The sequence below is a fragment of the Pseudodonghicola sp. genome (genome assembly GCF_048268305.1).
In the GTDB taxonomy this organism is placed as follows: Bacteria; Pseudomonadota; Alphaproteobacteria; order Rhodobacterales; family Rhodobacteraceae; genus Pseudodonghicola.
Map to the genome: position 1 here is coordinate 113,212 of NZ_JBLWVT010000005.1, position 55,341 is coordinate 168,552.

A 55,341-nucleotide genomic window follows, 5' to 3' on the forward strand; every position below is an offset into this window, starting at 1 on the left:
CAGCTCGCCCGGGAAGATCTGCTCGCCCGGGGCGTTGGCGACATCCATCACCTTGTCCTTGTAGACCTGCGGATCGGTGCTGCCGGCAGCCTGCATCGCCAGCATGATCAGCGCCGCGGCGTCATAGCTTTCCTTGGCGAAGGGGCCGGTGGCGTTGAACTTGTCGCCGACCATCTTCTCGAAGCTCGCAGCACCCGGGCTGTCCGACCCCGGCACTTGGCCCATCGAGCCGTCAAGCTCGCCCTTGAACTTCTCGGTCAGCGTGTCCGACACCATGCCATCGACGAAATGGAAGGTGTCGAAGGCCCCGCTGTCGAGCGCCCCGCGCACGATGCCCGAACCGCCGCCATCGACGTAGCCCGCCACGACCAGACGGTCACCGCCGGCGGCAGCCAGCGCGCCGACTTCGGCCGAATAGTCCGCCTTGCCATCCTCATGGGCGGCGCTGATCGTCACGGTGCCACCGGCGGCCTTAAAGGCTTTCTCGAAACTGTCGGCCAGCCCCTTGCCATAGTCGTTGTTGGTATAGGTGACGGCGACGCTCTTGACGCCTTCTTCCATCAGGATGTCGGACATGACCTGGCCCTGACGGGCGTCGGAGGGGGCGGTGCGGAAGAACAGCCCGTTGTCTTCGATGGTCGACAGCGCCGGCGAGGTCGCCGAGGGAGAGATCATCACCACGCCGTTCGGCACGGCCACGTTCGACAGGATCGCGGTGGTCACGCCGGAACAGTCGGCCCCCATGATGCCGGCGATACCATCCGAGGTCACCAGACGTTCGGCCGCGGCGGTGGCGGCACCGGCGTCGATGCAGGTGGAGTCCGCGCGCACCGGCGTGACGGTGGTCCCGTTCAGCAGCGTGCCGGCGGCATTCACCTCGGCAATCGCGAACTCCGCCGCCGCCGCCATATCGGGCGTGATCGACTCGAGCGGCCCGGTGAAGCCCAGGATGATGCCCATCTTGACCTCTGCCGCAGAGGCGGCACCCGCCATAAGTGCAGTCGCGGCCGTGGCCATAAGCAGCTTTTTCATTGAGTTACTCCCTTGTTGGAACGTCATGTTCTGATCAAATCCTAGGCAAGCTCTTTGCAAAAGAAAAGCACTATCCTGCCTGCGTGGCGTCAGGGAAACGACCGCTGCAATCGCCCCGCGCAGGGGGGGCGCAGGCCATCTAATTCGGCCGTCAAATCCACGTCAATGCGCATAGGCGATCGTCGCCTTCAGGGCCCCGCGCGCGACCTGTTTTGGGGCGCGATCACGAAAATTCTAAAATTCTCACCTGGCGCTAAATCTTCTGGAATTTCAGGAAACCCGTTCCTCGGGACAAAACGTGAGGAAATTTCCGGATGATCGGTCGCGCACAAAATCCACCGAAAACGGCCGCACCAAGGATGGAAATGCGAAAAAATCGTCCCATGGGCTTGCCCAACTTGAGACTGGGAAAGGCTGGTAGATTTCCGATCCGGCGGGACCGTGCAAGAGCGCCGAGCGAGGCACGACATGGGGTGAAAATTCCGAAGAAACAAATCACTCGTTACGAAACAGCGCATCCGAATCCTTTTGATGCGGAAGTAATCGGCGTGATTTCAAATATAGCAAGGAAAGGTGACAATTGTCTAATTTGATTTCTGTTCACTTTGACATGAGAGCCAAAGATTAGGCCAAATCGCCTTGCTCGGGAGGCCTGTCAGATCGACAAACGCGCCTCGCCCTGAGTGCCGCGTTCCCGATAGGGTGTCGTATTATAATGCGCCCGGTAACATTTCGAGAAATGCGACGGGCTGGCGAAACCACAGGCCAGCGCCACGTTGATCACGCTCATGTCGGTCTGCATCAACAGGTTGCGGGCCTTCTGCAGCCGAAGCTCCATGTAATAGCGCTTGGGTGAGCGGTTCAGATAGCGGCGAAACAGCCGCTCGAGCTGGCGGGTCGACATGCCGACGTCCCGGGCCAGAATCGCCGGGCTGATCGGCTCCTCGATGTTCCGCTCCATCATCTGGATCACCTGGCTCAGCTTGGGATGCCGCACACCGATGCGGGTGGGCACCGACAACCGCTGAGTGTCCTGATCGGTGCGGATCGAGGAATAGATCAACTGATCGGCCACCGCATTCGCCAGCTCTTCCCCCCAATCGCTGGCAATCAGTTTCAGCATCAGGTCGATCGAAGAGGTGCCGCCGGCGGTGGTGATCCGGTTGCCGTCGATCACGAAGACCGACTTGTTCAGATCGACCTCCTCGAACTCCTCCAGAAAGCTGTCGGCATTCTCCCAATGGATAGTGGCACGCTTGCCGTCCAGCAGCCCGGCCTTGGCCAGCGCATAGCCGGCGGTGCAGAGCCCGCCCATCACCATGCCGCGCCGCGCCTCGCGCCGGAGCCAGGACAGCAGCTTGGGAGTGGTCGCCGCCTGGACGTCGATACCGCCACAGACCAGCACGGTGTCGTCGCGCTGAAGAATCTCGAGACCGGCGTCGAGCTTGAAGGTGGTGCCGGCCGAACATGTCATCTCCTCGCCGCCTTCGCCGATCAGCAGCCAGGTATAAAGTTCCATCCCCGCCATCCGATTGGCGATCCGCAGACATTCCAGAGCCGAGGCGAAGGACAGCAAGGTGAAGCGATCCAGCAGCACGAAGACGAAGCGGCGGCTCGATCCCGACTTCGGGAGGCTGACGACAACTGGACGTTGCTCTGGCATGGTGGTCTTCCTGAATTCTCGGACCCTGGCGCGCCTTCTTGGCGAGGCGCCTCCGGGCCTGTCCCTGCAGCTCACCTTGGGCGGAGCTTGATTGCGGCGTCAAGTGCCGCAAATGGCTTATGGCATCTGCCCCCTGCCTTTTGTATAGACCCCCCCTGAAAAGCTGTGCGAAGATCCCGACCGGAGGAGACCCGAGCGATGACCGACTGGAGCAAATCGACCTGGCGCGCCAAGCCGCGCGTCCAGATGCCTGACTATACCGACCCGCAGGCGCTTCACGCGGTCGAGGCGCAACTGGGGAAATATCCTCCGCTGGTCTTCGCTGGCGAGGCGCGGCGGCTGAAAACCCATCTCGGCGCCGCCTCGCGCGGCGAGGCCTTCCTGCTGCAGGGCGGCGATTGTGCTGAAAGCTTTGAACAATTCAGCGCCGACAGCATCCGCGACACCTTCAAGGTCATGCTGCAGATGGCGATGGTGCTGACCTATGGCGCCAAGGTGCCGGTGATCAAGCTGGGCCGCATGGCCGGCCAGTTCGCCAAGCCGCGCTCGGCTCCGACCGAGGTGATCGACGGTGTCGAACTGCCCAGCTATCGCGGCGACATCATCAACGATCTCGCCTTCACCCCCGAGGCGCGGATCCCGGATCCGACGCGCATGCTGCAAGCCTATACCCAGGCGGCGGCGACGCTGAACCTGCTGCGCGCCTTTTCCACCGGCGGCTATGCCGATGTGAACCAGGTGCATTCCTGGATCCTCGGCTTCACCGAAAGCGAAAAGGCGACGCGCTATCGCGAACTGGCGAGCCGGATCACCGACACGCTCGATTTCATGCGCGCCGCCGGCGTCAACCGCGACACCGCGCATACGCTGCAGTCGGTGGAATTCTACACCAGCCATGAGGCGCTGCTGCTGGAATATGAAGAGGCGCTGACGCGGCAGGATTCCACCTCGGGCAACTGGCTGGCGGGGTCCGGTCATCTGATCTGGATCGGCGATCGCACCCGGCAACCCGATGGCGCCCATGTCGAATATTGCAGCGGCGTGCTGAACCCGATCGGGCTGAAATGCGGCCCCTCGATGACCGCCGAGGATCTGAAGCGGCTGATGGCCAAGCTGAACCCGCAGAACGAGGCCGGCCGGCTGACCCTGATCACCCGCTTCGGTGCCGGCAAGGCCGGCGATCACCTGCCGCGGCTGATAAAGACGGTGCAGGAAGAGGGCGCCAATGTGGTCTGGGTTTCCGACCCGATGCACGGCAATACCATCAAATCCTCGACCGGCTTCAAGACCCGGCCCTTTGACGCGGTGCTGCGCGAGGTGCGCGATTTCTTCGCCATCCATGCCGCCGAGGGCACCGTTCCGGGCGGTGTGCATTTCGAGATGACCGGCCAGGATGTCACCGAATGCACCGGTGGCCTGCATGCGTTGCAGGAAGAGAACCTCTCGGATCGCTATCACACCGCCTGCGATCCGCGGCTGAACGCCAGCCAGTCGCTGGAACTGGCCTTCCTGGTGGCCGAGGAACTGAGCCGCCTGCGCGACGGCCGGGTCGCGGCACGCGCCGCCGGCTGAGCGCCGGGCCGGAGGCGCGGCTGCGCTGCAAAGCCTCCGGCGGGCCTATTTCAGCAAAGACGAAGCAGGGGGCGAGCCGTGACCGCGGCCGCCCCCGTCTTCTTTGCAAAGATGCTCCCAGGGGGGAGCGCCGCCGGAAATGCCGCCTTCGGGGCAAGTCGCCGTGTCGGAGCTATTTCACCAGCCGCAGATGAGCGCCGGTTTCGGCATAGGCGGCTCTCGGCTCGGCGAAGCCCTCAGGCGCGGATTGAGCGGGGGCCGCCGGGCCTGCCGGGCGGAGCGCCGCGCCGGGCGTCGCCCGCAGCAGGCGATCGGAGACTTCGAACCGGCAGGGCAGGCTTCTGCAGGCCGGATCGGCCACGATGACACCGAGCGCGCGGGCGATCTCACCCTCATCCGTGGTCAGCGGCAGCAGCAAAAGCCGGCCTTCGCCCATCGGGTGCCCGCCGCCGCGCGACAGGGAAAGCCGCAATTCCGCCACATTCGGGGTCGAGAAGACCCGTTCGAGCGTGCTGCCCGCCTCGACCCGGGCGCCATCGGCGAAAAGCGCCGTGAAGGGCAGGCCACGCACATCCATGCCGGCCAGATCCTCCAGCACCTGCCCGGCAAGCCGGAACCGGGCGACGCGCGGCGCCACCCGTTCGAGGATGAAGGTGTGATCGAGGATATTCGCCAGACCGCGCGGGTCGATCTGGCTGCGGCGAGGCAGGCTGTCCGGACCACAGAGCGCAAGCCAGTAGGCTTCGGCCTGGCGCAGGGGTGACAGGCTCTGACCGCGACGGAACTGCTGCAGAGGGACGACATTGCTGTCGCCCTGGTGCAAAGAGACCTGAGGAAAATCTCGCATCGGCTGCCACCTCGGTTGCGGCGCGGGCCGGGCCGTTGCGGGCCCGGCGCCAGGGAAAAGGTCGATCGTTACTGCCACCCCGGGGTAAACCGGAATTGGTTACTTCGCCGTTAATTTGACACATTTCAGCTCAAATTTGGAGCGTTTCCTTAAGCCCTGGTTAACAACGATCCGTTGACGCAGGGGAAACAGCTGCGGCGGCTCCCGATATGCCGGCGTCGGGGCGGGAGCTGGGGCAGGGGGGCTTGCCCTGCCAGGCCGGTTGGCATTACCTGCCCACAACATGGACAAAGCGATGACAAGGGGCGCAAGCGCATGATCAGATCGATGACCGGATTTGCTTCGGCCAAGGGAGAGCGTGCGCCTTTCACCTGGGGGTGGGAGCTGCGCAGCGTCAACGGCAAGGGGCTTGATCTGCGTCTCAGGGTGCCGGATTGGCTGGATGGGCTGGAGACCGCCCTGCGCGCCGATCTCTCTAAGGTACTGGCGCGTGGCAATGTCACCCTGTCGCTGCGACTGACCCGCAGCGACTTTGCCGCCAACGCCGTTCTGAACCCGGGGCTCCTGACCGCTGCGCTCGATGCGCTAGCGCGGATCGAGGCCGAGGCCCAGATGCGCGGCGTCGATCTGGCGCCGTCGCGGGCGAGCGATCTGCTCTGCCTGCGCGGAATGATGGAAGCCGGCAGCGAGGCGGAGGATTACAGCGCGCTGGTCAGCCAGCTCAAGGCCGAGCTTCGGCCGCTGATCGCCGCCTTTCTCGAAATGCGCCGCGCCGAGGGCAAGGCGCTGGAGAAGCTGTTGCGCGGCCAGCTCGATCAGGTGGTGATCCTGGTGGGCGAGGCGGCCACGCTGGCCGAGGCGCGCAAATCCGCAATGGCGGACACGCTGCGCGCCAATCTGGCCCGGGTGCTCGACAATATCGACGGCGCCGATCCCGACCGGGTGGCGCAGGAGCTGGCGCTGATCGCGGTCAAGGCCGATGTGACCGAAGAACTCGACCGGCTGCGCGCCCATGTCGAGGCGGCGCGCGAACTGCTCGACAACGGCGGTGCGGTCGGCCGCAAGCTGGATTTCCTGATGCAGGAGTTCAACCGCGAGGCCAATACGCTCTGTTCCAAGTCGCAGAATTCCGATCTGACCCGGGTAGGGCTCGACCTCAAGGCGGTGATCGACCAGATGCGCGAGCAGGTCCAGAATGTCGAATGACGCGGGCCGCATCGTGCCCCAAATGACCCAGAAGGAGATCTGAGATGGCTGACCGTCGCGGATTGCTGATCATCCTGTCCTCGCCCTCGGGCGCGGGGAAATCCACCCTGGCCAAGCGGCTGCGCGCCTGGGACCCTTCGATCGTGTTCTCGGTCAGCGCCACCACCCGGCAGCCCCGCCCGGGCGAGGTCCACGGCACCGATTACCATTTCATGACCGAAGCCCAGTTCAAGGCCCATGTCACCGACGACGGTATGCTGGAGCATGCCCATGTCTTCGGCAATTTCTACGGCTCGCCGCGCGGGCCGATCGAGGCCGCGATCGACCGGGGCGAGGATGTGCTCTTCGACATCGACTGGCAGGGGGCGCAGCAGATCCGCAACTCGGCGCTGGGGCAGCACACGCTGTCGATCTTCCTGCTGCCGCCCTCGATCGCCGAGCTGCGGCGCCGGCTGATCAGCCGCGGCCAGGACGATGCCGATACCATCGGCCGCCGGATGCAGAAAAGCTGGGACGAGATCAGCCATTGGGGCAGCTATGATTATGTGCTGATCAATGACGATCTGGACCGGACCGAGGAGCGGTTGAAGACCATCATCACCGCCACCCGGCTGCGCCGCATCCAGCAACCGGGGCTGACCCTGCATGTGCGTGCCCTGCAATCGGAATTCGAGGAGGAGAACGAATGACCATCTATGCCCTGGGCGATGACGCCCCGCAGATCGACGCCGACACCTGGGTCGCCCCCGATGCCAATCTGATCGGCAAGGTGGTGATGGAGCCCGGATCCTCGGTCTGGTTCGGCTGCACCATCCGCGCCGATCACGAGGAGATCCGGATCGGCGAGGGATCGAACGTGCAGGAAGATTGCGTCATGCACGTGGATGCGGGCTATCCGCTGACCATCGGCAAGGATTGCACCATCGGCCACAAGGTCATGCTGCACGGCTGCACCATCGGCGACGGCTCGCTGATCGGCATGGGGGCGACGGTGCTGAACGGCGCCAAGATCGGCAAGAACTGCCTGATCGGCGCCGGTGCGCTGGTGACCGAGGGCAAGGAGATCCCCGACAACTCTCTGGTCATGGGCGCGCCGGGCAAGGTGGTGCGCGAGATCGGCGAGGATCACGCCAAGCGGATGCGGCTGGGGGCGCTGCATTATCAGGACAATATGCGCAAGTTCCGCGACACCATGAGGGCAGTCGAATGACACGCAATTCCAAAGGGTCGCTGGTGCGGCCCTTTTCCCTGCCAGACAGCGCCAGCCGCCCGGTCGTCACCCCGCTCAGCCCCTCGGTCGTCTATGCCAGCGACACGCCGGACGCGCTGGACGATCAATATGAGGGCCGCGTTCACGGCTATACCTATTCGCGCGAAGGCCACCCGAACGCCGATGTGGTATCGCAACGGCTCGACGCGATGGAAGGCGGGCAGGGCGGTGTCCTGACCGGCTCCGGCATGTCGGCGGTGAGCGCGGTGCTGCTGGGGCTGCTCAAGTCCGGCGATCACGTCATCGGCGGCAATCAGCTTTACGGCCGATCGCTGCGGATGATGAAGGAGGATCTGCCGCGTCTGGGCATTGCCACCTCGCTGGCCGATCCCTGCGATATCGCGGCGGTCGCGGCCGCCATTCGCCCGGAAACCCGCCTTGTGCTGATCGAGGTGGTGTCGAACCCGACCTTGCGGGTGGCCGATCTGGACGGGATCGCCGCGCTTTGCCGTGACAAGGGCATCCTGCTGGCGGTCGACAACACGTTCACCACGCCGAAGGCGATCCGGCCCTTCGATCATGGTGCCGATATCGTCATCCATTCGGTGACCAAGCTGCTGTCGGGCCATTCCGACGTGATGCTGGGCTATGTCGTCGCCCGCGACCCCGAGATCACGGCGCGGCTCAGGGTGTTTTCGGTCACCGCCGGCCTCACCCCCAGCCCGTTCGACTGCTGGCTGGCCGAACGCGGCATGCTGACCTTCGATCTGCGGTTCGACCGGGCCCAGGCGACTGCCGCGGCGCTGGCGGATCATCTGGCCGGGCTCGCCGGGGTCAAGCGGGTGATCTATCCGCTGCGTCCCGATCATCCCGATCACGCGCGCGCACAGGCGCTGCTGAACGAGCGGGGCTGCAACATGGTCAGCTTCGAGCTGGAGGGCGGGCGGGCTGCCGCCAATGCCTTCACCCGCGGGGCGGAAGGGCTGTGTTTCGCGCCGACGCTGGGCGATATCGGCACCACGCTGTCGCATCCCGCCTCCTCCTCGCACCGGGCACTGACCGAGGCGGAGCGCGCCGCGCTCGGCCTGTCGGAAGGGTTCTTCCGCGTCTCCGTCGGGCTGGAAGAACCCGAGGCGCTGAAATCCATCTTCTCTGAGGCCGTCGCCGCGGCGCTTGCCGCATCATAGTTACATTGATGCGGCAGGGTGCCCGGACGACTCCGGGGAGGGAGACTAAATGCTGAACGATCTGATTTCCGATTTCCTCGCGGCAATGCCATTGCCGGCGCTGCTGGTGGACCAGTCCGAGCGCATCATCGCCGCCAATGCCGAGGCGCTGACGCTGCTCGGCCAGCAGATCATCGGCCGGCACTTCGCCACCATCCTGCGCCAGCCGCAGGTGCTGGACGCGATCGAGGCCGGCCTGCGCGACAAACGCCCGCACACGGCGCGGCACCTGTCGAACGACGGCGCGCAGGACACCACCTATGACGTCACCTGCCGCTATGTTCGCGGCATCGGCGCAGTGCAGGGCGGGGCCGTGCTGGTCAGCTTTCAGGACGTTACCCATCTGGAACAGGCCGGGCAGATGCGCCGCGACTTCGTCGCCAACGTCAGCCACGAGCTGCGCACGCCGCTGACCGCGCTGATGGGCTTCATCGAAACCCTGCGCGGCGCCGCCAAGGACGACCCGATTGCCCGCGACCGCTTTCTGGGCATCATGGAGGGCGAGGCGAGCCGGATGAACCGGCTGGTCGGCGACCTGCTGTCGCTGAACCGGGTCGAAAGCGACGAAAGGGTGCGGCCGAAGGAACAGGTCAACCTGACCCAGACTTTGGAAGACACGCTCCATACCCTGCGCCCGCTGGGCGAGGAGGCCGGCGTGGTGCTGCATCTGACCGCGCCTGAAGAGGATGTCGAGGTGACGGGCGATCCCGACCAGTTGAGGCAGGTGTTCACCAATCTGGTGGAGAACGCGATCAAATACGGCGCCTCGGGCGGGCGGGTCGATCTGGTGCTGACCTCTTCCGAGCGCGATCCGGCGGTGCGGGCGGCGGCCGCACGGGTGCAGGTGATCGACAAGGGGCCGGGAATCGATCCCGTCCACCTGCCGCGGCTGACCGAACGATTCTATCGCGCCGACAACCATCGGTCACGACAGCTTGGCGGAACCGGCCTGGGGCTGGCGATCGTCAAACACATCGTCAACCGCCACCGCGGTCGCCTGCGGGTCGAAAGCGAGCTGGGGCAAGGTGCTGTTTTTACGGTTATTTTACCGAAGTAACCGGACTTGTCCCTCAGTTGTCGCAGAAATCTAGACAACCATAAGTCATTTTCCATGCGCGATTTTCTGGTTCGAAGCGGCGGCACACCCCTCGTTTGTCATCTAACTGTTACATGTACGTCACAAAAGGCACATGCTGCCTCTCTAGGAGATGCGGCAAGATCATCATGGGGGTGATCGCTTTTGACCTTACCCAAGGAGACAGACATGTCCTTTGTGAAACTGACGGTTTCCGCGCTGGCTCTCGGCGCCGTTTCGGCCACCGCTGCCGCCGCTCGCGACCAGGTGCAGATTGCCGGTTCCTCGACCGTGCTGCCCTATGCGTCGATCGTCGCCGAAGCCTTCGGCGAAAACTTCGACTTCCCGACCCCGGTCGTGGAATCGGGCGGTTCGTCGGCCGGCCTCAAGCGCTTCTGCGAAGGCGTCGGTGAAAACACCATCGACATCGCCAACGCGTCGCGCAAGATCAAGGACAAGGAAATCAAGGCCTGCGCCGACGCCGGCGTGACCGACATCATGGAAGTCCGCATCGGCTATGACGGCATCGTCTTCGCCAGCGACATCAACGGCAACAAGTTCGAATTCACCCCGGCCGATTGGTACAAGGCGCTGTCGGACAAGATCGTCGTCGACGGCAAGATCATCGACAACCCGAACACCACCTGGAAAGACGTGAACCCGGCCTTCCCGGCGCAACCGATCCAGGCCTTCATCCCCGGCACCAAGCATGGCACCCGCGAAGTCTTCGAAGAGAAGGTGATCCTGGCCGGCTGTGAAGAAACCGGCGATTTCGCCGCCTTCGCCGCCGCCAATGGCGACGACAAGAAAGCTGCCGAGAAAGCCTGTATCGCCCTGCGCACCGACGGCAAGTCGGTCGACATCGACGGCGACTACACCGAAACCCTGGCCCGCATCGACTCCAACAAGGATGGCATCGGCGTCTTCGGCCTGGCCTTCTACGAAAACAACACCGACAAGCTGCAAGTCGCCACCATGTCGGGCATCGTTCCGTCGACCGCGACCATCGCCTCGGGTGACTACCCGGTGTCGCGCCCGCTGTTCTTCTACGTGAAGAAAGCCCACATCGGCGTGATCCCCGGCCTGAAGGAATTCGCTGAGTTCTTCGTCTCCGACGAGATCGCCGGCCCCGATGGCCCGCTGGCTGCCTATGGCCTGGTCTCCGATCCGGAGCTGGCCAAGACCCAAGAGGCCGTGGCCGATGAAGTCGTGATGGGCGGCAATATGTAATTGCCCCCTGGGACCGGGACGGCGCCTGCCGTCCCGGTCCTTCTTGTTGTTCCCGAATTTTCGCCCGCCTCGATTGGAGCCCTTGATGCCGACCCTCTGGCTCGTTGTCTTCGTCCTCGCGCTTGCCGCCCTCGGATTTCTGGCCGGACGCGCCCGCGCCCTGCACAGTGCCGGCGGCAATGTCCGCGACCTTCATTCCCTTCCGAACTATTACGGCGCAAACGTCCTGCTGACGACCTTGGTGCCGGCACTCCTCGTGCTTGCCTTGTGGCTGCTGGCGCAGCCGATCATCGTCGACAATCAGGTGTCGAAGCTGATCCCGGCGCAGGCGATCCCGGAAAGCTCGACCCGCGGCCTGGTGATGAGCGATGTCCGCCGTGTCGCCGAAGGTCTTGATATCGCCGTCGATCAGGGGGCGCTGAGCGAGACCGAGGCGCGCAACATCCGCACCGAGTTCACCGACCTGCGCGGCCGCCTGGGCGAGCTGGGCGTGGCGCTCGGCTCCGACGTGCGGCCCGAGGTCCTGTTGGCGGCGCAGCACTATCGCGCAATCAACGCCACCGGGCATCTCGCCATGGTGATCGTCGTCAGCCTGCTGGCGCTTGGCGGCTTCGGCTTTGCCTGGCTGCGCACCGACAAGGATTTCCGCGCCCGCAACGTGGTCGAAAAGGGCCTGCTGGCGCTGCTGGTACTGGCGGCCTCGCTGGCGATCCTGACCACCATCGGCATCGTGCTGTCGATGTTCTTCGAGACCATCAACTTCTTCAAGCTGCACAGCTGGGTGGATTTCTTCTTCGGCAGCACCTGGGCGCCGAACTTCCGCGGCGACAGCGAGCTTTCGATCCTGCCGTTGCTCTGGGGCACGCTCTATATCTCCTTCATCGCGCTTCTGGTGGCGGTGCCGGTCGGGCTCTTCGCCGCCGTCTACCTGTCGGAATACGCCAACGGCCATGTCCGTGCCTTCGCCAAGCCGCTGCTGGAGATCCTGGCCGGCATTCCCACCATCGTCTACGGTCTCTTCGCGCTGCTGACGGTGGGGCCGGCGCTGGTCAGCATCTTCGGCAACGGGCCCGAAGGGCTGCTGGGCGTCGACTGGATGTCCGGGGCGACCTCGGTGCTGACGGCGGGCCTGGTGATGGGCATCATGCTGATCCCCTTCGTCTCCTCGCTGTCGGACGACATCATCAACGCGGTGCCGCAGGCCATGCGCGACGGCTCGCTGGGTCTTGGCGCCACCAAATCCGAAACCGTGCGCCAAGTGGTGCTGCCGGCGGCGCTGCCGGGGATCGTCGGCGCCATCCTTCTGGCCGCCTCGCGCGCCATCGGTGAAACCATGATCGTGGTGATGGGCGCCGGCGCGATCGCCAAATTCTCGCTCAACCCGCTGGAATCGATGACCACGATCACCACCCGGATTGTCAGCCAGTTGACCGGCGACACCGATTTCGCCAGCGCCGAGACGCTGGTCGCCTTCGCCCTCGGCATCACGCTGTTTGTCCTGACGCTGGGGCTGAACGTTCTCGCGCTCTATATCGTGCGCAAATACCGGGAGCAGTACGAATGACCGATATCAGCCACCAAGGCTCCACGCCGCGCAAACACGGCGAGACGCTGCTGAAGCTGACCGCCCGGACCAAACGACGCAACGCCGCCGAACGCCGGTTCCAGGCCTATGGCATCGCCGCCATCGGGGTCGGGCTGGTGATGCTGGTGATCCTGGTCTTCAACATCGTCGGCAACGGCTACAGCGCCTTCACCCAGACCTTCATCACGCTCGATGTCACCCTCGACGCCACCAAGCTCGACAAGAAGGGCAGCCGCGATATCGAGGAGATCAAGAAGGTGTCGACCTTCGGCTATGCGCCGCTGATCCAGAAAGCCTTCGAGGCCAAGGTGAACGCGCTGGGGCTGAAGAGCGGGCTGAAATCCAAGGATATGGCAGAATTGCTGTCCAAGGGTGCCCCGGCGCAACTGCGCGACTATGTGATCGAACATCCCGACCAGATCGGCCAGACGGTCAGCTTCCGCTTTTTCGCCAACAGCCGGGTCGATGGCTACATGAAAGGCCGGGTGTCGCGCCAGAGCATCGAGAACGACAAGAACATCTCGGCCGCGCAGCTCGACTTCGCCGACCAGCTGATCAAGGCCGGGGTGATCAAGAAGTCCTTCAACCCGTCTTTCATCTTCGGCTCCGACGCCTCTGACCAACGCCCCGAGGCCGCCGGGATCGGGACGTCGATGCTGGGATCGCTGTTCATGATGCTGGTGGTGCTGGCGCTGTCGCTGCCGATCGGTGTGGCCGCCTCGATCTTTCTTGAGGAATTCGCCCCCAAGGCCTGGTGGACCGATGTGATCGAGGTGAATATCTCGAACCTCGCGGCGGTGCCCTCGATCGTCTTCGGGATCCTCGGGCTGGCGGTCTTCATCAACTACATGCACCTGCCGATGTCGGCGCCGCTGGTCGGTGGCCTGGTGCTGACGCTGATGACGCTGCCGACCATCATCATCTCGACCCGCGCCGCGCTGAAGGCGGTGCCGCCCTCGATCCGCGACGCGGCGCTGGGGGTAGGGGCCTCGAAGATGCAGGCGGTGTTTCACCACGTGCTGCCGCTGGCCGCACCGGGCATCCTGACCGGCACCATCATCGGCCTGGCGCAGGCGCTGGGGGAAACCGCGCCGCTGCTGCTGATCGGCATGGTGGGCTTCATCGCCTCCAACCCGCCGGACAGCATCGCCGCCGGCCTGCTGGCGCCGAACTCGGCAATGCCGGCACAAATCTATGAATGGGCGAAACGGGCAGACCCGGCCTTTTATGAGCGGGCCTGGGGCGGGATCATCATCCTGCTGGTCTTCCTGGTCACCATGAACACCCTGGCTGTCATCCTGCGCCGCCGTTTCGAGCGCCGCTGGTAAGAGGTATAGGAAAGAGCCATGTACGATATCGCAACAACGGAGAAGACCGTGGAGCAGCAGGTTACGAAGATCTCGGCGCGCAATGTTCAGGTCTATTATGGCGACAGCCATGCGATCAAGGACGTCAACGTCGATATCGAGGACAAGACGGTGACCGCCTTCATCGGCCCGTCGGGCTGCGGCAAGTCGACCTTTCTGCGCTGCCTGAACCGGATGAACGACACCATCGACATCTGCAAAGTCAAGGGAGAGATCCTGCTCGACGGCGAAAACATCTACGACCCGAAGGTCGATCCGGTGCAGCTGCGCGCCAAGGTCGGCATGGTGTTCCAGAAGCCGAACCCCTTCCCGAAGTCGATCTATGACAATATCGCCTATGGGCCGCGCATTCACGGGCTGGCCCGCAACAAGGCCGAATTGGACGAGATCGTCGAGAAGAGCCTGCGGCGCGGCGCCATCTGGGAAGAGGTCAAGGACCGGCTGGACGCGCCCGGCACCGGGCTGTCGGGCGGTCAGCAGCAGCGGCTGTGCATCGCCCGCGCCATCGCGACCGAACCCGAGGTTCTGCTGATGGACGAGCCCTGTTCGGCGCTCGACCCGATCGCCACCGCCCAGGTGGAGGAATTGATCGACGAGCTGCGGCAGAGCTATTCCGTGGTGATCGTCACCCACTCGATGCAGCAGGCCGCGCGCGTCAGCCAGAAAACCGCCTTCTTCCACCTCGGCAATCTGGTCGAGTTCGGCGAGACGGGCCAGATTTTCACCAACCCCATCGACCCCCGGACCGAGAGCTATATCACCGGGCGGATCGGGTAAGCGAGACAGGACAAGACATGCCGGAGCAACATATCACCAAGGTCTTTGACCGGGATCTTGAGGGCATTCAGGCCCGCATCATGAAAATGGGTGGTCTCGTCGAGGAGGCCATCCTCGAATCCGCAAGTTCGCTTGAGGCGCGCGACGTCGAGCAGGCCGAAAAGGTCCGCGCGGGCGATGCCGCCATCGACGATCTGGAGGTGATGATCAACGAGGAAACCGCACGCCTCCTGGCGCTGCGGGCCCCCACCGCAGGCGACCTGCGGCTGGTGCTGACGGTGATGAAGATCAGCGGCAATCTCGAACGCATCGGCGATTACGCCAAGAACATCGCCAAGCGCACCGGCGTGCTGACGCAACTGCCGCCCGTCAACGGTTCGACCGCCTCGCTCAGGCGGATGGCGCGCGAGGTCGAGCTGATGCTCAAGGACGCGCTCGACGCCTATATCCAGCGCGACGTCGAGCTGGCCAAGGACGTGATCGAACGCGACCGCGAGGTCGACCAGATGTACAACGCGCTGTTCCGCGAATTCCTCACCTTCATGATGGAAGACCCGCGCAGCATCACCGCCTGCATGCATCTGCATTTCATCGCCAAGAATATCGAGCGCATGGGCGACCATGTCACCGGCATCGCCGAACAGGTGATCTATCTGGTGACCGGCCAACGCCCGGAAGAGACCCGTGTGAAAGCTGACGACACCTCTGTCAGCGTACTGGAGGGATAAGATGGCGGCGGATCAGCCGACAGTTCTAGTGGTCGAGGACGAACTGGCCCAGCGGGAGGTACTGGCCTATAACCTCGAAGCCGAAGGTTTCCGTGTTCTGAAGGCGGAAAACGGGGAAGAGGCGCTGCTTCTGGTCGAGGAGGATGCTCCGGATATCATCGTGCTCGACTGGATGATGCCGAACCTCTCGGGGATCGAGGTCTGCCGGCGGTTGAAAACCCGGCCGGAGACGCGGGGCATCCCGATCATCATGCTTTCGGCGCGGTCGGAAGAGGTCGACAAGGTGCGCGGACTGGAGACCGGGGCGGACGATTACGTCGTCAAACCCTATTCAGTGATCGAGCTGATGGCGCGGGTGCGCAGCCAGCTGCGCCGGGTGCGCCCCTCGACCGTGGGGTTGAGGCTGGAGTTCGAGGATATCGTGCTCGACGCCGAGACCCATAAGGTCAGCCGCTCGGAAAAGCCGCTGAAACTGGGGCCGACCGAGTTCCGGCTGCTGTCGACCTTCATGGAGAAACCGGGTCGGGTCTGGTCGCGCGAACAGCTGCTGGACCGGGTTTGGGGCCGCGATATCTATGTCGATACGCGAACGGTCGACGTGCATATCGGCCGGTTGCGCAAGGCGCTGACCCAGCACGGTGGCGAGGACCCCGTCCGCACCGTCCGCGGCGCAGGGTACGCATTGGGGTGAGGCGCGCCCGGAAAACGGTCCAGTGGACCGTTTTCAGCGCCGAACGGGCGTAGCCCCGGGGTAAGCCCCGGGGGTACGCCCCGTCTTGGAAACACTCCGGGGGAGTGTTTCAGGAGCGAACGGGCGTCGCCCCGGGGATGGCCGCGCTGTCCCGCCCAGCCTTTCCAACCTCATGAACAGGTCCCCGTCGGAGCCTCCGGCGGGGATATTTTCAGCTAGAAAAAGGGCGCTGCGCGGTACCCTTTGCCGGAGGCTTGCGACGGCTCAGCGCGGCAGCAGATCCTCGGGCTGGGCCTGGGTCGCCAGCCAGTCGCGGAAGAGGCTGAGCGGCCGGTGGCGGGCCTTTTCCTGTGGCCAGACCAGATAATAGGCGCCCTGCATCTCGACCGGAGGGCCGCAAGGCGCGATCAGCCGGCCCGAGGCCAGATCCTGTTCGGCCAGATAGTCGGGCAGCAGCGCCACGCCCAGCCCGTGCAGCGCCGCCTGGATGATGGCGGAGAACTGGTCATAAACGGTGCCCGGCACCGCGCCGGAGCTGGCGACGCCCTTCAGCGCGAACCATTCCTGCCAGGCGCGCGGGCGGGTCTGGATGTGCAGGAGCGGCATGCTGAGAAGCGCGCGGGGATCGCCGCTGGCGCGCCCCTGCCAGAGACCCGGCGCGCAGACCGGCAACATCTGTTCGAACTTCAGCAGCATCCGTTCGGTGCCCGGCCAGTCGCCGCTCCCGAAATGGATCGCGGCATCGAAGGGTTCGCTGGCGAAGGCGAAGGGATGCAGCCGCGTCGACATGTTGATGGTGACCTCCGGGTGGGCGCGGGCGAAATCCGGCAGCCGCGGCATCAGCCAGCGCATGCCGAAAGACGGCAGGATGGCGAGGTTCAGCGCGCCACCGGCCTGCGGCACCTGCAGCCGCATCGAGGCCTGGGCGATCTGATGCAGGGCAGGGCGGATCTCGGCCACATAGTCCCGCGCGGCGGGCGTCAGCGTCAGCCGCTTGCGGCTGCGCTGGATCAGCTCCACCCCCATCTGGGTTTCCAGCGTCTGCAGCTGCCGGCTGACCGCACTTTGGGTCAGGCTCAGCTCCTCCGCCACGGCGGAGGCAGAGCCGAGCCGGTCCAGCGCCTCGAGGGCGCGGAGCGAGGCGATCGAGGGGAGGAATCGGCGTGGCGCAATCATGTATGCGGTTTACTCATGAAACCATGCGAATGTCTTGCTGTTTCTTGCGCAAACCCTGTGGTATTGCCCCTGCAAACGCATATGACCCTAGGAGGTTCCCCGCATGACCCGCCCCACGCTCAAGGCCAAGGACGCCCCGGACCTGTCGTCGTTCGACTGGGCCGACCCGTTCCGCCTGATCGATCAGCTGACTGAAGAAGAACGCATGATCTCGGAAAGCGCGCGCACCTATGCGCAGGAGAACCTGCAGCCGCGCGTGCTCGCCGCCTTCGAGAAGGAAGAGACCGATCCGGAAATCTTCCGCGAGATGGGCGAGATGGGCCTGCTGGGCGTCACCCTGCCGGAACAATATGGCGGCATCGGCGCCGGCTATGTCTCCTATGGGCTGGTCGCGCGTGAGGTCGAGCGGGTCGATTCCGGCTATCGCTCGATGATGTCGGTGCAAAGCTCGCTGGTGATGTACCCGATCTATGCCTATGGCTCGGAAGAGCAGCGGATGAAATATCTGCCCAAGCTCGCCTCGGGTGAATTTATCGGCTGTTTCGGCCTGACCGAACCCGATGCGGGCTCGGACCCTGCAGGGATGAAGACCCGGGCCGAGAAGATCGACGGCGGCTATCGTCTGACCGGCACCAAGATGTGGATCTCCAACGCGCCGATCGCCGATGTCTTCGTGGTCTGGGCGAAATCCGACGCCCATGACGGCAAGATCCGCGGCTTCGTGCTGGAGAAGGGCATGAAGGGCCTCAGCGCGCCGAAGATCCAGAACAAGGCCAGCCTGCGCGCCTCGATCACCGGTGAGATCGTGATGGAAGGCGTCGAGGTCGGCGAGGATGCGCTGCTGCCGCATGTGCAGGGGCTGAAGGGGCCGTTCGGCTGTCTCAACCGCGCCCGCTATGGCATCGCCTGGGGTGTCATGGGCTCGGCCGAGACCTGCTGGCACGCGGCGCGCCAATATGGTCTGGACCGCAAGCAGTTCAACCGCCCGCTGGCACAAACCCAGCTTTACCAGAAGAAACTGGCCGAGATGCAGACCGAAATCTCGCTCGGGATGCAGGCGGCGCTGCGCGTCGGCCGGCTGATGGACGAGGCCAAGGCGGCGCCCGAGATGATCTCGATCATCAAGCGCAACAACTGCGGCAAGGCGCTGGATATCGCCCGGATGGCGCGCGACATGCACGGCGGCAACGGCATCAGCCTGGAATTCCAGGTGATCCGCCACATGATCAACCTCGAGACGGTGAACACCTATGAGGGCACCCATGACGTGCACGCGCTGATCCTGGGCCGGGCGCAGACCGGGCTGCAAGCGTTCTTCTGATCGCTTGCGATCACAAGCTTTTGAAAAGGCCGGGGTTTCCCCGGCCTTTTCTCATTTTCACCACTGCGGCAATTCTGCCTGCAACGCCCCTTCACAATCGGGGTGCTGTAAATATATAGAAAACCTAATATGTATTCGATATCCCGCTTTCTGCCCACCATGGCTTGCCAAGCCTGAGGGGCAGGGGATACGCCCCCGCGTTGGCGCGCGGACAGAAGGAAAGGACATTCTTTGACCACCTCTTCCTCCAGCCTGGCGCGGCTGAAATCCTATCTTCCGATCCTGGACTGGGGCCGCAGCTACGGCCGGACCGAGCTGACCGGCGATCTGATCGCGGCGGTGATCGTCACCATCATGCTGATCCCGCAATCGCTGGCCTATGCGCTGCTGGCCGGGCTGCCGGCGCAGGTCGGGCTCTATGCCTCGATCCTGCCACTGGTCTTCTATGCGATCTTCGGCACCAGCCGGGCGCTCGCGGTCGGGCCAGTGGCGGTGGTTTCGCTGATGACCGCCTCGGCCCTGGCGCCGCTGGGCTTGCAGAGCGTCGCCGATTACACCGCCGCCGCCGCCGTTCTGGCACTGGTCTCGGGTCTGATCCTGCTGGCCATGGGGCTGCTGCGGCTGGGGGTGGTGGCGAATTTCCTGTCGCATCCGGTGATCGCGGGCTTCATCACCGCCTCGGGCATCCTGATCGCGGCGAGCCAGGCGAAACATATCCTCGGCATCAAGGCCGGCGGTCATACGCTGCCGGAAATCCTGACCGAGATCATCCGGCAACTGCCGAATGTGAACTGGCCGACGCTGGTGATCGGGTTGATCGCGCTGGGGTTCCTGTTCTGGGTGCGCAAGGGGCTGGCAGGGCTTTTGAAAGCCACCTTCGGGATCAGCGCCAAGACGGCTTCGACCATCGCGCGGGTGGGGCCGGTCTTTGCCGTGATCGGCACCACCGTCGCCGCCTGGGCGCTGGATCTGCCTGGCGCCGGTGTCGCCGTGGTGGGCCAGGTTCCGACCGGGCTGCCGCCGCTGGGCCTGCCGACCATCGACTTCGGCACGCTGGGGGCGCTGCTGGTGCCGGCGATCCTGATCTCGATCATCGGCTATGTCGAAAGCGTCTCGGTCGCGCAGACGCTGGCGGCCAAGCGCAAGCAGCGCATCGAGCCCAATCAGGAGCTGATCGCGCTGGGGGCTGCCAATATCTCCTCGGGCCTGTCGGGCGGCTATCCGGTGACCGGCGGCTTCGCCCGATCGGTGGTGAACTTCGACGCGGGGGCCGAAACGCCGGCGGCTGGCGCCTTTACCGCCGTGGGGCTGCTGCTGGCCGCGCTGTTGCTGACGCCGCTGCTGTTCTTCCTGCCCAAGGCGACGCTGGCCGCCACCATCATCGTCGCGGTGCTGTCGCTGGTCGATTTGCAGATCCTGAGCCGCGCCTGGGGCTATTCCAAGGCGGATTTCACCGCCGTGCTGGTCACCATTCTGCTGACCCTTGGCGTCGGGGTGGAAATCGGCGTGGCGGCCGGGGTTCTGGTGTCGCTGGCGCTTTTCGTCTGGAAGACCTCGCGGCCACATGTGGCCGAGGTCGGGCAGGTGCCGGGCAGCCAGCATTTCCGCAACGTGCTGCGTCACAAGGTGATCACCGATCCCGCCGTGCTGACGCTCAGGATCGACGAAAGCCTCTATTTCGCCAATGCGCGACGGATGGAGGATCTGATCCTCGCACGGGTCTACCGCAACAAGGATGAGATCAAGCACGTCGTCCTGATGTGTTCGGCGGTGAACGAGGTGGACCTGAGCGCGCTGGAGTCGCTGGAGGCGATCAATCACCGGCTGGCGGACCAGGGTATCAAGCTGCATCTGTCCGAGGTGAAGGGCCCGGTGATGGACCGGCTGAAGTGCAGCCATTTCCTCGACGAGCTCAGCGGCCAGGTGTTCCTGTCGCAATATGATGCCTTCGTCGCGCTGATCGAACGCGAACATGCGCCCGGCGGCAGCAAGAGCGCGGCCTAGAAAACAGGGGGTAACGGAACGTCCGTTACCCCCATCTTTGACCCATACGATTATCTCATAATCAGTATTATGTAATTATTTACCACAGACAGACGCCCAGGAACCTTCCTTATCCATCTGAAATTCAACAATTTCTCAAGGTTTTGAGGCGCGCCCCGCAACCACCCGAGCACAAGCTTTCCCTGTGGTCATGCGGAATACCATTCCGATGTGCGGTATTGGCACGTCTGACAATCCCGTCTAACCTTCTGCCCGGAGGAGCAAGAGTCGCGCCGTTCTTTGGCGTCGACCTGGTTTGTTTGGGAGGACAACCATGCACAACAAAACCGCCCTGCGGATGCGGGAGCTGCGCAGATGACGGCATTGTCGTTTCAGGACGCGGTGGCTGCGGTCACTGCTGAAAATCCGATCTTCGAAACCACCGAAGTCGACATCCGCGGTGTGACCTACAAGGCCTTCGCCAATACGCCGCAAACGATCCGCGAGCTGCTGCAGCACAGCCGCGCCGCTCAGGGCGATGGTGCCGCAGACTATCTGGTCTTCGGCGACGAGCGCTGGACCTATGATGAATTCTGCAACGATATCAAACGCCTCTCTGCCGTTCTTTCGGAACGTTTCGGCGTCGGAAAAGGTGATCGCGTCGGCATCGCCATGCGCAATTGTCCCGAGCTTTTGCTGGTCTTCATGGCCACGGTTTCGCTCGGTGGCATTGCCGTCTTCCTGAACGCCTGGTGGACCACGGAAGAACTGGAGTATGCGGTTCAGGACGCCGACGTTCACCTGATTTTCGCCGATGCCAAGCGGTTGGAGCGTCTGCGGCCGCTGGCCCGGGATCGAAAGCTGCAGCTGATTGGCGTTCGCGACGCCGAAGCCATTGGCGATCAAGGCTTTTCCGATCTGATGGCGGATCAGCAACCGGCCGATTGGCCGACCGTCGACATCCATCCTGATGACGATTTCACCATCATGTATTCCTCCGGGACGACGAGCGCGCCCAAGGGCGTGGTGCAGACCCATCGCGGCGCGGTGAACGCCGTCTATAGCTGGTTGATGGCAACGCTCGTGGCCCCGAAACTCAATCCCGGCAAGGTAACGCCGACGCCCGCGCCACGTTCTGTTGGCTTGGTTGCGACGCCGCTGTTCCATGTCACGGCAACACACCCGATCTTTCTGCTGAGCCTGCCGGCGGGCGCCAAGCTGGTGGTGATGGATCGTTGGGATGCCGAGGCTGCCGTTCGTCTGATCAGGGATGAGAAAATCACACGTTTTCTGGGTGTTCCAACCCAAAGCGCAGATCTGATCGAGGCCGCTCGCCGGATGGGAGAGACGCTGGAAACGCTCGACTACATTGGCGCCGGTGGAGCCAAACGCCCCGCCTCCCAAGTCGGCGAGTTGCATGAGAGCTTTCCCACGGCGGATGTCGCCACCGGCTGGGGCATGACCGAGACAAACGCGCTCGGAACCGGGATGCAGGGACAGGATTATCTTTCTCGCCCCGGCGCGGCCGGACGGCTGTATCCACCTGTTCAGGAATTGCGGTTTCTTGACGACGACGGTCAGGATGTCCCGCAGGGAGAGGTCGGCGAGATTGCGGTAAAAAGCCCCTGCAACATGCGTTGCTACTTGAATAAACCGGCTGAAACCGCCGCCACTTTGCAACAGGGATGGCTGCGCACCGGCGATCTTGGCCAGATCGACGAGGACGGCTTTGTCACCATCGTCGATCGCAAGAAGAACATCATCATCCGCGGCGGCGAGAATATCGCCTGTCTCGACGTCGAAGGCGCGCTGCACCGTCATCCGGCGGTGGCCGAGGCCTGCGCCTTCGCCCTGCCGCACGAGCGGTTGGGTGAAGTCGTCGGCGCCTGCGTGCAACTGCGCCCGGGCCATAGCGCCGAGGAGGCCGATATCCAAGCCTTCCTGCGCGACCATATCGCCCATTTCAAGGTGCCAGAACGCATCTGGATGCAAGCGGAACCCCTGCCCCGTGGCGCCACCGACAAGATCGACCGGCGTGGCCTCCAGGCCGCCTGTCTGACCGCGCAGACGGTCTGAGAAGAGCATAAGGAACAAGGAACATCCAAATGAGTTTATTCGATCTTTCTGGAAAGGTCGCGCTGCTGACCGGGGCCTCCAAGGGCATGGGTCAACAGATGGCCACTGCACTGGCCGAACAGGGCGCGACAGTGGTGATCTCGGCGCGCAAGCAGGACCGGCTGGACGAGGCCGCAGCCGAGATCAACGCCGCCGTCGGCGCCGAGCGCGCGATTCCGGTGGCTTGCAACGTCGGCTACAAGGATCAGCTCGCCGCGCTGGTCGAAACCGCCCGCGCCAAGGCCGGGCCAATCGACATCGTGGTGGGGAATGCGGGGGTGAACCCCTACTATGGCCCGACCTCGGAAATCCCGGACGAGGCTTATGAAAAGACCATGAAGGCCAACGTCCAGTCGAACCTGTGGCTGGCGCAGCTGGTGGCGCCGGACATGGCGGCCAAGGGCAAGGGCTCGATGATGTTCACCTCCTCTGTCGGGGCCTTCAAGCCTTCGCTGACGCTGGGCACCTACGGCATGTCGAAACTGGCACTGATCGGTCTGGTGCGCAATCTGGCCGCCGAATTCGGCCCCAAGGGCATCCGGGTGAACGCCATCTGTCCCGGGCTGATCCGCACCGATTTCGCCCGCGAGCTGTGGGACAAGCCCGAGGTGGCGGCGAAGATCACCGCCGAGATTCCGCTGCGGCGCCTGGGGGAACCCGAAGATTTCAAAGGCTTGGCGGTCTTTCTTGCCTCGGACGCCAGCCGTTACATGACCGGCCAGGCGCTGACCGTCTGCGGCGGCTCGAACATGTGGGCATAAGGAGCAGAGCATGGATATCAAGGACAAGATCGTCGTCGTCACCGGAGCGGCCAGCGGCATCGGCACCGCATTGGCGCGCCGCTTCGCCGGGGCCGGCGCGAAATGCGTGATCTGCGCCGACCTGAACCTCGCCGGGGCCGAGAAGGTCGCGGCAGAGATCGGCGGCGTCGCCATGGGCTGCAACGTCGGTATCGAGGCCGAGATCGCCAGCCTGATCGACAAGGTGGAAAGTGAAATCGGGCCGATCGACCTGTTCTGCTCGAACGCCGGCATCCTGATGATCGGCGGCGTCGAGGTTCCGGACAGCGAATGGCAACGGATCTGGGACATCAACGTCATGGCCCATGTCTGGGCGGCGCGCCATCTGGTGCCGCGGATGACGGCGCGCGGCGGCGGCTATCTGCTGAACACCGCCTCGGCCGCCGGGCTGCTGAACCAGGTGGGATCGGCTCCCTATGGCGTCACCAAGCACGCCGCCGTGGGCCTCGCCGAATGGCTGGCGCTGACCTATGGCGATCAGGGCATCAAGGTCTCGGTGCTCTGCCCGCAGGCGGTGCGGTCGGAAATGACCCGCGGCCACGAGGAAGGCGTCGCCGCCATGGACGGTATGCTTGAGCCCGAAGTGGTGGCGGAGGCCTGCCTCAAGACGATCGAGGCAGAGACCTTCCTGGTGTTGCCGCACCCGGAGGTGCTGGATTACATGCGGCTGAAGACGACCGATTACGACCGCTGGATCGGCGGCATGCGCAAGTTGAACCGGCGCTTCGGCGGCAGGGTCGAAGGCAAGGTGTAAGCCCGTCGCGCGGTGCCCGCGAACAGGGCATCGCGCGCCTCCTCGTCGTAGGCGGCGGCGATCTTCTTGAAACCGTTCCACAGCACCGGATAGGAAATCGCGGTGCGGTCGACCGGAAAGTTGCTTTCGAACATGCAGCGATCGGCGCCGAAACAGCCGATCATGTGGTGATACCACCCCCCCTGCGCCGCGACGAAGTCGTCCGAACCGGGCGGCTGCTCGGCCGCAAGCCACCCCCAGCCGTTGTCCGGCATCGCCAGACCGCCCAGCTTGGCCACAACATTCGGACAGGCGGCGAGCGCCTCCATATCCTTCCGCCACCTTGCAAAGATCGCCTCGCGCTGGCCGGTGAAGCGGCCGACGCCAAGCGGCGTGCTGAAATGGTCGAGGATGATGGTCGTTCCCGGCACCGCCTTGACCAGGTCGAGGAAATCCTCGGCCTGATGGTGGTAATGCCAGGTGTCATAGGTCAGCCCCCGTTCGCCCAACCGCGCCAGACCGCGGCGGAAATCGGGATCGGCATAAAGCCCCGGCGCACCGCGGCCGGGGATCGCCAGAGCGCCCGGTTCCGGATCGCAGGCGCCGGATTGCCGGATCCCCTTCACCAGCCCCTGCCCGGCCTCCAGATGCGCGTCGATGACTGCATCCAGATCGGGATCACGCAGATCGGCAAAGGCGATGATGCCGCTGATCTGCGCGGGGTCGCCTTCCGTCTCGCGCGCCATGTCGGCCACCCGCGCGGTTTCGCCCACCGGGGCAAAGCGCGCATCTGCCGCCGGGTCGTAATAGGACCGGCATTCGATATAGACCGTCTGCACCACCTTGTGGCCCGCCTGGGTATCGGCGCGCAGTTGCTCCAGCTCGTAACCGGTGCCGCCGCGCTGCCACAGGTGGTGGTGCGGATCGACGATCTCGCGCTCGGGGTCGAGCACCTCTTCCCGCACCTGCGCAAGCCACTCCTCACGCAGCTCCATGCCCGGAACCCAGGTCATTTGCGCTTATGGGCCCGCATCAGCCCCTCCTGCGCGACGCTGGCCACCAGCTTGCCGTCCTGGGTGAAGATCATGCCACGGTTGAACCCGCGTCCGCCGCCGGTAAAGGGCGCGTCCATCGTGTAGAGATGCCAGTTCTCCAGATGGATCGGGGCATGGAACCACATGGAATGATCAATGCTTGCGGTCATCATCTCGCCGGTGAACCAGGTCAGCCCATGCGGACGCAGCGAGGTTCCCAGCAGATACATGTCCGAGGCATAGGCCAGCAGGCATTGCTGGATCGCCTCGCTTGTTCCGGCGGCGGCGCGCATCCGGACCCAGATGTGGTTACGGTCATCCGCCGGCTTCGGCGTGATCATGTCGCGCGGCTCGATCTCGCGGATCTCGATCGGTCGCTGGCGCAGGAAATCGCCGCGCAGCTTTTCCGGGATCTGGTCGACCCATTGGCGGCGCAACTCGTCCCGGTTCAGCAAGCCTTCGGGGCCGGGAACCTGGGGCATCTGGTGCTGATAGTCCCACCCCTCTTCCGCCACCTGGAAAGAGGCGGACATGTGAAAGATCTGCTTGCCGTGCTGGATCGCCACCACCCGCCGGGTGGTGAAGCTGCCGCCATCGCGGGCGCGGTCGACCTCGTAAATCACCGGGATCGACGGGTCGCCTGGCCGCAGGAAATAGGCGTGCAGCGAATGGCAAAGCCGATCCGGCACGGTGCGATAGGCAGCGGCCAGGGCCTGGGCGATCACATGGCCGCCGAAAATCCGCCTCGAGGTCTCGCCCCCGGTGCCGATGCCCCGGAAAAGGTCGACCTCGAGCTGTTCGATATCAAGGAGGTTCAGCAGCTCCGTTGCAACATCGGTCATGAGGCCTCCCGCTGCGCCTCGGCCCGCTCGCGGGCCTCCGCATAGGCGATGAAGGCGTTGAAACTGTCGGGGTTGCCCATGGAGTCCCGGTTCACGACAGACTCGGGCTTCGCCCCCAGCAGCAGTTTCTTGACCGGCACTTCCAGCTTCTTGCCCGAGAGCGTGCGCGGGATCTCGGCCACCTGGATGATTTCATTGGGGATGAAGCGCGCCGAAATCGCGTGGCGGATCGCGCCGTTGATCTTGTCCTTCATGGTGTCATCCAGCACCAGACCCGGCGCCAACACCACGAAAAGCGGCATGAAACTGTCGCGGCCCAGGAACTCAAGATCGACGACCATCGAGTCCAGAACCTCTTCCAGCCCCTCGACCGCGCGATAGATCTCGGACGATCCCAGCCGCAGCCCCTTGCGGTTGATGGTGGCATCCGACCGGCCATAGATCACCGCGCCGCCTTCCGGGGTGATTTCGATCCAGTCACCATGGCGCCAGATGCCCGGATAGGTGTCGAAATAGCTGTCATGCAACCGCGATCCATCCTCGTCGCCCCAGAAATAGAGCGGCATCGACGGCAAGGGTTCGGTGCAGACCAGTTCGCCCACCTCGCCGATCAGCTCATGGCCCTGATCATCGAAGGCGCGCACCGCATTGCCGAGCGACCGGCACTGCATCTCTCCGGCGCGGACCGGCAGCATCGGGTTGCCACAGACGAAGGCGCCGGCGAGATCGGTCCCCCCCGAGATCGGCGCCAGCCAGATGTCGGGATCGACCGCATCGTAGATCCAGTCATAGCCGTCCGAGGTCAAAGGCGATCCGGTGGTGCCGAGCGAGCGAAGCGCGCTCAGGTCCAGCACCTCGCGCGGGCGGATGCCGGCCTTGATGCAGACGGTGATATAGGCGGCACCGACCCCCAGATAGGTCAGCTTTTCATCCGCCGCATATTGCCAGAGCGCCAGCATGTCGGGCTGGTTCGGCGCCCCATCGAACAGGGCCAGCGTTGCGCCCTGCCCCAGCGCGTTCAATTGCGCGTTCCACATGATCCAGCCCGAAGAGGTCAGCCAGCAGAACCGGTCCTGATCGGTCAGATCCTGATGCAGCGACTGCTTGCAGCCCTCGAGGATGATGCCGCCATGGCCGTGCTCGATCGGCTTCGGGTTGCCGGTGGTGCCCGAGGAATAGACGATCCACAGCGGATGGTCGAATTCCACCTGTTCGAAATAGGGCGCGGCATCGTCGCCGGTCAGATCGTCCCAGCCGATCATGCCCTCGGGCAGATCGCCCACCACCGGCAGCATCACCCGATGCTCCAGCGTCGGCAGGCCCGCGAAGATCTCGGCCAGCACCTCGCGCCGGTCGATCATCTTGCCGGCGTGGACATAGCCGTCCTGCGCCACGATCAGCTTGGGTTCGATCTGGCGGAAGCGGTCGAGGATGGCGACATGACCCATGTCGGGGGCGCAGAGCGACCAGATGGCGCCGATGCTGCTGGCCGCAAGGCAGGCGATCAGCGCATGTTCGGTATTGGGCAGGATGGCAACCACGCGATCGCCCTTGCCCAGCCCCAGCGCACGGAAGCGCGCGGCGACGCTGGCCACCTGACCGGAGAGTTCGCCCCAGGTCATTTCCTTCCTCGGGAAGGTCTCGGACTTGACGATCAGCGCCTGGGCGTCGGGCTTCTCGTTGGCGGCGCGCAGCATCACCTCGGCGAAGTTCAGCCGCGCCCCGGGGCCCCAGACGGCGCCGGGCATCTTGCGTTCGGCCAGCATCTTTTCAGGCTTCACGCTGGCGGGGATGTCGAAGAAATCCCAGATCGCCCACCAGAAGCTTTCCAGATCGGTCACGCTCCAATCCCAGAGCGTGTCGTAATCGGCAAAGGTCAGGCCATGCTTATCTTCGAGAAAGCGGATGAAGGCGGCCATGCGGGTGGCATCGGCGCGGGCTTGGGTCGGGGTCCAGAGGACAGGATGTTCGGCGCTCATTCAACGATGGCTCCATGCAGCAGGGCTTTGAGTTCGGCGCGGCTCGGGTAAGAGCTGGACGGGGCGAGCTGGGTGAAGAACACCACAGAGACGTCCAGAACCCGGTCGATCCAGAAGAAGGTCGAGGCCATTCCGCCCCAGGAGAAATCGCCCACATTGCTGGGCACTCCGGTCCGTCCCGATTCCAGAACCACAGAGCCGCCGATGCCGAAGCCCATGCCCTCCATCGGTTGTTCCGCAAAGCTGCGCTGCCCCATCGAGGCGATATCGCCGGGCAGATGATTGCGCATCATGAACTCAAGCGTCGAGGGACTGAGGATGCGCCCGCCCGCCGCCGCCCCGCCGGAGCGGAGCATTTCGACGAATTTCATGTAATCGTCGATGGTGCCGACAAGACCGCCGCCGCCCGAATGCAGCGTGGCGATCTCGAACGGCGATTTGCCGGCGCGGTCGGTCAGCCGCAGGCTGTCGCCGCCGGTCGCCGCCGAATTCAGCGCCATCGCGTCCCCCGTGAGCGGGGTATAGAGCGAGGCAAAGCGATCGCCCACGCCTTCCGGCACGCGAAAGCCGGTTTCGGTCATGCCGAGGGGAGCGAAGATCTCTTCCTCGAAGAACTGCGCCAGCGACTTGCCCGAGGCGACCTCGACCACCCGGCCGAGGATGTCGATGCCGACGGAATATTCCCAGCTCGTCCCAGGCTGGAACGACAAGGGCAGCGCCGCTACCCTGTCGGCCTCGTCGGCGAGGGTGCCGCGATGCGGTTTGAACAGGATGTCCTGTTCGTCCATCGCCTTGGCCAGAACGCCGGGGTTGAACGGATAGCTCAACCCGCTGGTATGGGTGGCAAGCTGTTGCAGCGTCGGCGCGGCGCTGGGTTCGGTCTGGTCGATCCGGGTGGCGCCGGGGATCAGCGCCTGCATGTCCTTGAAGGCCGGAATGAAATCCGAGACCGGCGCGCTCAGCGGGAAAAGCCCGCGCTCGACCAGCATCATCAGCGCCACCGAGGTGACCGGCTTGGTCATCGAATAGATCCGCGCCAGCGTGTCGCGGGTGAACGGCAGCGCGTCCTCGCGATTGCGTTCGCCGGTCGCGTTGAAATAGACCTCGTCACCGCCGCGCGCGATCAGGACCGAGCTGCCGGGATATTTCCGATCCTCGACATAGCCGTCCATCCAGTCGGCAATGCGTGCCAGACGGGCCGGGTCGAAACCGCGATCCTGCGGTTTTGCCACTTGCATGAATTGTCTCCCCCCTTGATGCCGGCGGCGGCCCCGCCGGCCAGGCTATCTTTCATCGCGCGGATCCTCCGCCGCGCGCCGAGGGTATCAGACCGCGATTCCAAGGGGATGTCGAGCCGCCCGCGCGACCAATTCGCGCAAGCGACGTGACGGCACGTCACTTTAGCCGATCATGCGCCGCATGGCGTCGCGGGTCTGGGAATTGAACCAGCCCTCTGCCGGGGCATTGGCGCCCTGCGAGATCGCCGTTTCGATTGCGGAAACAGCGGGTTCGCGGATCTGACGCTTGACCGCGGCATAGGCGATCGAGGGCAATTGGGCGAGCTTGCGCGCCTCTTCGACCGCACGTTCCACCACGGTGTCGCCGCCATCGACCAGCATATCGACCAGACCGATGTCGCGGGCGTGATCCACCGCGATCGGCTGGCCGGTCAGCATCAACCGACGCAGCGCGTTGGGATCGAGCGTGGCGCGGGCGATCTCCATCGGCCCCACCGGGAAATCGACGCCGACGCGGATCTCGGCCAGGCCGAAACTGGCGCGGGGCCCCGCGACGCGGAGATCCGCGGCCAGCACGAAGAACAGCCCGCCAGCAAGCGCCGCACCGTTGACCGCCACCACCACCGGCTTGGCAAAGGTGAAAAGCCGCAGAAAACCGAGATTCAGCGCCGCGACGATGGCCTGTTCCTGCGCCAGATCGAAGGTCTGCGCCTCTTTCAGATCAAGCCCGGCCGAGAACACCTTGAGTGGGCTGGAAATCACCACGGCGCGCACCGTCTCGTCCGCCTCCAGCCGGTCGAGCAGCGCGGCGAAGCCCATCAGGAACTCCGGGCTCAGCGCATTGACCGGCCCCCGGTTCAGGCCGATTTCGGTGATGCCCTCGCCATGGTCGGTCAGGATCAGATCGGGGTTGGTGTCGGTCATCGGTGGTCCTCTTCGCGCTGTTCACGCTCTGTTTGGAAATCCGGGCTGATTTCGGCCCGCACATCGCGCGCCGTCAAGGGGGCACCGCAACCGGGACAGCTCAGTTGCGGCGCGAAGCGGGCGCCACAGGCCTTGTGAGTCAACATCACACCCTGCCCGCCCAGCCACTTCTGGCCCCAGCCATGCAGCACCATGATCAGCGGCCAAAGCTCGAGCCCCTTGTCGGTCAGCCGGTATTCATACCGCAGCGGGCTGTCGCAATAGGCGCGCTTGGCAAGGATGCCATCGCCGCACATCTGTTTCAGCCGCAGACTGAGCACATGCGGAGAAGCGCCTGTATTTCTTTGGAAATCGTCGAACTTTCGGGTGCCAAGGAAGGCCTCTCGCAGGATGATCAACACCCAAGGATCGCCGACCCGCTCAATCGCGCGGGACACTGGACAGCTGGTATCGGCCAGATCGGAACGCGCCACATTGACTCCCTTCAAAAATTGAAGCTACGATATCCACAGGGGCGTGCCTTGTCAATTTTCACGGCACGCGGGAGACTTGAGGGGGAAAGAAGATGAAACTTTACTACGCGCAGAACACCCGCGCGGTGCGCATCGCCTGGCTGCTGGAAGAGCTGGGCCTGCCCTATGAGATCGAGAAATTCCAACTGGGCAGCCCTGAGATGCGTAGCCCGGACTATCGGAAAATTCACCCCATGGGCCGGGTGCCGGCCCTGGAGGATGGCGATATCACCCTGTTCGAAAGCGGCGCCATCGTCGAATGGGTGCTGGCGGTGCATGGCAACGGCCGCCTGCAACCGCCTGTGGGAACGAAGGAATTCGCCCAGTACCTGCAATGGTTCCACTATTGCGAAGGCATGATCATGCCGCCGATCAACACCATCGTGGTGGAAACCATCCTGCTGCCGCCCGAGCGCCGCAGCGAGGCCAACGCCAAGCGCGCGATCAAGCTGTTGTCGCAGATGCTGACGGCGGTCGAGACGCATATGGAGGGGCGCGATTACCTGGCCGGCGAGTTCACCGCCGCCGATATCATGACCGGCCATTCCGTCACCGTCTCGCGCGAGATGCTGAAGCTCGACTTCTCGGCCCTGCCCAATCTCGACGCCTATGCCGATCGCCTTCTCGCCCGTCCGGCGCTGCAGAAGGCCTGGCGGCTGTGAGCACCCCGGTTGCCCTGATCGTCGGCGCGGGTGACCATATCGGCGCGGCCATCGCCAAGCGCTTCGCCGCGGGTGGCTTCACCGTCTGCCTCGGCCGCCGCAATGGCGACAAGCTGGCGCCGCTGGTGGCCGAGATCGAGGCCTCGGGAGGTCATGCCTACGGGTTCTCGATGGATGCGCGCGACGAGGACAATGTAGCCGAGGTGTTCAAGACCATCGAGGAAACCCTTGGCCCGATTGAACTTGTCATCTTCAACGTCGGTGCCAACGTCTATTTCCCGATCCTCGACACCACGGCGCGGGTCTTTCGCAAGGTCTGGGAAATGGCCTGCTTTGGCGGCTTTCTGACCGGACGGGAGGCGGCGCGCCATATGTTGCCGCGCGGCCGGGGCAGCCTGTTCTTCACCGGCGCCACCGCCTCGATGCGCGGCGGCAGCGGCTATGCCGCCTTCGCCTCGGCCAAGGCCGGGCTGCGCAATCTGGCGCAAAGCCTGGCGCGCGAACTCGGGCCGCAGAACATCCATGTGGCGCATCTGGTGATCGACGCCGGCGTCGACACCGATTTCGTGCGCGACCGCATCGCCGCCTCGGGCCGCGATCCTGACAGCCTGCCGCCCGACACGCTGATGCACCCCACCTCGATCGCCGAGGCCTATTGGACCCTTCACCACCAGAGCCGCGACGCCTGGACCTTTGAAATGGACCTGCGCCCATATGGAGAAACATGGTGATGCAAGACATTGAATTCATGTATGACTTTGGTAGTCCCAATGCTTATCTCGCGCATCGTGTGCTGCCGGCGCTGGCCGAAAGACACGACGCGCGGCTGCGCTATGTTCCGGTGTTGCTGGGCGGGATTTTCAAGGCGACAGGCAATCAGTCACCGATGGTCAGCTATCGCGACATCCGTGGCAAACTGGCCTATCAGGCGCGCGAGATGGAACGCTTCATCGCACGTCACGGGATCCGCTATCACGCCAACCCCTATTTCCCCATCAATACCCTGAAGCTGATGCGCGGCGCGGTCTTCGCACAGGGAAAGCCATGGGAAGGCGATTATATCGAGGCGATTTTCAACGCGATGTGGCTGCATGGCCAGCAGATGGGCGACGCCGAGGTGTTCCGCGACGTGCTGATCGAAGCCGGGCTGCCGGTGGCCGAGATTCTGGCGGGGCTGGACGATCCGGAGGTCAAAGCCGCGCTGATCGCGAATACCGAGACCGCGGTGGCCCGCGGCGTCTTCGGATCGCCGACCATGTTCGTGGATCAGGAGATGTTCTTCGGCAAGGACAGCCTGCCCGATCTGGAATACCTCCTGACCGGACAGGCCTGATATCTCGGGGGTGGCTCAGACCTCGAGCCACTCCTTGCGCACGTCATCGCGGGCGCGCAGTTCGTCAGGCGTTCCCTCGAAGACCACGTGACCATGGCCCATCACATAGACGCGGTGGGCGATGTCCATCGCGATGGCGAGCTTCTGTTCGACCAGCAGCGTGGCGATGCCGCGCCGCGCGATCTCCTGCAACAGCTCGGCCACCTTCTGGGTCATCTGCGGCGACAGGCCTTCGGTGGGCTCGTCGATCATGACGAAATCGGGGTCGCCCATCAGGGTGCGGCACATGGTCAGCATCTGCTGTTCGCCCCCCGACATCACCGTCGCCTCGACATCGGCGCGACGGGCGAGGTTTTCGAACATGTCGAACATGTCCTGCATCTTCCAGCGGCCCTGACCGTCCTTCTGGCCGGGCTTCAGACCCAGGATCAGGTTCTGCCGGGTGGTCAGACCTTTGAAGATGTCGCGGTTCTCGGGCACGTAGCCGATGCCGAGCTTGGCGATCTCATAGGCCTTCTTGCCGGCGATCTCCTGCCCCTTGAACTTGACCGACCCCTGCGGCTCGACCTCGCCCATGATGGCCTTGCAGGTGGTGGAACGGCCGACGCCGTTGCGGCCCAGCAGGGCGACGATCTCGCCCTCCCGGATCTGCATGTTCACCCCCTGCAGGATATGCGACTTGCCGTAAAAGGCATGAAGATCGGTAACTTCCAGCATGCTCATCAGTGACCAGCCTCCAGCACTGCGCCCAGATAGGCTTCCTGCACCTTGGGATTGGCGCGCACCTCTTCGGGGCGGCCGGTTGCGATGATCTCGCCATAGACCAGGACCGAGATCCTGTCGGCCAGACCAAAGACCACCCCCATGTCGTGTTCCACCATCACCAGCGTCTTGTTCTCCGTCACCTTGCGGATCAGATCCATGATGTAGTCGGTTTCCGAATGGCTCATGCCGGCGGTGGGTTCGTCGAGCATGATCACATTGGCGCCGCCCGCCATGGTGATCCCGATCTCGAGCGCGCGCTGTTCGGCATAGGACAGAACCCCTGCCGGCAGATCGCGGCGGCTGGTCAGGTTGATCTGCTCAAGGATCGCCTCGGCCCCCTCGGTCAGATCGCGCGAGCGGTTGACCATGTTCCAGAAGGAATAGCGATAGCCATGCGACCACAGCAGCGAACAGCGGACGTTTTCGAACACGCTCATCTTGGGGAAGATATTGGTGATCTGGAACGACCGCGACAGCCCCATGCGGTTGATCTGGAAGGGCGCCAGCCCGGTCAGGTCATGACCATGCAGCCGCACCTTGCCCGAGGTCGGCGGGAACCGCCCGGTGATCAGGTTGAACAGCGTGGATTTCCCTGCCCCGTTCGGCCCGATGATCGCATGGCGTTCGCCGGCACCGATCGACAGGTTTACGCCCCGCATGATCTCGGCCTTGCCGAAGCTCTTGCGCAGATCCTCGATCTGCAAGGCCGGGGTCGCGGTGGTGAAACCAGGTTGGTTCATCGCGTTCATTGCAAACCTCCATTCGGGGTATTTGCCGCATGCCAGGCCTCCGCCAATTCGGGCGAGGACCGTTTGGCCAGCCAGAAGCCACCGAAGGAGGCCACCACACAGATCAGCAACGGCAATATTGCGTGGCTGTCGAAGGTGACCCAGAACAGCGTCATCTCGTCCTCACCCAGGGCGGCATGCCGCAGATGATAGAGGATTTCGAGCGCCCCTGCGGTTCCGATGATGCAGAAGAAGGCCGGCACCAATGTCTTGATATAGGGCAGGATCAGCAGCCGCGCCTTGCCCAGGCGGAACGGCAGCACATGCATCATGATCACCCCTGCCAGCCCGCCCGGGAAGAACATCACCGTGGCGACGAACAGCATGCCGAGATAGAGTTGCCAGATCTCGGTCTGCAGGCTCAGCACAGATTGCAGCAGGGTGAAGGCGATGGCCCCCAGGATCGGCCCGAAGAAGAAGCCGACGCCGCCGAGGAAGGTGATCAGCAGGATCGATCCCGATTGCACCAGGTTCAGGTTCTCTTCCGTCACGATCTCATAGTTGATGGCAAAGAGCCCGCCGGCGATCCCGGCGAAGAACCCGGCCGCCACGAAGGAGAAGAACCGCACCCAACGTGCTGAATAACCCAGGAATTCTGCACGCTCCGGGTTGTCACGCACGGCATTGGCCATGCGCCCGATCGGGGTGCGGGAAAAGAGGTACATCAGCAGCGCCGAGAGCACGAGCCAGAAGGCGGTCAGATAATAGACCTCGATCTGATGCAGGAACTCGATACCGAAGAACGGCAGCCCCATGGTGCGATCGCCGCTCACCCCTTCTTCACCGCCGAAGAAGGCGACAATGATGACGGAACAGGCGGCGATCAGCTCGCCCACGCCGAGCGAGATCATCGCGAAGATGGTGCCGGCCCGACGGGTCGAGAAGGAACCGATGATCAGCGCCAGCCCCATGCCGAAGAGCCCGCCGAAGATCGGCAGCAACGGCAGCGGAATGGGCAGGGAATAATCCTCGACATAATTCATGATATGGACGCAGCAGAAGCCGCCGACGCCCATATAGACCGCATGGCCGAAGGACAGCATGCCACCTTGTCCCAGCAGCATGTTGTAGGACAGCGCGAAGACGATGGTGATCGCCATCTGGTTCATGATGGTGATGGCGCCGTTCGAGGTGAACACCAGCGGCATCACCAGCAGAAACAGTGCGGCGGCCAGCCAAGGAAGCGCTCCGCCGAGGGTGATCAACCGCGGCTGAGTGGTATGGAGGGTTGTATCGGTCATGCGTCACGCTTTCCAAACAGGCCGTAGGGGCGGAAGACCAGGATCAGCACCATCAGAAGATAGGGCAGAATGTCGGCCACCTGCGGCGAGGTCAGGGTCCAGACGTCGCGGAGCAGGCTCTCGCTCATGTCGACCGGCTTGTCGAAGCCGATCCAGGTGAGCAGATCCTCCATCCTGAGATCATAGGCCTTGGCGAAGGTGATCAGCCAGCCGATCAGCAACGAGGCGACCAGCGCCCCCCAGAGCGATCCCAGCCCACCGATCACGATGGTGACGAAGACGATCGACCCCAGCATCACCGCCATGCCCGGGAAGGTGGCCAGCACCGGCCCGGCGATCACGCCCGCCACACCGGCCAGCGCGGTGCCGACACCGAAGACGCCCATGAAGACCAGCGGCACGTTATGCCCCAGCGCCTCGACCGTGCGCGGATAGCTGAGCGCGGCCTGGATCACCATGCCAACCCTGGTGCGCGTCAGCACGAAGAGCAGCGCGATGAAGATCGCCACCGAGATGAAGATCATGAAGACCTTATAGGCCGGGATCGCATTGCCGGCGATCGAGAAGGCCGAGAATTGAAGGATCTCGGGGATCGCATAGGGCATCTGATCCTTGCCCCAGATGAACTGTACGACCTCTTCGATCAACAGCGCCAAGCCGAAGGTGAAGATCAGCTCAGGCACGTGGCCATATTGGTGGACCCGCCTGAGACCATAGCGTTCGATCATTGCGCCAAGGGCGCCAACGATCAGCGGCGCAATCAGCAAGCCCATCCAGAAGCCCATGAACAGGCTGATCTGAAAGGCAAAATACGCGCCCAACATATAGAAACTGGCGTGTGCGAAGTTCAGCACGCCCATCATCGAAAAAATAAGGGTCAGCCCGGCTGACAGCATGAATAGCAAAAGCCCGGTGACCAGCCCGTCGATCAGATTGACGAGTATAAGCTCCATACCCTTTCCCCCTGCTGAAAAAGGTTGTGTCCGTTAGTCGTGGAAAACCTGAGCGGCGCCCCCCTCAAGAACGGGAGCGGGGCGCCAAAGCAGCCGTTAGGGCCGCTCCATCTTGCAGGTCGTCGGGCTGTCGGCCGAGGCCATCTTCACCGTGTCTTCGACCACCATGCCATAGCCGGAGTTGTCGAAGTCGAAGGTCACGCCGTCCTTGCTCTGCACCAGGATGTGGACATCCTGGATCAACTGGTGGTCCTGCGGCCGCATATAGGTTTCACCGCCCCAGAGGTTCTTGTGAGTCATGCTCTCAAGCTGCTTGGCAACGGGGACCACGTCATCGGCGGTGCCGGCCTTGTTGATGGCATCCGCCAGCATCTCGACCACATTGGTGATGCGGGTCTGGCTCAGGTCGGCTTCAGGGTATTTCGCCTTGAACGCCTTGGAGTATTCCAGCGACTGTTCCGACACCGGCGGGTTGAGCTGGCCTTCGGAGACCAGACGCAGCTTGCCGACACCGCTTTCGCCGAAGGCAGCGGTGATGCCGTCAGAGGCGGCGTAGTAGGTATAGATCGGGCCGGTGAAGCCGTTCTCGATCACCGCCTTGCCGATCCCCAGCATGTCCGACCCCCAGTTGCCGGTGATCACCGCATCGGCGCCCGAGGAGACGATCTTGCGGGCATAGGGGGTGAAGTCCTTGACCTTGCCGATCGGGTGCAGCTCGTTGCCGACGATTTCGATATCGGGACGTTTCGCGCCCAGCATCGAGACGGCCGCGGCGGCCACGGCCTTGCCGAAGCCATAGTCCTGACCGATGATATAGACCTTCTTGATGTTCGGGTTCTTGGCGATGACGTCGGTCAGCGCATCCATCTTGATGTCGCTGTTGGCGTCAAAGCGGAAGTGCCAGAAGTTGCACTTGTCGTTGGTCAGCACCGGATCGACGGCGGCATAGTTCAGCAGGAGCACGCGACTGTCCGGGTTGCGCTTGTTGTGCTTCTCGATCGCCTCGGTCAGCGCACTGGCCACGCCGGACGAGTTGCCCTGCACGACATAGTGAATGCCCTGGTCGATGGCGACCTGCAGCTGGATCAGCGACTCCTTCGGGCTGGTCTTGTTGTCGAAGGGCACGATTTCGAACATCCTGCCATCCAGAACCCCGCCCTTCTTGTTCACCAGCTCCTCAACGGCGAACTGATATTGTTTGAGGCCATTACTGCCGGTGCTGGCAAACGCGCCCGAAAGCGGGTCGATAAAGGCGATTTTGACGTTCTCTGCCGCGGCAGCACCGGCGACAAAAGACAAAGCCAGCGCGGCGCCAAGGCCGAACTTGGTAGATTTGCGCATAATTCTCCTCCCTAACAGACGCCGGTTATCTTGCGCGATATAGCACCGGGGTCTGCTTCAGAGACTCGCATATAACGATATAAAGTCAAGCTTTGCGGGCTTTGGTGCGGGGTGAAATTGCGCCCCTGAAACTGCTGAAAAAACAGTCGATTTCGACGATCACCATGCCACAAGAATGGGCTGCGGCGCCCTCGGCTCCACAGTTGGGATGCTTACATATCATGTTGTTTTATAGCGGTTCTGAAGGGCGCTGTACCGCTGCGCCAGAGGCGGCGGGAACCCTGGGCGAAGCTTGCCGCTGCCGCCGGCGGACCGATGAAAATGACGTAAGGTTTTTCAGGAGCGGCCCCCGGCACGGCTTTCGCTGTGCAGAATTGCGTTCCGCTCCCGAAGGATTGATTCCCGTGTCTCAGCCCCGCAGGCTGAGCTGTCGGCCCGCGTCGATCAGCAGCGGGGCGTAATGGCTTTCGAGCTGCTTCTTCTTCACATGGAACGACGGGCCACCGACATTGAGCCCATAGATGCGCGAGCCATTCAGTGAAGACACCGGCACCGCGATGCCGTTCACATCGCCGCGCCAGTCGCCATAGCCGGTGCAATAGCCCTGGGCCTCGTATTCGGCGCGGGCCTGGTTGAAGCTCTCCCGGCGCCGGGCGTCGCCCTCCGGGTCGCAGGCCCGGGCCTCCTCGAACCAGCTTTCGCGCTGATCCTCGGGGCTGGCCACCAGGATGGCGCGCCCCACCGCCGAGCGGAACAGCGGCAGCCGCGACCCCACATGCATGGTCAGCGCCACATCCTCGCGCGAGCGATGCACCGCGACATAGAGCACCTCGTCGCGGAACCGCTCGCCAAGTGCGGCGGTGATATAGGAATTCGGCCCGTCACGCAGTTCGCGCAGCAGCTCGCGCGCACGCTCGCCCACATCCATGCCGGCCAGAACCCCGAAGCCCAGGTTCAGCACCCCTGCCCCCAGCCGATAGCTGCCGGCGCGCGGGTCGGCGACCAGGTACTCCAGCACGCAAAGCGTATGGGTCAGCCGCGACACCGTCGGTTTCGGCAGCCCGGTGCGTTCCGAGATATCTGTATTGGTCAGCGAAATCTCGTTACGCCGGAAACAGCGCAACACATCCAGCCCGCGCGCCAAGGCGGTGACGAAATTGCGGTCCTTGTCCTCTTCGATCTCGGGGGCGGCCTCCATCACCCTACCCCCGATCCAGCGCCGCGAGCCCATGCTCGGCGAACATCGGCACGTAGCGGCCCAGCTTGATGGCGCGTTCGGGGTTCGAGGCGTTGCCGTCGATGGCGCGCTTCAGCACCCCCTGGATGATGCCGGCCATACGGAAGAAGCAGAAGGCGAGATAGAAGCCAAAGTTGTCGATCTTCTCCAGCCCGCGACGTTCGCAGTACTTGGCGATGAATTCCTCGTCCGACGGCAGGCCGAGCGCGGCGCGATCGACACCGGCCAGACCACGGCCCTCGGTCCCCGGAGGCATCTGCCATTGCATGATGACGGCAGCCAGATCGGCGTAAGGATGCCCAATGGTCGACAGCTCCCAATCGAGGATGCCGATGCATTGCGCACTGTCCTTGGCAAAGATCATGTTGTCGATCCGGTAATCGCCATGCACCAGGGTGCGCTGCCCGTCCTCGGCCGGGATCGCCGCGGCAAGCCGCTCGATCAGCTGGTCCATCGCCGGCACCACCTCGGTCTCCGAGGCGCGATATTGCTTCGACCAGCGGCCCACCTGACGTTCGAAATAATTGCCCTCGGGGCCATAGTCGGCCAACCCCACGGCGTTGATGTCGACCATGTGCATCTCGGCCAGCACGCGGTTCATCTCGTCGATCACCGCTGTGCGGGTGGCGTTGTCCTCGCCCGCCATCAGCGGATCGGCGAAATTGCGGCCGTCGAGGAAGTCCATCACATAGAAGGCAGACCCGATGACGCTGTCGTCCTCGCACAGCAGGTGCATCTTGGCGACTGGCACCTTCGACCCCTGCAGCGCCTTCTGAACACGGTACTCCCGATCCACCGCATGGGCGGATTTCAGCAACACCCCCATGGGCTTGCGGCGCAGAACGTATTTGCGCGCAGGCGTGGTCAGCAGGAAGGTCGGGTTCGACTGGCCGACGTTGAACTTCTTGGCCTCCAGCGGCCCTTCATAGCCGGGCAGATTGGCGCGCAGATAGGCATCCACCGCGTCGAGATCGAGTGTCAGGGACGAATTGGTCATCGGTCCTCCTCAGCTTGGTCAGCTATAGGTCAGCAGCTTTGCGGCCTCGGGGCCGGTGAACTGCGGAGTCGTATTGAATTCATGCAGGAAAAAGCGGTGTCCGGAAAAGATGAACCGAGACATCGAGGTATTCTTGATCTGCAGGTTCAGCGCGATCATCTGATCGGCCGGCGCCTTCAGGCTGGCGGCGACCAATTGGCCGATCGCCCCGCCCGAGCTGACGACCAGCACCCGTTCGGCCGTGGTATCGGTGGAAAACGCCCGCGCCGCCTCGACCCGCCGGGTGAAATCGGCATAGCTTTCAGCCGCCCCTTCCAGCCCGCCGGCCTGCCAGTCGAGAATGGTCTCGCGCAGGGTGCGGAAATGGGTCTTGCGGTCATCCCGCACCGGATCGGGCATCGCGCCGTCGAAGCGCACCGCCAGCAGATCGTGGAAATCGTATTCGTTCCAGCCCGGATGCTCCTCTGCCACGCCGTCGAAGCCCATCGCCGCCAGCGTCTCGCGCTGGCGGTCGAGGGTGCCACAGATCAGACGGTCAGGCAGCCAGCCGGCGGTGCGCAGGGCATCGCCTGCCAATACCGCCTGCTGCCGTCCGAGATCGCTCAGCCGGTCATAGCTGCCGGCATCGCCGGCGCCGAAAGACGCCTGGCCATGCCGGACCACAATGAGCTCTGCCATGCCTCAGTCGCCCCAGGGCAGCGTCAGGCCCTTGGTGTCGGCGGCTTTCTTGGCGTACTTGCGGGTCTGCTGGAAGGCGTCTGTCAGCTCCTTCTGCCCCTCGGGGTTCAGGATCTCGTCAAAGACGGCGGCGACCCCTTCCGGCGTGTTGCTGCCACCTTCGAGCATGACGCCCTCGGTCTCATAGACACGAGTGGCCGCGAAACAGCCGGCCCCGGCGCCCAGGATGACGCGCGAAGGCGCGTTTTCGCTGACCAGATACAGCAGGCCCGGGGTGATGGTTTCCGGCTGCAGCAGCTCCAGCGCCTCGGGCGGCATCAGGCTTTCGGTCATCCGGGTGGCGGCGGTCGGCGCCAGGGTGTTGACGCGGATATTGTCGCGCCCGCCTTCCAGATGCAGCACGTTCATCAGCCCCATCATGGCGGCCTTGGCGGCGCCATAGTTCGACTGGCCGAAGTTGCCATAGAGCCCCGAGGCCGAAGAGGTCAGCACGATGCGGCCATATTTCTGATCACGCATGATCTGCCAGACCGCATGGGTGCAGGTGGCCGTGCCCATCAGGTGCACGTCGACCACCTTGCGGAAATCGGCCATCGTCATCTTTGCGAAGGTCTTGTCGCGCAGAATGCCGGCGTTGTTGACCAGGATGTCGACGCGGCCCCATTCCTTCATGGTCTGTTCGACCATATCGGCGACTTCCGCCTCGTTCGAGACATCGGCGCCATGGGCGATCGCCTCACCACCGGCGGCGCGGATTTCATCGACCACCGCGGCGGCAGCGTCCGAGCTGCGCCCCTCGCCATCGGTCGATACGCCCAGATCGTTGATCACCACCTTGGCGCCGCGCGCGGCCAGTCCCAGCGCATGGCTGCGACCCAGACCCACGCCCGATCCCGTCACGATCGCGACGCGTCCATCAAACCGGATATCCATCCGTTCTCCTCCCTTGGAAATTTACTCGTGGCCTTCTTCGAACAGATTGCCGGCCGTCACCACATTGACACCGCCCGACACCGGCAGGATCGCCCCGGTGATATAGGCACCGCCCCGCCCGCAGAGAAACTGCATGCAGCCGGCGATATCCTCGGGTCGGCCCAGACGGCCCAGCGGCACGTTGCGCGCGATGCCCGCCTCTTTCTCGCCGGTCAGCGCGAAGGCGGTCATCTTCGACAGGAAGGGTCCCGGCGCCAGCGCGTTGATGGTGATCGCCTCGCCCGCCAGTTCCTTGGCGAGGATCTTGGTCAGATGCATCACCGCCGCCTTCGAGGCCGCATAGCTATAGGCGCCATCGCCCATCGGCACCTCGCCCATGACCGAGCCCACGTTGACCACCCGCGCCGGGTCGTCGATGGTGCCGGATGCCTTGAGCATCGGCAGCAGCGCCTGGGTCAGATGGAATGGGCCGGTGACGTTCAGATCCATCACCTTGCCCCAGGCGTCATAGGGGAACTGGCCCAGCGGCGAACCCCAGGTGCGACCGGCGTTATTCATCAGGATATCAAGCTTGTCGGTGCGGCTCTTCACCTCAAGCACGAGGGCATCAATGCCCTCTTCGCTGGCGACATCGCCGCCGAAGCCCTCGGCGCTGCCATCGGCGCCCATGGCGTTCAGCTCATTGGCGACGGCGATGCAGGCCTCGGCCTTGCGGCTGGCGATCAGCACCCGGGCGCCGGCCTTGACCAGCCCCTCGGCGGCCATGAAGCCGATGCCGGTGGCGCCGCCGGTGACCAGGGCGGTCTTGCCGGCAAGCGAGAACAGGTTTTCAGGAGTCATCAGTCAATCCTTTCAGAAGCCGCGCAGCCGTGCCACCACGCCCGCGTGATAGCCGTAATCGCCCAGCCATTCGGACCCCACGCGGGCACGCCGCATGTAAAAGCCCATGTCGAATTCATCTGTCATGCCGATACCGCCATGCATCTGCACGCCTTCGCGCACCGCGAGCTGCGCGGTATCCATGGCGCGCGCCTTGGCGACCGAAACAGCAAGCGCCGCATTCTCGGGATCGCTGTCGAGCACCCGCCCGGCATGCAGGATCGCCGATGAGGTCACCTCGCATTCGCACCACAGATGCGCGGCACGGTGCTGCAACGCCTGGAAGGTGCCGATCAGGGTGCCGAACTGCTTGCGTTCCTTCAGATAACCGACGGTGCGGCCGAAGGCGCCGGCGGCAAGCCCGGTCAGCTCAGCGGCCAGCGCCGCCTGCCCGGCCTCCAGCGCCGGTTTCAGCACGCTCATTGCGTCATCGACGGCGCCGAGCACATCCTCGCCAGTCGCCTCCACCTTGTCGAAGCTGATCTCGGCCGCGTCGCGGCTGTCGATCATCGGCTTGGAACTGCGGGTCACCCCGGCCGCATCGGCGGGAATGTCGAACAGCGTCACGCCACCCTCGGTCTTGGCCAGAACCAGCAGACGATCGGCAAAGCCACCATCCACCACGAACCGCTTCTGCCCCGAGAGACGGAAACCGTTTCCGTCCTTTTCCGCAACCAGTTCAATCGCTTCCGGATCGAACTTCGACCCTTCGTCAATCGCCAGCGCATAGGTGACGGTGCCTTCGGCGATCTTGGCCAGGGCGGCTTTCGCGCGCTCGGTGGCGACCTGCCGCAGCGCGGTCGCGGCGATCACCGCGGTCGACAGGAAGGGCGTCGGCGCCAGGGTCTTGCCCATCTCCTCGGCCAGAACGCAGGCCGCGGCATGGCCCATGTCGGAACCGCCAGCCGCTTCCGGCACCAGAACGCCGGCCCAGCCCATCTGCGCCATCTCGGCCCAGAGCGCGGGATCATGCGCCTCGCCCGCGTCGCGCAGGGCGCGCAGCTTGCCCACCGGGGCGGCATCGTCGAGATAGCCGCGCGCGGCGTCGGCCAGCATGATTTCTTCTTCGGTACGAATGAGTTTCGTCATCATATTCACCCCGGCAGCCCCAGAATTCGGCGCGAAATGATGCTCAGCATCACCTCGCTGGTGCCGCCCTCGATCGAATTCGCCTTGCTGCGCAGCCAGAGCGGCGCGCGCCCGTCTTCCCAAGTCAGCGCATCGCTGCCACCGCCGGCCATGATCAGTTCCTGCCGGCGCTTGTTCAGCTCGGTGCCATAGTATTTCAGCATGGCCGAGGCATCGCCGGTTCCGGTTCCGGCCTCGGCCTGATCCTTGTAGCGTTCCAGCGTCAGACCGAAAGCAAGCCCGTCGATCTCGTGCCGCATCACATCGGCGCGCAGCACGGGCTCGTCCAGATTGCCGCCATCCGACAGAATGGCGCCAAGCGAGCGGTTGCCACCGGCCAGCAGACCCGAGCCGCTGATCATCTCGCGCTCGTGGGTCAGCAGGTATTTCGCCACGTCCCAACCGCGGTTCTCGGTGCCGACGATTTGATGCTTCGGCACTTCAACATTGTCGAAGAAGGTCTCGCAGAACGGGGATTTTCCCGAAATCAGCCGAATCGGTTTGGTCGAGACTCCGGGGCTGGTCATGTCGATCAGCAAGAAGGAGATCCCCAGATGTTTCTTCGCCTCACGGTCGGTGCGGATCAGCGCGAAAATCCAGTCGGCCTTGTCGGCGTAGGAGGTCCAGATCTTCTGGCCGTTGACCAGCCAGTGATCGCCCTTGTCCTCGCCCTTGGTCTGCACGCTGGCCAGATCCGACCCGGCGCCCGGCTCGGAATAGCCCTGGCACCAGCGGATTTCCCCGCGCGCGATCGGCGGCAGGTAATGCAGTTTCTGCTCATGCGTGCCGAAATGCAGCAGCGCCGGACCCAACATCCAGATGCCGAAGCTTTGCAGCGGCAGCCGGCCGTTGATGGCGCGAAGTTCCTCGTGCCAGATCTTTTCCTGGTCGCGGTTCATGCCGGCGCCGCCGTACTCCACCGGCCAGGTCGGCACCGTGTAGCCCTTGGCGGCACAGCGGTCCAACCAGGTTTTCTGCGCGTCTGACGTAAAGTTCCAGTTCTTGCCGCCCCAACAGGTGCTATCCTCGCCGACAGCACCGTCGCGCATCTCCTGCGGGCAGTTCTGTTCCAGCCACGCCCTGATTTCGGCACGAAATTGCGCTAGATCATCGCTCATTGCGCCATGCCCTCCCCCTCATGTTACGCATTTCAATTCCGCTGTGCAGAATTGCATTTCGAATTTCCGTTGACAATGGGGTTTCGCGACGGGATGACTGAAAACAACCCGCGCTGCCGTTCGGTCATTTGCGCGGCACAAGGGAGAGAGATATCATGAAAGCCATGTTGAGCACCGCCCCGGGCGGACCTGAAACCCTGCAGCTCACCGATCTGCCGGATCCGGAACCCGGCAAGGGCCAGGTTCTGATTCGCGTCCATGCCGCCGGGCTGAACTTCCCCGACACGCTGATCATCCGCGACCTCTATCAGTTCAAGCCGCAGCGCCCCTTCGCCCCGGGCGGGGAGATCGCGGGCGAAGTTCTGTCGGTTGGCGAAGGCGTCACCGGCTTTGCCCCCGGCGACCGGGTGCTGGCGATGATCGGCCACGGCGGCTTTGCCACCCATGTCTGCGCCGATGCCGCCAGCGTGGTGAAGATCCCCGACGTCATGCCCTATGAGGATGCCGCCTGTTTCGTCTTCACCTATGGCACCTCGCTGCACGCGCTGAAGGATCGCGCCAACTTGCGGCCGGGCGAAACCCTGTTGATCCTGGGCGGCGCCAGCGGCGTGGGCGTGGCGGCGATCGAACTGGCCAAGGCGATGGGCGCCAAGGTGATCGCGGCTGTGTCGTCCGAGGAAAAGGCCGCCTTCTGCCGCGAGGTCGGCGCCGATGAGACCCTGGTCTATCCGCGCGAGATGGACCGCGACGCGCAAAAGGCGCTGGCGGGTCAGATCAAGGATCTGGCCGGGCCGCATGGGGTGGACGTGGTCTATGACGCTGTGGGCGGCGATTACGCCGAACCGGCGCTGCGCGCGCTGGCCTGGAAGGGGCGCTTCCTGGTGGTGGGCTTCCCCGCCGGCATCCCGAAGATCCCGCTGAACCTGACGCTGCTGAAGGGCAGCCAGATCGTCGGCGTGTTCTGGGGCGCCTCGGTGCGTCAGGAACCCGAAAGCCATGCCGCCAATATGGCCGAACTGTCCAAGCTCTATGCCGAAGGCAAGGTCAAGCCGCGCATCAGCGCCCGCTTCCCGCTGGAACAGGCGGCAGAGGCGCTGAAGTCGATGGATAACCGCAAGGCCATGGGCAAGGTGGTTCTGACCATCGACTGAGGTCGATGGTCAGGGACCGGACGTCAGCCCAGATGCGCGCAGTCGTTATAGCCGCGAATGGTCATCTCCTCGCCCCGGATCACGAGGCGGGAGATCGACCCGTTGGCGGCACCGTTGAAGGCGAAAGCGTCGGACTGGGCTGCGATTGCCATGGCAGCGCCGATCACGCCGCCATGGACGACGACGGCGACCAGCTGGTCGGCATGGGCGGCGGCGATGCGCAGCAGCCCGCGCCGGACCCGGGCATGAAGGTCTGCCGTGGTCTCGGCCCCCGGGATCTCGCCCCATTCGCGGTTGGCCTTGGCGCGCTCGAAGGCCGGGTCGTTTTCGGCCGCCCTGATGCGGTAAAGCCCGCCGTCCCAGTCGCCCAGATGCACCTCGCGCAGGTCGGGTTCGATCATCGGGGTCAGGCCAAGGCGGTCGGCCAGCGGCGCGGCGGTCTGATGGGTGCGCTGCAGCGTGGTGACATAGATCGCCGCGATCGGTTCGGCGGCCAGCCGCGCCCCCACCGCGCGGGCCTGCGCCTGGCCGTTCTCGTGCAGGGCCGGATCGCCATGGCCATCCTTCATCGGAAAGGATTCGCCGGGGCGCGCGGGCATGCTTTCGCCATGGCGGATCAGCAGAAGATCGGCGGCGCCTGCCGGCGGGCGATAGACGTGCTGACGGTATTCGCGGGTCATTTCTGGGGCTCCTCCTCGGGGATCGGGTTCGGGATATCCGGTTCGGCGCCAAGCTAACCGCCCCGACGCCGGGCGCAAGCGGCGCCACGCGGGGGCACATAAGAAAAGGGAAGAGAATATGAAAACCACCGAAATCGCCATCGCCGAGCTGCCCAAGGGCCCGCTGACGCCCGGGCATTTCACCACCCGCGAGGCCGATCTGCCCGCGCCCGCGGCCGGAGAGGTTCTGCTCAGGACCATCCTGATCTCGATCGACGCCGCCGCACGGGCCTGGATGCAGGGCGCCACCTATCGCGCCCCGGTCAATGCCGGCGACGCCATGCCCTGCTATGCGCTGAGCGAGGTGGTGAAAAGCAACGCGCCCGACCTCGCCCCCGGCGATCTGGTCGTTGGCGAAACCGTCTGGGCCGGTCACGCGGTGCGCCCCGCCAAGGGGCTGGAGAGGGTGCCGCCGATCCGCCCGCTCACCCATTTGATGAGCGTCTACGGCATCGCCGGCAAGACCGCCTTTCACGGGCTGATCCATGTCGGCCGGCCGGTCGCGGGGGAAACCGTTCTGGTCTCGGCCGCCGCCGGCGCGGTGGGCTGCTATGTCGGCCAGATCGCCAAGGCGATGGGCTGCCGCGTCGTCGGCGTCGCCGGCGGCCCCGAGAAATGCGCCTATGTCACCGAGGAGCTCGGCTTCGACGCCTGCGTCGATTATCGCGACCCCGGCATGTTCAAGGCGCTGCGCCAGGCCTGCCCCGATGGCGTCGACATCTATTTCGACAACGTCGGCGGCCCGGTGCTGGAAGCCGCGCTTTTCGTCATGAACGAACGCGGCCGGGTGGTCTGTTGCGGCGCGGTCAGCCAGTATGACACCGACAGCGCCAAGGGCCCGCGCAACCTGCCCGGCATGGTCGTGGTCAAGCGGCTGCGCATGGAGGGTTTCATCGTCATGGATTTCGCCCGTGAGGAGGCCACCGCGCAGCGCGCGCTGGAACATTGGGTGGGAACCGGACAGATCAAGGTGATCGAGGACGTGGTCGAGGGGCTCGAGAACGCCCCGGCTGCCCTCATCGGTCTGCTTGCCGGGGAGAACCGCGGCAAGCGCATGGTCCGGGTCGGAGCCGATCCGGTCATCACAGCATAATCCGTCAACCAGGGAGGAACCCCAAATGTCCGCCATTGAAAGCGCAATGGAAAAACTGACGTCCCAGATCGGCACCGAAGTCGGTGTGTCGAACTGGATCACCGTCGATCAGGCGATGATCAACGCCTTTGCCGATGTCACCCACGACCAGCAGTGGATCCATGTCGACCCCGAGCGGGCCGCCAGGGAAACCCCCTTTGGCGGGGCGATCGCCCACGGCTTTCTGAGCCTGTCGCTGGCCAGCCGCTTTGCCTATGACTGCTTCCAGCCGGAACCCGGCCAGGTGATGAGCATCAACTATGGCTTCAACAAGCTGCGCTTCCTGAACCCGGTCAAGGCCGGCTCGCGCCTGCGCGGCCGGTTCACGGTGAATACCGTCGATCAGCGCAGCCCGACGCAAATCCTGCGCGAAACCGGCCTGACGGTGGAGATCGAGGGCAGCGATCGCCCCGCCCTGATCGCCGACTGGCTGGGCATGATGGTGTTCGAGCCCGAAAGCTGAGCACAAGCTTAAGGAAAGCGGCCAGATGCGACCTCAACCATCTGGCCGCTTTCTTCACAGTGCTGGACACTCCGTTTCCAAGTAGATAATTTCATTTCCGATGGGGAAATGAGACTTATGTTGCTTGATCAAGGCGGTCCGCTGGCGGACCTACTTTTGTCGCGCGGCAAACGAGTGATCACAGGACCGCAACGCGGCCCTGCAGCTTTTGTTTGCGCGACTTGTGCCACTGTGAACCTTCCTGCCAAAGGGGGGGCCCTGCTGGCATGAAACTGCGCGAATATCTTCACTGCATCACCCAGGCTTCAACGCTGGAACAGCTTTGGGCCGCGCATTGCGAACAGATGGCCAGCTATGGTTTCAACCGGCTGTTCTACGGCTATACCCGCTATCGCACCGAGACCTCTCTGGGGGATCCGGAGGACTTCGTGATCCTGACCAATCACGGTCGGGATTACGTCGATGGCTTCCTGCACAAGGGGCTGTATTTCCACGCGCCGATGCTGCGCTGGGCCCTGCAGAACGAGGGCGCCGGAAGCTGGCGGCGGATCACCCAACTGCGTGCCGCCGAGCAGATGACAGCCGAGGCGCGCCGGGTCTATGAGTTCAACCAGGCCCATGGCGTCACCGCGGGATATACCGTCAGCTTCCATTCCACGTCGCTGCGGGCGAAAGGGGCGATTTCACTCTGCGCCCGCGCGGGCATGAGCCAGGACGATGTCGAGGCGCTCTGGGAGGCGCAGGGGCAGGATATCCTGCTGATCAACAACGTCGCGCATCTCAAGATCCTCTCCCTGCCCTACCTCACCCCCAACCGCACCCTGACCAAGCGCCAGCGCGAGGCGCTGCAATGGGTCGGCGATGGCAAGACGATGCAGGACGTCGCCGTATTGATGGGTCTGACGCCCGCCACGGTGGAAAAGCACCTGCGCCTTGCGCGCGAGGCCCTGGCGGTGGAAACGACGACCCAGGCGGTTCTGAAGGCGGCGCTGCACAACCAGATGTTCGTGATCGAGGCCTGAGCCCCATTGGGAATAGGCGATAGAATCCTTTGGTTTCAGAAACAAAGCCCATCTATCCCGGTGCAAGGTAGGGAATACATGACTTTTCCCAACTGGTCAAAATAGGCAAACTGCCCTTGTTCCGTGAGTGGTGGCGTTTTGCCAAGCGGACATCGGCGAAAGATCCCCTGTCATTTCAGGGCTCTCTGAGCTGTTCCGGTTTCGGATGCCTATTGATCCGCCTTCGGGCCGGGAACATTTGAAAGACCCCGCCATCCCCATCGCAAAGGGGTCTTCAAAGCAGACGGGACCGGGCAGAAATGCGCGGTCCCGTTCTTTGTTCCGCGATCTTCCAATCCCATCCGTCCGGCTCCCCCGGCAAGAGGTTGCTCTGCGGGACGGCACTGATCATCCGCGCTGATCAGCTGACGTGAAAAGAGCCGCGCTGCGCAGCGCGGCTCTCCTCAAAGGCGGTCCGGTATGACCGGAAGAGGCAAGGCTCAGCCCTGGACGGCCTTGGCGACTTCGGCGGCGAAGTCTTCCTCTTTCTTCTCGATGCCTTCGCCGACTTCCAGACGGATGAAGCCGGTGATCTCGGCGCCGGCGTCTTTCGCAGCCTGACCGACGGTGATGTCGGGGTTGACCACGAACTGCTGGTTCAGAAGGGTCGATTCGGCGACGAATTTCTTCATCCGGCCTTCGATCATCTTCTCGATCACAGCGTCCGGCTTGCCGGATTCACGGGCGATGTCGATCTGAACCTGACGTTCCTTTTCGACGATGGCCGGATCCAGATCGGCTTCGGACAGGGCGGCCGGGTTCACAGCGGCGATATGCATCGCGACCTGCTTGCCGAAGGCCTCGTCGCCGCCTTTCATGGCGACCAGAACGCCGATCTTGCCCATGCCGTCGGTGGCAGCGTTATGGACGTAGGAGACGATGGTGTCGCCTTCGATCGCGGCCATCCGGCGCAGCGACATGTTTTCGCCAATGGTGGCGATCTTGTCGGTGATGGTGCCCTCGACGGTCTTGCCGCCCAGATCAGCCGCTTTCAGCGCCTCGGCGTCAGCCACACCCAGGGCAGCCTTGGCGATGCCGGCGACCATAGCCTGGAATTCAGCGTTCTTGGCGACGAAGTCGGTTTCCGAATTCACCTCGATGGCGACACCCTTGCCACCGTCGACGATGACGGCCACCAGGCCCTCGGCGGCGGTGCGGCCCGATTTCTTCGCGGCCTTGGCCAGACCCTTGGTGCGCAGCCAATCGACGGCGGCTTCCATGTCACCGTTGGTTTCGGTCAGGGCCTTCTTGGCGTCCATCATGCCGGCGCCGGTGGCGTCGCGCAGTTCTTTCACCTGTGCTGCAGTGATTGCCATGGTTTGGCTCTCCTCAAGTCGTGTGGTGCGTCGGGGCGGTCATAGCCCGCCCCGCATGTCAATTGCGTGACAGCCCGTCTCAGGCTTCAGCAGTCTCTTGAGCGACGTCGGCCAGATCTTCCACCGGAGCTTCCTCCAGCTCGCCCAGGTCGACACCTGCGGCGCCCAGTTGCGCCGACATGCCGTCCAACGCAGCGCGGCTGACCAGATCGCAATAGAGCGCGATGGCGCGAGCCGCGTCATCGTTGCCGGGGATGATATAATCCACACCATCGGGCGAGCAGTTGGTATCGACCACGGCCACGACCGGGATGCCCAGCTTGTTGGCTTCGGCGATCGCCAGGGCTTCTTTCTTGACGTCGATGACGAACAGCAGATCCGGCACGCCGCCCATTTCGCGGATACCGCCCAGCGAAGCCTGCAGCTTGGCCTGGTCACGTTCCATGCCCAGACGCTCTTTCTTGGTCAGGCCTTCGAAACCGGTGCCCATTTGCTCGTCGATCTGCTTCAGACGGTTGATCGACTGCGACACGGTCTTCCAGTTGGTCAGGGTGCCGCCCAGCCAGCGGTGGTTCATGAAGTATTGCGCCGAACGCTCGGCCGCGTCGGCAACCGATTGCTGCGCCTGACGCTTGGTGCCGACGAACAGGATGCGGCCGCCCTTGGCAACGGTGTCACGCACCGCTTGCAGAGCCTGGTCCAGCATCGGGACGGTCTGGGTCAGGTCGAGGATATGGATGCCATTGCGCGCGCCGTAGATGAACGGCGCCATGCGCGGGTTCCAGCGTTGGGTTTGGTGGCCAAAGTGCACACCAGCTTCCAGAAGCTGGCGCATAGTGAACTCGGGAAGAGCCATGCGTATTTTCCTTTCCGGTTTACGCCTGGGCGGGGGTGAAGAAGCCTGAGAGGCTCCAACCGGCGGACTGACAGGGATGTCTCCCCTGTGCGGCCCAAACCCCGCCTGCGGGTTTGAATGGCGCGCGATATACGGGAGCTTTGAGAGAAGCACAACCCCTTGGGGCAAGAACGGCTGCGAAAACCCTGTCAGCTCTCGGCCGCAGCGGGCAGATAAGCCTCGAGCCCCGCCCGCACCAATGCCTCGGCGGTGGCGCAAAGCGCCTTGCGGTTGGGATAGTCCGAAACCCTCAGCGGCTGGTGGAACAGCAGCTCGACCCGGCCCTGCGGGCGCGCGGCGAGAAGCTTGACCAGATGCGGGCCAAAGCCCATGTCGCCCCACCAGCCGTAAAATCGCGCCGACTGCCCCTTCGGCGCATGATAGATCACGCTGACCGGCTGGATCTGCAGCACGTCGCGCAAATCCTCGGCATAGAAGGCGCCGAACAGCGTCGATTTGAAGGGCAGCACCCTGAGCCCGTCGGTCGAGGTGCCCTCGGGGAAGAACAGCAACCTGTGGCCCGCCAGCAGCCTTTGTTCGAACAGCGCCGTCTGCGCCTGGGCATGCTTGCGGTCGCGTTCGATGAAGATGGTGCCGGTGGCGCGGGCCAGGATGCCGATGCCCGGCCAATTGGCGACCTCGGCCTTCGAGACGAAATAGATCCGCTGCCCCGCGTTCAGGCTGAAGATATCGAGCCAGGAACTGTGGTTCGCCACCACCGCGCCGCGCCCCTTCATCGGCGTACCATGGGTGGAGAAGCCCATGCCGAGGATGCGAAAGGCGGTGCGGCAAACGAATTGGGTGATAAAGGGGGTGATCGGCCGCCCCTGCCCCCAGATCGGGATCTCGACCAGCCGCAACAGCAGCAAAAGCGCCAGACAGATCGAAATCAACAGGATCAGCGCCACCGCGCGCAGCACCGCCCGCCCCCAACCCCAGGGCGAGATCACCACCGGATCGGGCGGTGTTTCGCTGTCCCAGACATCGCTCATGCGCCGCGTTCACCGGTATAGATGCGGCGCTGCCGTTCGTTCATCCGGGCGGTGTCGAGCACCAGGCAGACGTCGATGGTGTTGAAGGTCTGATCGACAAAGGCGCCCTCGCCCACGAAGCCGCCCAGCCGCAGATAGGCCTTGATCAGCGCGGGCACCGCAAGCATGGCGCGGCGGCGGTCGAGCTGATCGACCGGCACCAGATCCATCGTCTGGAAATGCGCCGGCTGCGCCCGCACCCGCAGGTCCGGCGGCGCCAGATGGTTGTGATGCAGCATCGACAGCGGTTGCGCCAGGGCCTGCACATCGGTGCCGTGAAAACTGGCGGTGCCGAACAGGATCTCGATCCGGTGCTCGGCGACATAGGCGGCCAGACCGCTCCACAGATGGAACATGGCCGTGCCGCCGCGATAATCGCGATGCAGGCAGGATCGGCCCAGTTCCAGGAGCTTGCGGCCCGAGGCCTTGAGCACGGTCAGATCATATTCGTCCTCGGAATAGAACTGGCCCGCCGCCTTCGCCTGATCGTCGCGCAGCAGGCGATAGACGCCGACCACCTCGCCGCTGCGGTTGTCGGTGATGATCATATGGTCAAAGAAGGGATCGAAGCGGTCGCGTTCCAGCCCGGCCTCGTGATCGACCAGATCGCCACCGGCGCCCAGTTCCTTGACGAAGACCTGATAGCGCAGCGCCTGGGCGGCGCGCAGCTCGGCCTCCGTCTCAGCGATCTTGACCGTAAAATCGGGGCCACTGTCAGGCATGGTCGTCCTTGAACGCAATAGAAAGTCCGGCGTTGGACGCTGATACCGCATCGGCGGGCGGTCTTGCAACCGCAACCCGAAGCGCCTCAGGCGTCGAACACCGGCTCCAGCATGACCCGGCTGCTGTCGATCACCACCTTGCCTGCCTCGCGGAAATTGACGGTGATCTTGCCGCCGATGTTCGATTGCACCTGTCCGACGCCCCAATCGGGACAATCGGGGTGGCGCACCAGCATGCCCGGTTGCAGTATGGAGTTCAGATCAGTCATCGGTCAAAGTAGCCTTATGAAGAATCCCACCGACCTTACCCCGCAGGACCTGTCGGCGCTGATCGCGTCGCGTATCTGTCACGACCTGATCGGCCCGATCGGCGCCATCGTCAATGGGCTTGAGCTCTTGGAGATGACCGGCACCGCCCCCGGTCCGGAGTTCCAGTTGATTTCGGACAGCGCCCAGGGGGCGAGCGCCAAGCTACGGTTCTTCCGCATCGCCTTTGGCGCGCCGGGGGAACAGATGGTGCCGGGCTCGGACATCACCACCACACTCAAGGAGATGGCCCATGAGGGCCGGGTGTCCTATGTCTGGCGCCCGGAGGGGGCGCAGCCGCGATCGGACGTCAAGCTGGCCTTCCTGGCGATCCTCTGCCTCGAGGCGGCGCTGCCCCGTGGCGGCGAAATCGAGGTGAGCGTGGCAGAGGGCGTCTGGACCGTCACCGCCCGGGCCGAGCGGATCGCGGTTGATCCGGGGCTCTGGTCCTGGCTCGACGATCAGGGCGAGCGCGTGGTTCCCGCCCCCGCCCGGATCCAGTATCTGCTGCTGCCCGCCGCCGCCGATCAGATCGGCCGGCAGATCGAGGCCCGGCAGGACGAGGCCGGACCGTCGATCCGATTCTGAGCTATCAGCCCCGCACCGCGCCGTCGCCGGTGACCAGATATTTGAAGCTGGTCAATTGCTCGGCCCCGACCGGGCCACGGGCGTGCATCTTGCCGGTGGCGATGCCGATCTCGGCCCCCATGCCGAATTCGCCGCCATCGGCGAATTGGGTCGAGGCGTTGTGCATCAGGATCGCGCTGTCGAGCCGTTCGAAGAACCGCTCCACCGCCCAGGTATCCTCGGCCATGATGCAATCGGTGTGGTTCGACCCGTAGCGGCGGATATGGGCGATGGCGCCGTCGATATCCGCCACCGGTTTGGCCGCGATCACCATATCGAGGAATTCGTGCCCCCAGTCCTCCTCGGTCGCGGGCGTGGTGCCGGCGACCTCGGCCAGGGCGCCGGCGGCATGGACCTCGACGCCGGCCGCAACCAGGGCCTCGATCACCGGCTTGCCGATGGTCTCGACCACGTCCTGATGCACCAGCAGGCATTCGGCGGCGCCGCAGATGCCGGTCCGCCGGGTCTTGGCGTTCATCACCACCTTCAGCGTCTTCGCCAGATCGGCGGAGGCGTCGATATAGATGTGAACGATCCCTTCGAGATGGGCAAAGACCGGCACCCGCGCCTCGCGCTGGACCAATCCCACCAGACCCTTGCCACCGCGCGGCACGATGACGTCGACATAATCGGTCATCGTCAGCAGCTCGGACACCGCGGCGCGATCACGCGTCGGCACCAGCTGGATCGCATCCTCGGGCAGGCCTGCGGCCTTCAGCCCCTCGACCAGACAGGCGTGAATGGCGCTGGAGGAATGGAAGCTTTCCGAACCGCCGCGCAGGATCACCGCGTTGCCCGCCTTGAGGCAGAGCGCGCCGGCATCTGCCGTCACGTTGGGGCGCGATTCATAGATCACGCCGACCACGCCCAGGGGCGTGCGCACCCGTTCGATATGGAGCCCCGAAGGCATGTCCCATTCGGCGATCACCGCGCCAATCGGATCGGCCTGGGCCGCCACCGTGCGCAGCCCGTCGACGATGCCCTGAAGCCGCGCCTCAT

The 55,341-nt window shown here is 64.1% G+C and carries 54 protein-coding genes (2 of these 54 cut by a window edge); 25 read left to right on the forward strand and 29 right to left on the reverse strand.

The window, feature by feature from the left end:
* Positions 1-1,032 carry the 5' portion of an ABC transporter substrate-binding protein gene (locus tag ACN0V4_RS10800; protein ID WP_417675907.1) on the reverse strand. 150 nt of this gene lie to the left of the window's left edge, so 1,032 of the gene's 1,182 nt are visible here — the first part of the coding sequence; its start codon is at positions 1,030-1,032; its stop codon lies off the left edge, out of view.
* Between the two features lie 655 nt (positions 1,033-1,687).
* Positions 1,688-2,695, reverse strand: coding sequence for a GlxA family transcriptional regulator (locus ACN0V4_RS10805; RefSeq protein ID WP_417675909.1), 1,008 nt, complete (start codon positions 2,693-2,695; stop codon positions 1,688-1,690).
* A gap of 198 nt (positions 2,696-2,893) precedes the next feature.
* On the opposite strand from ACN0V4_RS10805, the gene ACN0V4_RS10810 reads away from it, so the two are divergent.
* A complete protein-coding gene (locus ACN0V4_RS10810) occupies positions 2,894-4,267 on the forward strand; it encodes a class II 3-deoxy-7-phosphoheptulonate synthase (protein ID WP_417675911.1) in 1,374 nt (457 codons plus the stop codon).
* 172 nt (positions 4,268-4,439) lie between these two features.
* On the opposite strand, the gene ACN0V4_RS10815 is transcribed toward ACN0V4_RS10810, so the two are convergent.
* A complete protein-coding gene (locus ACN0V4_RS10815; protein ID WP_417675913.1) occupies positions 4,440-5,114 on the reverse strand; it encodes a PAS domain-containing protein in 675 nt (224 codons plus the stop codon).
* A gap of 315 nt (positions 5,115-5,429) precedes the next feature.
* On the opposite strand from ACN0V4_RS10815, the gene ACN0V4_RS10820 reads away from it, so the two are divergent.
* The 11 genes from ACN0V4_RS10820 (at position 5,430) to phoB (ending at position 16,209) form a co-directional block, all read left to right on the forward strand.
* Complete coding sequence (locus tag ACN0V4_RS10820) at positions 5,430-6,320, forward strand: YicC/YloC family endoribonuclease (protein WP_417675915.1); 891 nt, start codon at positions 5,430-5,432, stop codon at positions 6,318-6,320.
* 44 nt (positions 6,321-6,364) lie between these two features.
* Positions 6,365-7,009 (forward strand): guanylate kinase, encoded by a 645-nt coding sequence (gene gmk / locus ACN0V4_RS10825; RefSeq protein WP_417675917.1) that lies wholly within the window; start codon positions 6,365-6,367, stop codon positions 7,007-7,009.
* Complete coding sequence (locus ACN0V4_RS10830; protein WP_417675919.1) at positions 7,006-7,530, forward strand: gamma carbonic anhydrase family protein; 525 nt, start codon at positions 7,006-7,008, stop codon at positions 7,528-7,530. Before gmk ends, ACN0V4_RS10830 begins: the two co-directional genes overlap by 4 nt.
* The gene (locus tag ACN0V4_RS10835; protein ID WP_417675921.1) at positions 7,527-8,717 is read left to right on the forward strand and encodes a trans-sulfuration enzyme family protein; all 1,191 of its coding nucleotides are present in this window, start codon (positions 7,527-7,529) and stop codon (positions 8,715-8,717) included. The genes ACN0V4_RS10830 and ACN0V4_RS10835 overlap by 4 nt, the downstream gene beginning before the upstream one ends.
* 49 nt (positions 8,718-8,766) lie before the next feature.
* Positions 8,767-9,813 (forward strand): sensor histidine kinase, encoded by a 1,047-nt coding sequence (locus ACN0V4_RS10840; protein WP_417675923.1) that lies wholly within the window; start codon positions 8,767-8,769, stop codon positions 9,811-9,813.
* A gap of 207 nt (positions 9,814-10,020) precedes the next feature.
* Positions 10,021-11,061: a substrate-binding domain-containing protein gene (locus ACN0V4_RS10845; protein ID WP_417675925.1), complete on the forward strand. Its 1,041-nt coding sequence runs from the start codon at positions 10,021-10,023 to the stop codon at positions 11,059-11,061.
* An 85-nt stretch (positions 11,062-11,146) separates the two neighbouring features.
* Positions 11,147-12,625 carry a phosphate ABC transporter permease subunit PstC gene (gene pstC, locus ACN0V4_RS10850; RefSeq protein ID WP_417675927.1) on the forward strand — a complete coding sequence of 493 codons (1,479 nt, stop codon included), beginning with the start codon at positions 11,147-11,149 and terminating at the stop codon, positions 12,623-12,625.
* Complete coding sequence (gene pstA, locus ACN0V4_RS10855) at positions 12,622-13,974, forward strand: phosphate ABC transporter permease PstA (protein ID WP_417675929.1); 1,353 nt, start codon at positions 12,622-12,624, stop codon at positions 13,972-13,974. Before pstC ends, pstA begins: the two co-directional genes overlap by 4 nt.
* 18 nt (positions 13,975-13,992) lie before the next feature.
* The gene (gene pstB / locus ACN0V4_RS10860; RefSeq protein WP_417675931.1) at positions 13,993-14,790 is read left to right on the forward strand and encodes a phosphate ABC transporter ATP-binding protein PstB; all 798 of its coding nucleotides are present in this window, start codon (positions 13,993-13,995) and stop codon (positions 14,788-14,790) included.
* A gap of 17 nt (positions 14,791-14,807) precedes the next feature.
* Entirely contained in the window at positions 14,808-15,518 is a 711-nt protein-coding gene (gene phoU / locus ACN0V4_RS10865) for a phosphate signaling complex protein PhoU (RefSeq protein ID WP_417675933.1), read from the forward strand.
* A 1-nt stretch (position 15,519) separates the two neighbouring features.
* The gene (gene phoB / locus ACN0V4_RS10870) at positions 15,520-16,209 is read left to right on the forward strand and encodes a phosphate regulon transcriptional regulator PhoB (RefSeq protein ID WP_417675935.1); all 690 of its coding nucleotides are present in this window, start codon (positions 15,520-15,522) and stop codon (positions 16,207-16,209) included.
* A gap of 264 nt (positions 16,210-16,473) precedes the next feature.
* Here phoB and ACN0V4_RS10875 read toward each other — a convergent pair whose 3' ends face one another.
* Entirely contained in the window at positions 16,474-17,385 is a 912-nt protein-coding gene (locus tag ACN0V4_RS10875; RefSeq protein WP_417675937.1) for a LysR family transcriptional regulator, read from the reverse strand.
* 103 nt (positions 17,386-17,488) lie between these two features.
* On the opposite strand from ACN0V4_RS10875, the gene ACN0V4_RS10880 reads away from it, so the two are divergent.
* The 5 genes from ACN0V4_RS10880 to ACN0V4_RS10900 all read left to right on the forward strand — a co-directional run bounded on the left by ACN0V4_RS10880 (position 17,489) and on the right by ACN0V4_RS10900 (position 24,358).
* Entirely contained in the window at positions 17,489-18,706 is a 1,218-nt protein-coding gene (locus ACN0V4_RS10880; protein ID WP_417675939.1) for an acyl-CoA dehydrogenase, read from the forward strand.
* Between the two features lie 231 nt (positions 18,707-18,937).
* Positions 18,938-20,710, forward strand: coding sequence for a SulP family inorganic anion transporter (locus ACN0V4_RS10885; protein WP_417675941.1), 1,773 nt, complete (start codon positions 18,938-18,940; stop codon positions 20,708-20,710).
* A 354-nt stretch (positions 20,711-21,064) separates the two neighbouring features.
* Positions 21,065-22,765: a class I adenylate-forming enzyme family protein gene (locus ACN0V4_RS10890; protein WP_417675943.1), complete on the forward strand. Its 1,701-nt coding sequence runs from the start codon at positions 21,065-21,067 to the stop codon at positions 22,763-22,765.
* Between the two features lie 29 nt (positions 22,766-22,794).
* Complete coding sequence (locus ACN0V4_RS10895; protein WP_417675945.1) at positions 22,795-23,565, forward strand: SDR family NAD(P)-dependent oxidoreductase; 771 nt, start codon at positions 22,795-22,797, stop codon at positions 23,563-23,565.
* Positions 23,566-23,575: 10 nt separating this feature from the next.
* Positions 23,576-24,358: an SDR family oxidoreductase gene (locus tag ACN0V4_RS10900; protein ID WP_417675947.1), complete on the forward strand. Its 783-nt coding sequence runs from the start codon at positions 23,576-23,578 to the stop codon at positions 24,356-24,358.
* On the opposite strand, the gene ACN0V4_RS10905 is transcribed toward ACN0V4_RS10900, so the two are convergent.
* From ACN0V4_RS10905 to ACN0V4_RS10930, 6 genes are all read right to left on the reverse strand, one after another.
* The gene (locus ACN0V4_RS10905) at positions 24,286-25,350 is read right to left on the reverse strand and encodes an amidohydrolase family protein (RefSeq protein WP_417675949.1); all 1,065 of its coding nucleotides are present in this window, start codon (positions 25,348-25,350) and stop codon (positions 24,286-24,288) included. The two genes, ACN0V4_RS10900 and ACN0V4_RS10905, sit on opposite strands and share 73 nt — an antisense overlap.
* Entirely contained in the window at positions 25,347-26,213 is an 867-nt protein-coding gene (locus tag ACN0V4_RS10910; protein ID WP_417675951.1) for an acyl-CoA thioesterase, read from the reverse strand. Before ACN0V4_RS10910 ends, ACN0V4_RS10905 begins: the two co-directional genes overlap by 4 nt.
* The gene (locus tag ACN0V4_RS10915) at positions 26,210-28,192 is read right to left on the reverse strand and encodes an acetoacetate--CoA ligase (protein ID WP_417675953.1); all 1,983 of its coding nucleotides are present in this window, start codon (positions 28,190-28,192) and stop codon (positions 26,210-26,212) included. Before ACN0V4_RS10915 ends, ACN0V4_RS10910 begins: the two co-directional genes overlap by 4 nt.
* Positions 28,189-29,430 carry a serine hydrolase domain-containing protein gene (locus ACN0V4_RS10920; protein WP_417675955.1) on the reverse strand — a complete coding sequence of 414 codons (1,242 nt, stop codon included), beginning with the start codon at positions 29,428-29,430 and terminating at the stop codon, positions 28,189-28,191. The genes ACN0V4_RS10915 and ACN0V4_RS10920 overlap by 4 nt, the downstream gene beginning before the upstream one ends.
* A 162-nt stretch (positions 29,431-29,592) precedes the next feature.
* A complete protein-coding gene (locus ACN0V4_RS10925; protein ID WP_417675957.1) occupies positions 29,593-30,354 on the reverse strand; it encodes an enoyl-CoA hydratase/isomerase family protein in 762 nt (253 codons plus the stop codon).
* On the reverse strand, positions 30,351-30,827 hold the full coding sequence (locus tag ACN0V4_RS10930; RefSeq protein ID WP_417675959.1) for a winged helix-turn-helix transcriptional regulator: 477 nt from the start codon (positions 30,825-30,827) through the stop codon (positions 30,351-30,353). Before ACN0V4_RS10930 ends, ACN0V4_RS10925 begins: the two co-directional genes overlap by 4 nt.
* A gap of 92 nt (positions 30,828-30,919) precedes the next feature.
* Between ACN0V4_RS10930 and ACN0V4_RS10935 the strand changes: the two genes are divergently transcribed.
* The 3 genes from ACN0V4_RS10935 to ACN0V4_RS10945 are packed head-to-tail and all read left to right on the forward strand — an operon-like array spanning position 30,920 to position 32,861.
* Complete coding sequence (locus tag ACN0V4_RS10935) at positions 30,920-31,528, forward strand: glutathione S-transferase family protein (RefSeq protein WP_417675961.1); 609 nt, start codon at positions 30,920-30,922, stop codon at positions 31,526-31,528.
* Positions 31,525-32,259, forward strand: coding sequence for an SDR family oxidoreductase (locus ACN0V4_RS10940; protein WP_417675963.1), 735 nt, complete (start codon positions 31,525-31,527; stop codon positions 32,257-32,259). The genes ACN0V4_RS10935 and ACN0V4_RS10940 overlap by 4 nt, the downstream gene beginning before the upstream one ends.
* Complete coding sequence (locus ACN0V4_RS10945) at positions 32,259-32,861, forward strand: 2-hydroxychromene-2-carboxylate isomerase (protein WP_417675965.1); 603 nt, start codon at positions 32,259-32,261, stop codon at positions 32,859-32,861. Before ACN0V4_RS10940 ends, ACN0V4_RS10945 begins: the two co-directional genes overlap by 1 nt.
* Before the next feature lie 15 nt (positions 32,862-32,876).
* Here the strand turns inward: ACN0V4_RS10945 and ACN0V4_RS10950 are convergent, their stop codons facing one another.
* The 12 genes from ACN0V4_RS10950 to ACN0V4_RS11005 all read right to left on the reverse strand — a co-directional run bounded on the left by ACN0V4_RS10950 (position 32,877) and on the right by ACN0V4_RS11005 (position 44,919).
* Positions 32,877-33,578: an ABC transporter ATP-binding protein gene (locus ACN0V4_RS10950; RefSeq protein WP_417676388.1), complete on the reverse strand. Its 702-nt coding sequence runs from the start codon at positions 33,576-33,578 to the stop codon at positions 32,877-32,879.
* 5 nt (positions 33,579-33,583) lie between these two features.
* On the reverse strand, positions 33,584-34,375 hold the full coding sequence (locus ACN0V4_RS10955) for an ABC transporter ATP-binding protein (RefSeq protein WP_417675967.1): 792 nt from the start codon (positions 34,373-34,375) through the stop codon (positions 33,584-33,586).
* Positions 34,372-35,655 carry a branched-chain amino acid ABC transporter permease gene (locus ACN0V4_RS10960; RefSeq protein ID WP_417675969.1) on the reverse strand — a complete coding sequence of 428 codons (1,284 nt, stop codon included), beginning with the start codon at positions 35,653-35,655 and terminating at the stop codon, positions 34,372-34,374. Before ACN0V4_RS10960 ends, ACN0V4_RS10955 begins: the two co-directional genes overlap by 4 nt.
* On the reverse strand, positions 35,652-36,608 hold the full coding sequence (locus ACN0V4_RS10965; RefSeq protein ID WP_417675971.1) for a branched-chain amino acid ABC transporter permease: 957 nt from the start codon (positions 36,606-36,608) through the stop codon (positions 35,652-35,654). The genes ACN0V4_RS10960 and ACN0V4_RS10965 overlap by 4 nt, the downstream gene beginning before the upstream one ends.
* Before the next feature lie 96 nt (positions 36,609-36,704).
* A complete protein-coding gene (locus tag ACN0V4_RS10970) occupies positions 36,705-37,949 on the reverse strand; it encodes a branched-chain amino acid ABC transporter substrate-binding protein (protein WP_417675973.1) in 1,245 nt (414 codons plus the stop codon).
* Between the two features lie 409 nt (positions 37,950-38,358).
* A complete protein-coding gene (locus ACN0V4_RS10975; RefSeq protein ID WP_417675975.1) occupies positions 38,359-39,147 on the reverse strand; it encodes an IclR family transcriptional regulator in 789 nt (262 codons plus the stop codon).
* 4 nt (positions 39,148-39,151) lie between these two features.
* Positions 39,152-40,183, reverse strand: coding sequence for a phosphotransferase family protein (locus ACN0V4_RS10980; RefSeq protein WP_417675977.1), 1,032 nt, complete (start codon positions 40,181-40,183; stop codon positions 39,152-39,154).
* 18 nt (positions 40,184-40,201) lie between these two features.
* Positions 40,202-40,861, reverse strand: coding sequence for a histidine phosphatase family protein (locus ACN0V4_RS10985; protein ID WP_417675979.1), 660 nt, complete (start codon positions 40,859-40,861; stop codon positions 40,202-40,204).
* 3 nt (positions 40,862-40,864) lie between these two features.
* Complete coding sequence (locus tag ACN0V4_RS10990; protein ID WP_417675981.1) at positions 40,865-41,794, reverse strand: SDR family NAD(P)-dependent oxidoreductase; 930 nt, start codon at positions 41,792-41,794, stop codon at positions 40,865-40,867.
* 21 nt (positions 41,795-41,815) lie between these two features.
* Positions 41,816-42,634 carry an SDR family NAD(P)-dependent oxidoreductase gene (locus ACN0V4_RS10995; protein WP_417675983.1) on the reverse strand — a complete coding sequence of 273 codons (819 nt, stop codon included), beginning with the start codon at positions 42,632-42,634 and terminating at the stop codon, positions 41,816-41,818.
* A gap of 12 nt (positions 42,635-42,646) precedes the next feature.
* A complete protein-coding gene (locus ACN0V4_RS11000; RefSeq protein WP_417675985.1) occupies positions 42,647-43,762 on the reverse strand; it encodes an acyl-CoA dehydrogenase family protein in 1,116 nt (371 codons plus the stop codon).
* 5 nt (positions 43,763-43,767) lie between these two features.
* Positions 43,768-44,919: an acyl-CoA dehydrogenase family protein gene (locus tag ACN0V4_RS11005; protein ID WP_417675987.1), complete on the reverse strand. Its 1,152-nt coding sequence runs from the start codon at positions 44,917-44,919 to the stop codon at positions 43,768-43,770.
* 155 nt (positions 44,920-45,074) lie between these two features.
* Here ACN0V4_RS11005 and ACN0V4_RS11010 point away from each other — a divergent pair, with 155 nt between their 5' ends.
* Positions 45,075-46,070 carry an NADPH:quinone oxidoreductase family protein gene (locus tag ACN0V4_RS11010; protein WP_417675989.1) on the forward strand — a complete coding sequence of 332 codons (996 nt, stop codon included), beginning with the start codon at positions 45,075-45,077 and terminating at the stop codon, positions 46,068-46,070.
* A gap of 23 nt (positions 46,071-46,093) precedes the next feature.
* Here the strand turns inward: ACN0V4_RS11010 and ACN0V4_RS11015 are convergent, their stop codons facing one another.
* Positions 46,094-46,750: a histidine phosphatase family protein gene (locus ACN0V4_RS11015; RefSeq protein ID WP_417675991.1), complete on the reverse strand. Its 657-nt coding sequence runs from the start codon at positions 46,748-46,750 to the stop codon at positions 46,094-46,096.
* A 118-nt stretch (positions 46,751-46,868) separates the two neighbouring features.
* On the opposite strand from ACN0V4_RS11015, the gene ACN0V4_RS11020 reads away from it, so the two are divergent.
* From ACN0V4_RS11020 to ACN0V4_RS11030, 3 genes are all read left to right on the forward strand, one after another.
* Positions 46,869-47,882 (forward strand): NADP-dependent oxidoreductase, encoded by a 1,014-nt coding sequence (locus ACN0V4_RS11020; protein WP_417675993.1) that lies wholly within the window; start codon positions 46,869-46,871, stop codon positions 47,880-47,882.
* A 25-nt stretch (positions 47,883-47,907) separates the two neighbouring features.
* Positions 47,908-48,384: a MaoC family dehydratase gene (locus ACN0V4_RS11025; RefSeq protein ID WP_417675995.1), complete on the forward strand. Its 477-nt coding sequence runs from the start codon at positions 47,908-47,910 to the stop codon at positions 48,382-48,384.
* 266 nt (positions 48,385-48,650) lie between these two features.
* A complete protein-coding gene (locus ACN0V4_RS11030) occupies positions 48,651-49,406 on the forward strand; it encodes an autoinducer binding domain-containing protein (RefSeq protein WP_417675997.1) in 756 nt (251 codons plus the stop codon).
* A 479-nt stretch (positions 49,407-49,885) separates the two neighbouring features.
* On the opposite strand, the gene tsf is transcribed toward ACN0V4_RS11030, so the two are convergent.
* The 5 genes from tsf to ACN0V4_RS11055 form a co-directional block, all read right to left on the reverse strand.
* Positions 49,886-50,761: a translation elongation factor Ts gene (tsf, locus tag ACN0V4_RS11035; protein ID WP_417675999.1), complete on the reverse strand. Its 876-nt coding sequence runs from the start codon at positions 50,759-50,761 to the stop codon at positions 49,886-49,888.
* Positions 50,762-50,840: 79 nt separating this feature from the next.
* On the reverse strand, positions 50,841-51,617 hold the full coding sequence (rpsB, locus tag ACN0V4_RS11040) for a 30S ribosomal protein S2 (protein ID WP_417676001.1): 777 nt from the start codon (positions 51,615-51,617) through the stop codon (positions 50,841-50,843).
* 188 nt (positions 51,618-51,805) lie between these two features.
* Complete coding sequence (locus tag ACN0V4_RS11045) at positions 51,806-52,648, reverse strand: lysophospholipid acyltransferase family protein (RefSeq protein WP_417676003.1); 843 nt, start codon at positions 52,646-52,648, stop codon at positions 51,806-51,808.
* Complete coding sequence (locus ACN0V4_RS11050) at positions 52,645-53,409, reverse strand: GNAT family N-acetyltransferase (RefSeq protein ID WP_417676005.1); 765 nt, start codon at positions 53,407-53,409, stop codon at positions 52,645-52,647. The genes ACN0V4_RS11045 and ACN0V4_RS11050 overlap by 4 nt, the downstream gene beginning before the upstream one ends.
* A gap of 86 nt (positions 53,410-53,495) precedes the next feature.
* Positions 53,496-53,678: a DUF3553 domain-containing protein gene (locus ACN0V4_RS11055; protein WP_417676007.1), complete on the reverse strand. Its 183-nt coding sequence runs from the start codon at positions 53,676-53,678 to the stop codon at positions 53,496-53,498.
* 16 nt (positions 53,679-53,694) lie between these two features.
* Between ACN0V4_RS11055 and ACN0V4_RS11060 the strand changes: the two genes are divergently transcribed.
* Positions 53,695-54,303 (forward strand): histidine phosphotransferase family protein, encoded by a 609-nt coding sequence (locus tag ACN0V4_RS11060; protein WP_417676009.1) that lies wholly within the window; start codon positions 53,695-53,697, stop codon positions 54,301-54,303.
* A 4-nt stretch (positions 54,304-54,307) separates the two neighbouring features.
* Here ACN0V4_RS11060 and ACN0V4_RS11065 read toward each other — a convergent pair whose 3' ends face one another.
* Positions 54,308-55,341, reverse strand: partial view of a glutamate-5-semialdehyde dehydrogenase gene (locus ACN0V4_RS11065; protein ID WP_417676011.1) — the 3' portion only. It continues 232 nt past the right edge of the window; only the last 1,034 of its 1,266 coding nucleotides appear in the window; its start codon lies off the right edge, out of view; its stop codon occupies positions 54,308-54,310.

Excerpts from the sequence above, each read along its gene's own strand:
- ACN0V4_RS10895 (WP_417675945.1), top strand. The coding sequence starts at position 22,795 with ATGAGTTTATTCGATCTTTCTGGAAAGGTCGCGCTGCTGACCGGGGCC.
- ACN0V4_RS10845 (WP_417675925.1), top strand. The coding sequence starts at position 10,021 with ATGTCCTTTGTGAAACTGACGGTTTCCGCGCTGGCTCTCGGCGCCGTT.
- ACN0V4_RS10955 (WP_417675967.1), bottom strand. The coding sequence starts at position 34,375 with ATGAACGCGATGAACCAACCTGGTTTCACCACCGCGACCCCGGCCTTG.
- ACN0V4_RS10980 (WP_417675977.1), bottom strand. The coding sequence starts at position 40,183 with ATGACCAATTCGTCCCTGACACTCGATCTCGACGCGGTGGATGCCTAT.
- ACN0V4_RS11025 (WP_417675995.1), top strand. The coding sequence starts at position 47,908 with ATGTCCGCCATTGAAAGCGCAATGGAAAAACTGACGTCCCAGATCGGC.
- ACN0V4_RS10925 (WP_417675957.1), bottom strand. The coding sequence starts at position 30,354 with ATGACCGACACCAACCCCGATCTGATCCTGACCGACCATGGCGAGGGC.
- ACN0V4_RS11000 (WP_417675985.1), bottom strand. The coding sequence starts at position 43,762 with ATGACGAAACTCATTCGTACCGAAGAAGAAATCATGCTGGCCGACGCC.
- ACN0V4_RS10820 (WP_417675915.1), top strand. The coding sequence starts at position 5,430 with ATGATCAGATCGATGACCGGATTTGCTTCGGCCAAGGGAGAGCGTGCG.
- ACN0V4_RS11010 (WP_417675989.1), top strand. The coding sequence starts at position 45,075 with ATGAAAGCCATGTTGAGCACCGCCCCGGGCGGACCTGAAACCCTGCAG.
- ACN0V4_RS10910 (WP_417675951.1), bottom strand. The coding sequence starts at position 26,213 with ATGACCGATGTTGCAACGGAGCTGCTGAACCTCCTTGATATCGAACAG.
- ACN0V4_RS10810 (WP_417675911.1), top strand. The coding sequence starts at position 2,894 with ATGACCGACTGGAGCAAATCGACCTGGCGCGCCAAGCCGCGCGTCCAG.
- ACN0V4_RS10890 (WP_417675943.1), top strand. The coding sequence starts at position 21,065 with ATGACGGCATTGTCGTTTCAGGACGCGGTGGCTGCGGTCACTGCTGAA.
- ACN0V4_RS11060 (WP_417676009.1), top strand. The coding sequence starts at position 53,695 with ATGAAGAATCCCACCGACCTTACCCCGCAGGACCTGTCGGCGCTGATC.
- ACN0V4_RS10905 (WP_417675949.1), bottom strand. The coding sequence starts at position 25,350 with ATGACCTGGGTTCCGGGCATGGAGCTGCGTGAGGAGTGGCTTGCGCAG.
- ACN0V4_RS11020 (WP_417675993.1), top strand. The coding sequence starts at position 46,869 with ATGAAAACCACCGAAATCGCCATCGCCGAGCTGCCCAAGGGCCCGCTG.
- rpsB (WP_417676001.1), bottom strand. The coding sequence starts at position 51,617 with ATGGCTCTTCCCGAGTTCACTATGCGCCAGCTTCTGGAAGCTGGTGTG.
- ACN0V4_RS10880 (WP_417675939.1), top strand. The coding sequence starts at position 17,489 with ATGACCCGCCCCACGCTCAAGGCCAAGGACGCCCCGGACCTGTCGTCG.
- tsf (WP_417675999.1), bottom strand. The coding sequence starts at position 50,761 with ATGGCAATCACTGCAGCACAGGTGAAAGAACTGCGCGACGCCACCGGC.
- ACN0V4_RS11050 (WP_417676005.1), bottom strand. The coding sequence starts at position 53,409 with ATGCCTGACAGTGGCCCCGATTTTACGGTCAAGATCGCTGAGACGGAG.
- ACN0V4_RS11005 (WP_417675987.1), bottom strand. The coding sequence starts at position 44,919 with ATGAGCGATGATCTAGCGCAATTTCGTGCCGAAATCAGGGCGTGGCTG.
- ACN0V4_RS10945 (WP_417675965.1), top strand. The coding sequence starts at position 32,259 with ATGCAAGACATTGAATTCATGTATGACTTTGGTAGTCCCAATGCTTAT.
- ACN0V4_RS10995 (WP_417675983.1), bottom strand. The coding sequence starts at position 42,634 with ATGACTCCTGAAAACCTGTTCTCGCTTGCCGGCAAGACCGCCCTGGTC.
- ACN0V4_RS10805 (WP_417675909.1), bottom strand. The coding sequence starts at position 2,695 with ATGCCAGAGCAACGTCCAGTTGTCGTCAGCCTCCCGAAGTCGGGATCG.
- ACN0V4_RS11055 (WP_417676007.1), bottom strand. The coding sequence starts at position 53,678 with ATGACTGATCTGAACTCCATACTGCAACCGGGCATGCTGGTGCGCCAC.
- ACN0V4_RS11045 (WP_417676003.1), bottom strand. The coding sequence starts at position 52,648 with ATGAGCGATGTCTGGGACAGCGAAACACCGCCCGATCCGGTGGTGATC.
- ACN0V4_RS11015 (WP_417675991.1), bottom strand. The coding sequence starts at position 46,750 with ATGACCCGCGAATACCGTCAGCACGTCTATCGCCCGCCGGCAGGCGCC.
- ACN0V4_RS10835 (WP_417675921.1), top strand. The coding sequence starts at position 7,527 with ATGACACGCAATTCCAAAGGGTCGCTGGTGCGGCCCTTTTCCCTGCCA.
- ACN0V4_RS10935 (WP_417675961.1), top strand. The coding sequence starts at position 30,920 with ATGAAACTTTACTACGCGCAGAACACCCGCGCGGTGCGCATCGCCTGG.
- pstA (WP_417675929.1), top strand. The coding sequence starts at position 12,622 with ATGACCGATATCAGCCACCAAGGCTCCACGCCGCGCAAACACGGCGAG.
- gmk (WP_417675917.1), top strand. The coding sequence starts at position 6,365 with ATGGCTGACCGTCGCGGATTGCTGATCATCCTGTCCTCGCCCTCGGGC.
- phoB (WP_417675935.1), top strand. The coding sequence starts at position 15,520 with ATGGCGGCGGATCAGCCGACAGTTCTAGTGGTCGAGGACGAACTGGCC.
- ACN0V4_RS10915 (WP_417675953.1), bottom strand. The coding sequence starts at position 28,192 with ATGAGCGCCGAACATCCTGTCCTCTGGACCCCGACCCAAGCCCGCGCC.
- ACN0V4_RS10875 (WP_417675937.1), bottom strand. The coding sequence starts at position 17,385 with ATGATTGCGCCACGCCGATTCCTCCCCTCGATCGCCTCGCTCCGCGCC.
- ACN0V4_RS10815 (WP_417675913.1), bottom strand. The coding sequence starts at position 5,114 with ATGCGAGATTTTCCTCAGGTCTCTTTGCACCAGGGCGACAGCAATGTC.
- ACN0V4_RS10975 (WP_417675975.1), bottom strand. The coding sequence starts at position 39,147 with ATGGAGGCCGCCCCCGAGATCGAAGAGGACAAGGACCGCAATTTCGTC.
- ACN0V4_RS10985 (WP_417675979.1), bottom strand. The coding sequence starts at position 40,861 with ATGGCAGAGCTCATTGTGGTCCGGCATGGCCAGGCGTCTTTCGGCGCC.
- ACN0V4_RS11030 (WP_417675997.1), top strand. The coding sequence starts at position 48,651 with ATGAAACTGCGCGAATATCTTCACTGCATCACCCAGGCTTCAACGCTG.
- phoU (WP_417675933.1), top strand. The coding sequence starts at position 14,808 with ATGCCGGAGCAACATATCACCAAGGTCTTTGACCGGGATCTTGAGGGC.
- ACN0V4_RS10960 (WP_417675969.1), bottom strand. The coding sequence starts at position 35,655 with ATGACCGATACAACCCTCCATACCACTCAGCCGCGGTTGATCACCCTC.
- ACN0V4_RS10900 (WP_417675947.1), top strand. The coding sequence starts at position 23,576 with ATGGATATCAAGGACAAGATCGTCGTCGTCACCGGAGCGGCCAGCGGC.
- pstC (WP_417675927.1), top strand. The coding sequence starts at position 11,147 with ATGCCGACCCTCTGGCTCGTTGTCTTCGTCCTCGCGCTTGCCGCCCTC.
- ACN0V4_RS10840 (WP_417675923.1), top strand. The coding sequence starts at position 8,767 with ATGCTGAACGATCTGATTTCCGATTTCCTCGCGGCAATGCCATTGCCG.
- ACN0V4_RS10950 (WP_417676388.1), bottom strand. The coding sequence starts at position 33,578 with ATGCTGGAAGTTACCGATCTTCATGCCTTTTACGGCAAGTCGCATATC.
- pstB (WP_417675931.1), top strand. The coding sequence starts at position 13,993 with ATGTACGATATCGCAACAACGGAGAAGACCGTGGAGCAGCAGGTTACG.
- ACN0V4_RS10965 (WP_417675971.1), bottom strand. The coding sequence starts at position 36,608 with ATGGAGCTTATACTCGTCAATCTGATCGACGGGCTGGTCACCGGGCTT.
- ACN0V4_RS10830 (WP_417675919.1), top strand. The coding sequence starts at position 7,006 with ATGACCATCTATGCCCTGGGCGATGACGCCCCGCAGATCGACGCCGAC.
- ACN0V4_RS10920 (WP_417675955.1), bottom strand. The coding sequence starts at position 29,430 with ATGCAAGTGGCAAAACCGCAGGATCGCGGTTTCGACCCGGCCCGTCTG.
- ACN0V4_RS10990 (WP_417675981.1), bottom strand. The coding sequence starts at position 41,794 with ATGGATATCCGGTTTGATGGACGCGTCGCGATCGTGACGGGATCGGGC.
- ACN0V4_RS10970 (WP_417675973.1), bottom strand. The coding sequence starts at position 37,949 with ATGCGCAAATCTACCAAGTTCGGCCTTGGCGCCGCGCTGGCTTTGTCT.